Origin of the sequence: Bradyrhizobium sp. 35, from assembly GCF_023073215.1 — a bacterium.
Taxonomy (GTDB): domain Bacteria; phylum Pseudomonadota; class Alphaproteobacteria; order Rhizobiales; family Xanthobacteraceae; genus Bradyrhizobium; species Bradyrhizobium canariense_D.
In genome coordinates this window covers 1-44,455 of record NZ_JADPJC010000005.1, presented here as the reverse complement: position 1 = coordinate 44,455, position 44,455 = coordinate 1, and the positions used below count along the sequence as shown (strand labels likewise).

The window sequence follows — 44,455 nt, the reverse complement described above, 5'->3', positions numbered from 1 at the left end:
AAACTCTTGCGCGCGACAATCATCGCGGCAATCATCACCTCGCCGCGACACCGACTCGCCATCCAGATTGTCGCGCGCTTCCCATCCAGATTGTCGCGCGCTTCCCATCCAGATTGTCGCGCTATACCGCGGGCACCAACTGACATCGCGCCGAACGTGTCCCCGTGATAGGAGTGCTGCTACAATGATGCGTGTTCGCTCTTCGCCTATATTGTGCCAATAACCGAGTTCCATCTTCAAGGCGACTTCCACGCTGGCTGACCCGCTGTCCGAGTAGAACACGTGGTCCAAGCCTTGGGGTGTGAGTTTCAAAAGGAGCCGAGCGACCTCCTCAGCCGGATCATGCGTGTAGCCGGCGAAAATGACTTGGTTTAGCTTGCCGGCCTGTTCCTGAATCGCGCTCACGATCTACGGATGGCAATGGCCGTGAGTGACGACCCACCAGGATGAGATTGCATCTATGATTCGATTATGCATCCGCAGTGTAGAGATAAGCACCAATCGCCACGCACAACCTTGGTCATCTCGTTGTGAAGAGCATGCTGCGTGAATGGATGCCAAATTGGCGACCTCTTGTTTGGCTTCATGGCGTGAAATCGCCGGGAATAAACGAGCCTTTGAAGACAGCCTGCAGGCTCTCTGCCGTCAAAGGAGAAATCCAGGGCAGCCGTCCTAACCAACGCACCCGCGCGATGTCACAAATTGCGCTCTCAGTCTCCGAATTTCTTTCTCCGATGAATGCGATCCCAAGAATGTCGATCTGGCGCTTTCGCAAGGCCTCTATCGAGAGCAGGGAGTGATTGATGGTTCCGAGTAGCGTGCGCGCGCAAAGCACGACGGGAAGTCGCCACCGCTCGAAGATGTCGATGTAGAGTGCACTAGAATTCAGCGGCACCATTAACCCGCCAGCGCCTTCGATGACGAGCGGTCGCTCCCCGGTTTGCGGCAGGACGAGCGAATCGGGGTCGATGCGAATTCCCTCTATTTCGGCGGCATGGTGCGGCGAGGCGGACGTTTTAAGGCGGTAACGCTCCGGAACGATCCGATCGGCCGGAAGACCGCTCAGTCGTGCGACCTGCTCGCTATCGGTCTCTCCTTCAACACCGGCCTGAATTGGTTTCCAATAATTCGCGCCGAGAAGATGGGCAAGGCCTGCCGAAAAGACAGATTTGCCGATCCCTGCATCTGTGCCGGTCACCACGATCCGCTGGCTCATCGAGATTCGCCCCCCGTCTCCTCAGCGAGGGCATCGAGCATCGCACGCACCTCATCCTCTCCGACGTTGAGCGTCAGTGAAATTCGTAAACGGGCCGTGCCGGTCGGCACTGTTGGCGGTCTGATTCGTCGGATGTCAAATCCGCGAGCCTGTAGCGCGGACGCTAGCCTCATGGCGCGGGCATTCTCGCCAACGATATAGGGAAGGATCTGCGAGTTCGAAGGACTTCTCTCGCCTCGCGCAACCATCTCCTGATGCGTGAACGCGACAGGCTTCGCCAGCCGCTGTTGGCGCTCCGGCTCCTCCTGCAGGATCAACAGAGCCTCCCGTACGGCCACCGCCATTAACGGCGAAGGGGCGGTCGCGAAGATAAACGGGCGACAGCGATTGATCATGAAATCGCGCAGCACGCCAGAGGCGGTGACAAGCGCGCCGGCAGCTCCCAGCGCCTTGCCGCAGGTATGAATAACCAGGAGATTTTCGCGTCCTTCAAACGGCCCTGTGAGCCCTCGCCCCTGCTCGCCGTAAACGCCGGTGGCATGAGCTTCGTCCACAACCAAGAACGCATCGTGCCGGTCCGCGATCGCGAGCAGGTCTTCAAGCGGTGCGAAATCGCCATCCATGCCGTAGAGGCTCTCGACTACGATCCAGACCTGCCTCGCTCCGCCCGCGGCACGCCAGTCGCAAATTGCGCTTTCGATAAACTGCGGGCGGTTATGGGCGGTGATTCGAAACGCGGCTCGGCCAGCTCGTGCTCCTTCGTGAATGCTGGCGTGAACCAGGGAATCAAGGACGAGCAGGTCATCCCGTTGCGGCAACGTTGTCAGCACCGCAACCTTTGCAACATAGCCACCGCCGAAGAAGAGCGCGGTCTGCGCGCCGAAGAACCGCGCCGCTGCTGCTTCGAGGCATTCGTGCTCCTCGCAGTTGCCGCGCAGAAGCCGTGATCCGCCGGCTCCGATCGGAGTACCGGCTTCAAGCGCGGTGACGATCGCTTTTTTCATGCGCGCCGCGCTCGCCAGGGCCAGGTAATCGTTGGATGAAAAGTCAATCCCGGTGCGCGGCCTGAGACTCCGCAGGCGGTTCTCGTGGCAGGCGGTTCTCGTGTTTAAGCGCAGCTAAGCCTGCCGCATAGCTGGCGACTTTACCCGCAATGATGGAATTCATTCTTCACTCGCTGAGCCAAGGATCGACGCCGCAAAAGTCCCAACTGGCCACCAACGACAGGGTCTCTACGGCGATTAGCTTGTTGGATTCAAATCGGCACGATGCGATTTTGTCCATCAACCAGCACAATGCGCGGCCTGAAGATTCTTGCCTCCGCCTCGTCAACTGAGGCGTATGCAACGATGCTTATCCTGTCGCCGGGCATCGCCAGTCGCGCCGCCGCACCGTTCACGTCTACCGTGCCGGACCCTCGCGGCGCTTCTGTCGCAAACGTTGCAAAGCGTGCCCCCGTCTCAAGGTTGTAGAGTTCGACGCGTTCGTTAATCAGGATACCGGCCGCGTCCAAAAGTGCGCGATCAATCGAGATCGAGCCTTCAAAGTGCAGGTCGGATTCAGTTACCGAGGCGCAATGAATCTTTCCCTTCATCAAGACAATCTGCATTTCTTATCTACGCTAGTGGCTTGCGCGCAGCACGCCGTTCTTCTGATGGCTTAAGCGAGTCCAGACGTAATGCCGAGCCGAGCTAACAAACTTGCATCACCGTCAAATTGCGGGTTTTTGGTAGTCAGCAACACATCGCCGACAAAGATGGAGTTCGCACCCGCCAAGAAGCATAGGGCTTGGAGTTCATCACTCATGTACTGGCGCCCGGCGGCCAACCGTACGACGCTCTTGGGCATCATGATCCGCGCGGTCGCCACCAGGCGCACCAGTGCAATCGGATCGGGACGCTCCGCCGTGACCTTCACCGGCACGCCATTCACCTCGTTCCACAGGTTGATCCTCGGGTGACGTGTCCACGTTATGATTGTAGAAGTCGAGGCCGGCGTCGGCGAGGCGAGCGGCTTGCTTTGGCGTGAGCATGCCGAGCGTTACGCACGTCTCCATGCCAACACGTTTAACGGCGGCAATCATGTCGCAGACCTTATCGAGGTCGCGGTCCTTTGGACTGCGCCACGCCGCGGCCATGCAGAAGCGACTCGCCCCGGCCGCCTTGGCGCGCTGCGCGGCGGCGACCACATCAGCGCGATCCTTCAAGCGAGTCGCCTTCAGGCCAGTGTCGTAATGCACGCTCTGTGCGCAGCAGGCGCAGTCTTCAGGACAGCCGCCGGTCTTGATGCTGAGCAGGCTTGCGGTTTCGACGTGGTTTGGGTCACAACTACCGCGATGAACGGTCTGGGCCTGAAATAGGAGCTCGGCAATTGGCTGCACGTAAACCCCCTCCGCCTCGGCACGTTCCCAGTCGCGGCGGACCGGCGCACCGTTGCGGCCGCTATTGCCTTCGACTTCCACAGCACCCCCAAGATTTTCGCTCGCTCGTACAGACGACAACGTCGTGCGTAGCTCCGCAAAGCAACACTCTTGCCCTGTATTGAACGAGAAATATCGCCGAGTTGCGCGGGCATGGCGCTCATATCAGGCTAATCGCCGCCCCCTCATGCAGGATTCCCCCGCAGGCGCGCCTCACTCAGGTAACTAGGCGGTGCGTCCGGTAGTTGCGCCCCCTAGGAGCCTCTTCCGATGCAAATGTATTTGGCCGCGCGCCGTGTATAACGGAGCGACGGATCTGCTCACCTGGCTGAATCCTCAATGGTGTTGTTATGCGCGTCACATTCCGCACAACAAACGGCGGCCTCAACAAGCCGACTCTGCGAGCGTTACCTTCCGCCCCTTTCAGAAGTGCAGCGGGTTGGGCTCTGGGGCGCAGAGTAGTGGCTGACGGCCCCTTGGCGGGCCTTGGCCACCTAGGCTCGCTCGCCGCTGTGCTCGTCGTCCCTGGCTGTGGTGAGCAACTCCGCGGGACTCTCGATTATGTCGCCGCCACCCGACTTGGCATCGGCGGGGCGAGATCCGCTAAGGTGTCGCACTCATCTGCGCAAACAGAATTGCCGCTTCAGACGGCCCGAGCCCGACGATGCCCACGAAGGCTGCCGGAGGCATCGGAATGACCTGACGCGTCGGCCTCCAGAGATGCAGGCAATAGCGACTATTGTTCACATACTGCGAATGAGGAGGATGCAGCTGCATCACGCATTCCTCTTCATCCCAAAACATATCTTTAGCGAGGCACATCTCCTCCCAGTTTGGAGATCGCCGTGGCGTCGACACTGAGACATGCTCCCATCCCGGACGGATCAAGCCGATGATCTTGAGTTGGCAGCCACAAGGCCCCTGCACGAAGAAGAGACCAGAAGGGCCAGACCCTGGTGCAGTGGCGAATTGGCCCTCGCGAACGCGCCCCGCTTCCAGTCTTTCTACACTGTGCCTCCTCATGCGTCCTCCATTTGGCCGATAGAGTTGCATCCGGCACCACTCGTCTTGTCCGAGTCGCACATCGAACGGGCACCCGGGCATGGGCAGCCCCAGCTACCGCTGATCATCTGCACCGAACCTACTTGGATGAAGATCATCGGTTCTATCCGCACCGTTCACCGGGGAGTTCTCTTGGGTTTGTCTTTCGACATCTGATCGTCTCTTCAATTTTCTTGTCATTCGCGCCTTCGTTGCGAACCCGGCCTCATGCAGACAATCTGCGCAGAGATCTATGATGGCCCGTCTTGGCAAGCCGTGCCAGCAGGAGCTTCTGCTCGCCTCTTCGCCTGAATGTCCGCATTGTATGGCGTTGAGTTCAGCAGTGCTTGGTGCAAGATGCCAGAATTCGACTGAAACGCCTCACGCCGAAATGGCGGCGGAAGCCAATTCGCGTGGCATGATCCGGCGAACCGGCTACTTTGTCACCCAAACAAACGTCCTGGCTTCAGCAACATGGTGCAAAGCGCGACGCCAATGCCTCGCCAGTTCATCGAGCGAGAGGCTTTTGATTCGACGACCTGACGGTGGGCTTTCATCTCATCCTTCTCATGTCTAGCGGTTAGCCGGCTTGCCGCCTGAGACACCGTCAATGCGTCATCTATGTGGCCGGCCCCGCGACTCAGAATGGATTCATGGTCAGAGGCTCGGACGCGCGGACCGCACTCGTTCAGCAGCCTAGCTCATTGGCCTTACCGCATGACGCAGTTTCGCAGTTCAGCTAGCGGGCTGTGAGCTCCAACGGAGAGACACCCGCGCCGGGGTCACAAGGCGTTGACGATCGGTGCAACCGTCCGCCCGGTGGCGATCAGAACTGCCCGTCAAGCTCATTTCTTTGCCGCCCCTCCGCGAGGCGAGCCAGCTTATCATATTCTTCAGCGACCTTGAGGAGCCTGCATCTGGATGTGTCGTCCTCGAGCGACTCCGCTTTTCTTCGGGTCGCTTCAGCACGGCTTCTCCAATGTTTGGCGTCTGAGAACAGCTTTTTTTCTTTCATGCGGAAGATGATGCAATTTTTAGATCAAGAAAATGCGACACATGCCCTACGTAAGATCCCGTAGGTTGGCTTTCGCAAAAGCACCTCATTTGCCGTTATCTGCCGGCCGCTCTGTTGATGTCTGAGATGCGACAAGCCGCTCGCAGCAAGCGCGGCAAAGGGCGCGAATGCGCGACATTGGGGCTTGAATCGTACGTAGCGTCAGATTGTAGGGTCTCCTTACAGCTGGCGAGCATGGTTGGCCGTAGAACAGCTTCCGGGCGACACAATTTCGAGTGTGTCATTTGGCGCCCAGATTGCAGAACGCCCGCCTTGTCCCTGGCGCCGCAGTGAAGTCGCCTCGGCGAATCATTGCACGTGTGGTGACGAAGCCAGGCTGCAGGGGAACCGGATTCTAAGATCGCAGCAGCATCCTCGCGTTGCGGTTGCCCGATTTGACAGATTGCTCACGCAGAAGGTCGCAGTCCGGAGATCGGGGCCTCGCAGCTCAGAGTGGAATTGAAGTTGGAGCCATACTCATCTTCAGTAGCCGTGATGCGGCCGCGGCGAACCTGCAATAGCTTGCTTACGCCAAAACAGGTAGCTTCAGGCATACACGGTTGCCAGCATTCTCGCCAGAGATGCGTCGACGGTCGCTCACGCCGAAGCCGCCTTCGGGTGCCTGGATTACCTCCGCCGCCGCCTCCATCACGTTTTTCGTATCCAAAGACGGGCAACACGGCCTTCGGAGTAGCAATGACTTCTACAGCTTTGGCTAGCAAGCGGCCGTTCAACTGATGGCCTTGAAGCGCGCGAGGTCAGACCACAAGGAAATCTCGATCTATGCTATGTCCGAAATGTCACACAGATAACTGGTGCGAGATCGCAATGCACGATCCCTGGAGCGGCCGACCAGTGATCAACTGCAATACTTGCGGTGAGTATGCCGAATACGATTGCCTCCAGCGCAAAACAGCGCACGCGATCATCGCAGCTACCTTGGCCTGTAACGTTAGCAAAGAGGACGAGCGAGATCCGCGGGCGGTTGCTGAAACGATTTTGGATGTGCTGGAGCGTGCCGGCCTAACAATCGCTCGCGCCTCAAGATGAATGGGAGGACGCCGATCGGCGCCAAGCTACAAGGCCCCGCCCATCCATCAGAGAGCATGGCCAACTGCGCCGCTCGTTGGAAGAGCCATTTGCCTCCGAAACCGCGGTCTTTCCCCCGGCCGACCTGGAGTAGTCGGCGTAGCAAGTCTTCAATACCAACGCGATTGTAGCAAACGCGCCAATCTGGACTCGAGCCGCGATGCTCTCAATGGGACCAGGGCTGAGTTCCGCTTGGGCTTCCAACGTGACGCTCGGCAAATCTTCCCACAAATATCGAACCCGCGATGATCAACCCGGCGTGGCCTGCACCTGACGACGCCTTTCGAGGTCGTCCATAGTTCAAGGTTATCTAGAACGGCGAAGTCACTGTTGGGTTACCTGACGGGAGCTTGGCTCTTTGACCAGGTTAACGCGCTGCCGATTGATCTCGTTTCCAATCTTCTCAGCCGCCGCGGCACCGACAACTCCCGGGAAGCAGCCCCATTACGATGGTGACAGCGGGAGAGCTCGGCTGGATAGACAAAGCCAATTTGCACAGACTCGCCAGAGCATTCCAGCCATGGGCGATCGATTCCGTCGCCAAGGCACCTCCTATCCACACATTCAAGTAAGCTTGATTGATTCGCTTGATCACTCGTGGCCACCGACGAGCAGCCTCACAGCTGGGGGTCGCTATGCGCGCACACTCGAGCGGACCTGAGCTGCGCCTTCCGCAGACGATTGATACCCAAAGCCAACTGCCTTGGTGAAGCGCCTCCCGCCCTGCTCGTCTTGCGGCTGGCTCCTGGCAAACGAATACGGGTTCGACATATTCACGCGATAAGCTCGGAGGGGGATTGAATCATACGTAGCGTCAGATTGTAGAGTGCACAGCTAGGGAGCACCAATGTTCGGCCGCTTCCAGCGGAGCAGGCCGACCGCTTGCGATGAAAGGTCTTCTGCCAAAGCGGCTGAGGATCGCGCTCAGCCGAAGAACGCACTTTCTGTCCTGTCCACGCAATCGCCGGCCCTATGAAGACAAGATCGCCCACATGTAAGAAGGACCAATCCAGCCTTGGAGGCTACGAAATACGTTTGCGGGCACTGAGTTCCAAACCAGCCGCCGCGAGATCGATGCGGTATCCCGGAGCGGTCATGTGAGAGGACCCGATGGATCCAACAGGGTCTTGCTCGTCGATCACTGTGAGGGCCAATGCCGGGCCATTGTTGGTTTCAAGAATGGCGATCCGGGAGCCGCGTATATGTGCGGCGACCCCGTTGTGACGGGGCCTCGCCAAAAGCTGTCATCGTGGTGCGCTTATCACCATTCCCGAATGCACGTCATGCCATGGTCGGACGGACGCAGCCTCGTTGAACGAAAGTAGACTAGATGAACAACCGTAATCCGAGACGAGTCCGTGCAAGTGCTAGGCATGGGCAGCGGTCATCGCGGGAGCAAGAGAGCTGCCGATAGATCCGCGAGCTGGATCTGCTCGACGTGCAGGCCTGACGATTGCCCAAGAGCCGAACGCCGATCCGGCAATGAGGCCCATCAGGACCTGACGAGCGATTATGGAGAAGCTCATGTGAGCGCCTTGGAAGAGATGATGTGGAAGTTTATACCCGCGAGGGACTGAAGATTGATCTCGGCACCATGATTGAGGGAAACACCGCGTTCGAACCCGATAGTCCGGCGATTCATTTCGAGACGCGCCTCTAAAGCTTACGCTGCTTTCGGCGCATTCGAGCGGGGGCACTTGGTTTAATGACCCGGCTCGACCTCTCCACTCTCGACGAGCAGCTCATCCGACTTCCTTCTGCCGAGGGGCTGCAAATCAAGTGTGATAGTTGAGGTAGAACGCAGTTGATCCGTCAGCTCAGGCTGCTATCCGCAGAATGCTTGCTCAAGAACCGGACTTTGCCGACAAGAGAAGGGGCGCTCGGGACCAGCAAACCGCCAGTTTCAATGGCAGCGGCACGTGCTCGAGGCGGCTTATTCACCCACAAGCGGGCTTTGCCTGGTCATACTACGGCCGGCCCGAAGACATGCTTGCGAGCGCGGAAAACACCCCCCGGCGGAATGGTCGCCGAACCGAGCACTGACCTTGTGAGCCATATCGTCCGCCCGCTAAACGCACCATTGTTGTTGATTCCTTGGCCACTCGCGAGCAATGAGCCGCCAGATGCCTTTCGCTACTGAATTCGCCCTTCGGGGGCGCAGGGCACACTAATCGTCGCGATAACCCCCTTGAGGTCCCATATAGCACTGGCCTCATTCATCCAGCGTTTTTCTGTGAACTCAAACAGCACGGAGGCAGTATGCGCGCCTTCACTTTTGCTTGCCAGATCACCAACTTGATTGTCCAGAAATGATCGACGATGATAAGTACTGCGCGACAGAGAACGAATTTCAATGCTTTGTTTGGCCGGCTTGCTCGCGGTTGCACTGGATGAACAGCAAGATTGGAAAACTCTTAGGCAAGGACACGAAATGAGGGAAACTCGCTGGCTCAACGTGCGAGTTGACCACGAACGGACTGTGGAACGCTTCTCGGCCAAACGGGTCTGCTCACCTCCCATCCGCGCCGCAATTTCATTGGTCGCGCCCACGCCGAGAAACGCCTGACGAAGGCCGAACGGAATCTTCCGGACTACAAACTTTCGTATAGTCCTTCAAAACCCTTTCGATGTGGAAGGTTACCTCCGTACAGTTGAGCGCTTGATGCAATGCCTATACAGAATCCAGAACTCGGCCGTTCGAGAGCGTGACGCTTCCGCATTTCGAAGAGGCCAGACGCGATTGACGTCGTCGATCGGGGACCGACATTAGCCTGCGCAGAGCAACGATTTGTCAAACCAAGAGAGCAAACGGCGGGTCGCTCTAATCACCGGCGTGACTGGACAGGACGGCGCCTATCTGGCCGAATATCTGCTGTCGCTCGGCTATGTCGTGCACGGCATCAAGCGGCGCTCGTCCTCGTTCAACACTGCGCGGGTCGACCATCTCTACCAGGACCCGCATCTCGGGGACGTGCCGTTCCTGATGCACTACGGCGACATGACGGACTCGACCAATCTGATCCAGCTGGTGCAGCAGATCCGGCCGACCGAGATCTACAATCTGGCCGCCCAAAGCCACGTCGCGGTCAGCTTCGAGAGTCCCGAATACACCGCCAATGCCGATGGGATCGGCGTGCTGCGGCTGCTGGAAGCGATTCGCATCCTCGGCATGGTGAAGGAGACGCGGTTCTACCAGGCCTCGACCTCCGAGCTCTACGGCCTCGTCCGGGAGATCCCGCAGAAGGAGACCACGCCGTTCTATCCGCGCTCGCCCTACGGCGTGGCAAAACTCTACGGCTACTGGATCACGGTGAACTACCGCGAAGCCTATGGCATGTTCGCCAGCAACGGCATCCTGTTCAACCACGAGAGCCCGATCCGCGGCGAGACATTTGTGACCCGCAAGATCACGCGCGCTGTCGCCCGTATCGAGGTCGGGCTGGAGGAGACGCTCTATCTCGGCAATCTCGAAGCCAAGCGCGACTGGGGCCACGCGCGCGATTACGTCGAGGGCATGCACAAGATCCTGCAAGCCGACAAGCCCGACGATTTCGTGCTCGCCACCGGCGAGATGCACTCGGTGCGCGAGATGGTCGAGCTATCGTTCGCCCAGCTCGGCCGCCGCATTGCATGGCGTGGAGCAGGGGTCGAGGAGACCGGCGTCGATGAGACGAGCGGCAAGACGGTGGTGAAGATCGATCCGACCTATTTCCGCCCCACCGAGGTCGATCTCCTCGTCGGCGACGCCAGCAAGGCGCATCAGGTGCTCGGCTGGAAGCCGAAGCACACGTTCGCCCAGCTCGTCGAGGAGATGATGGCAAGCGATCTGGCGGAAGCAAAACGGGAGGCGGCCCATGGCAAGCGCACCGTTTGAGCTGAAGGGCAAAAGCGTCTACGTCGCCGGCCATCGCGGTATGGTCGGCAGCGCGATTGCGCGCCGGCTCGCGCGGGAGGACGTGCAGCTCGTCACGGTCGACCGGCGCGAGGTCGATCTCTGCAACCAGACGGCCGTGTTCGAATGGTTCGCGAAAACGCGGCCGCAGGTGATCTTCCTCGCCGCCGCAAAAGTCGGCGGCATCGTCGCCAACGACACGCTGCGGGCCGAGTTCATCTACGACAACATCACGATTGCTGCGAACGTGATCCAGGCCGCGCATCAAAACGGCGCCGAAAAGCTGATGTTTTTGGGCTCGTCCTGCATCTATCCGAAGCTAGCCCCACAGCCGCTGCGCGAGGTCTCGGTGCTATCAGGCCCGCTGGAGCCGACCAACGAGCCCTATGCGATCGCCAAGATCGCCGGCATCAAGATGGCGGAAGCCTATCGCAGCCAGTATGGCAGCGACTTCATCAGCGTGATGCCCACCAATCTCTACGGCCCCGGCGACAATTATCATCCCGAATTGAGCCATGTCGTTGCCGCGCTGATCCGCCGCTTCCACGAGGCGAAGGTCGCGGGCGCAAAGAGTGTCGCCGTGTGGGGCACCGGCACGCCACGGCGCGAGTTCCTTTATGTTGACGACATGGCGGATGCCTGCGTGCACCTGATGAAGAGCTATTCGGGACCGGAGCTGATCAATATCGGCACAGGCGAGGACATCACCATCGCCGAGTTCGCCCGTGTCGTCGCCGAGGTCGTTGGCTACAGCGGCGAGATTGCCTTCGACACGTCGCGCCCCGATGGCACTCCGCGCAAGCTGCTCGACGTCAGCCGTCTCGCAAGCCTCGGCTGGCGCGCGAGGACATGGCTTGTAGATGGAATGCGCCAGACCTACCGGGCCTTCTTGGCCGTATCGGGTACATCGGACAAAACGAGAGCCTCATGCAGCTGCTAACTGCTGACGGCGCTCATTGTGCGATTGCCAGACAGTTGCTTTAGGATCTCCCGGCGAATTCGACAGGGCTCCACGTTTTCTTGGAGTTCGAGCACCTCCGGGTGCCGCGTGCCCGATGGAGGCAGGCACGGCTAGGCTGGCGGATAACTAAAGCGAGCGAATTGGTCAGGCGCGCCTTGCGGGACGCTCTGTTTTGAACTTGAGGTAAACTGAGTTTTGAACTTGAGGTAAACTGACTAAATGTGCGGAATTGTCGGCATCTTGGGGCGCGGTCCGGTCGCGGATCGTCTGATCGATTCACTGAAGCGACTGGAATATCGTGGCTATGACTCAGCGGGCATCGGAACGCTCAAAGGAAACCATATCGAGCTTCGACGCGCCGAGGGCAAGCTGAGGAACCTTGAGACACGCGTTCGCTGCCATCCGCTCTCAGGCCATGTCGGGATTGGGCACACGCGCTGGGCTACTCACGGCAAGCCGACGGAGCACAATGCTCATCCCCATGCAACGGACAATGTTGCAGTCGTCCATAACGGCATAATTGAGAACTTCCGCGAGCTGCGAGCGGAGCTAAAACAGCATGGCGCCTGTTTCGCCTCTGAAACAGACACCGAGGTGGTGACGCATCTCATCGACTTTTATCTGAAAGATGGCTGCTCGCCGCAGGAGGCAGTAAAAGCGTCGCTGCCGCGGCTAATCGGCGCGTTTGCGCTTGCAATCCTGTTCAAGGGTCAACACGACCTCATGATCGGTGCGCGCAAGGGCTCACCACTCGCGATCGGACATGGAGAAGGCGAAATGTATCTCGGATCGGATGCTATCGCGCTCGCGCCCCTTACCGGCTTGATCACCTACCTTGAGGACGGCGATTGGGCTGTGCTCAACCGCAACTTCAGCGTGGTCTACGACGCACAAGGCACGGTTGTCCGCCGGGAGGTGATGAAATCTGGCGCGTCGTCGGTTCTCGTCGACAAAGCAAACTACCGCCACTTCATGGCGAAGGAAATCCACGAACAGCCAGAGGTGATCGGGCAGACGCTGGCGCGTTACGTCGATATCGCCACCGAGAGCGTGGCACTGCCGCAGGAGCTTCCGTTCGACTTCAACGAGATCGGATATATCTCGATCACGGCTTGCGGTACGGCAGGCTACGCCGGCCATGTCGGCAAGTACTGGTTCGAGCGGCTGGCTCGTATTCCGGTCGAGCTCGATGTCGCCTCCGAATTTCGGTATCGTGAGGCGCCGATGCGCAAGGGAGATCTTGCTATCTTCATCTCGCAGTCCGGCGAGACGGCCGATACGCTGGCCGCGCTCCGCTATGCCAAATCGCAAGGCCTGCATACCCTCTCTGTCGTGAACGTACTGAGTTCGACCATTGCGCGCGAAAGCGGGACAGTGTTGCAGACGCTCGCCGGACCTGAGATCGGCGTTGCCTCGACCAAGGCGTTCACATGCCAGCTGGTCGTCCTTGCGGCGCTTGCGGTCGCTGCTGGCAAGGCGCGCGGTGAATTGCCGGATAGCGACGAGGTCGATCTCGTGCGAGCGCTGATCGAAATCCCACGGCTTGTTACCGCGGCGCTTGCCAGCGAGCCGCAGATCGAGAAGCTCGCACGCGACATCGCCAAATCGCGTGACGTGCTATATCTTGGTCGCGGCACGTCGTTTCCATTGGCCCTGGAGGGGGCACTGAAGCTGAAGGAGATCTCCTATATTCACGCCGAGGGCTATGCGGCCGGAGAGCTCAAGCACGGCCCGATCGCCTTGATCGACGAGAGCGTTCCCGTAATCGTCATTGCTCCCTGCGACCGGGTGTTCGAAAAGACCATCTCGAACATGCAGGAGGTCGCCGCACGCGGCGGCAAGATTATCTTGATAACGGACGCTCGGGGAGCCGCAGAGGTATCCATGGATTCACTCGCGACGATTGTGATGCCGGAGATGGATACGACGTTCACGTCCATTGTTTATGCGATTCCGGTGCAGCTTCTGGCCTACCACACGGCCATCCTGATGGGCACGGACGTCGACCAACCCCGAAATCTCGCGAAATCGGTAACTGTCGAGTAAGGCAAGGTGATGCGACCTGGACATCGTGGTCAGATTCCGAATGCGCACAAGCCTCGGTCAGATCGAATTACGATGTGCCGCCCAGCTCCTGGCCCGATGCCACCGCATGGTTTCGCGGCGGTTCATAGCCCTCGCTTACGTCGGCGAGCCTCATGTGCAAAATTTACGGCCAATCAGGTTGCGAGGCTGGCGTGGCCTTGCCTCCGGCAAGCAAGCAGTCGCGCAGGGCTTATCACGACATTCCGATTGCTTGGACCTGGTCATAATTCGTGACAAACATCCAGGTTTCTAATACGACGTGGAAGCCAGATGAAGCTGTTCGATTAAGCCCATTATCGCTGAGGAGGCCCGCTGTGATCCTCCCCCTCAGCGCGGGTTTTGGACCGCATTAGGACCGCAGCGCCCCTCGAAGTACGAGGCGCGCCTCGCTTCGAAGGACAACGTGGCACTTGCCCGAGCATGGCGATCGGCGCTATCGGACGGGCTCGATCACCAGCACGCTCACCAAATCTTTTCCGTAAACCTCAGGTTAACTTGAGCAACTCGAGGCCAAATCGCTGGACATCGGGTGAGATGCTAACGCACCTCGGCTCCAATCGCAGGCTCGCGAGCTGTTCTAGCAGACATCTCACGGCAGCTCTTCCCTGCCGCTCTATCCCATGCATCTCGTCCTTGCTTTTCATTGCATGTCGGTGCGCTCAATGAGGAATTCGGCCACGCCACAGACAACAACCTTTCCACCGAGAATTGCCCGAGGTTTCAATAGGTTGAGAGTCACTCCTGCGAAGCGAGCGGAATAACGCCCGAAAAACTGTGCGAGTTTGCGGCAATTGCCGAAAATATGCCGGAAACGTCAGGCGCTTACGGGTTGGTCGATAGTGCCCTTATGGCAGATTCGCGGCCATGAAACTGCACTCGGCTGGCGTGAGATTTTCTCCGGAACCGGCCATTTCAAACCGAGAGGAAACTCGCCATGTCACCAGCGTCCATCGCGCAAGCGTCAAATGCCAAACCGCGCATTGGCGCCATCTTACGTGCGACGAGCGGCAACTTCCTCGAGCAGTTCGACTTCTTCTTGTTCGGGTTCTACGCCAGTGCCATCGGAAACGCGTTCTTTCCATCAGGAAGCGAAACCGCTTCACTGCTTAACACCTTCGGTGTGTTCTGGCTGGGGGCTTTGATGCGACCTGTTGGCGCGATTGTGCTTGGAGCCTATATTGACCAGATTGGCCGTCGGCAAGGCCTGATCATCACGCTTTCGATCATGGCTATTGGCACCGTCATCATCGCCTTTTGTCCCGGCTATGCAACGATCGGCATTGCCGCACCCGCGATCGTGCTGTTCGGACGGCTGTTGCAGGGCTTTTCTGCCGGCGTTGAGGTTGGCGGCGTTTCCGTCTACCTCTCCGAGATTGCCACTCCGGGTAACCGCGGCTTTTACACATCGTTTCAGTCCTCGAGCCAGCAGGTTGCGATCTTTGTCGCGGCTCTTATCGGATATTTTTTGAGCGAAGCACTTCCGGCCGAAATGGTTGCCGCCTGGGGCTGGCGGATCCCATTCTTCCTTGGCTGCTTGATCGTTCCGCTTATCTTCTTCCTGCGCCGGACGCTGGAGGAAACTCCGGAGTTTCTGGTCATGAAGACCCACCCAACGGCCCGCGAGGTCTTTGCCTCCACAGTTGCGAACTGGCGCATTGTCATTCTTGGCATGATGATCGCAATGCTGACGACCACGACCTTCTATTTCGTCACAGTGTACACGCCTACGTTCGGCAAGCACGTATTGCAGCTGTCCTCGCAGAACACCCTCTTGGTGACGCTTTTGGTCGCCGTGACGAACTTCATCTGGAACCCAATCGGCGGCGCGATCTCTGATAGAATCGGTCGGAAGCCGGTCTTGCTGACCATTGCTGGCCTTGCCTTGGTGACTGTATATCCGGCGTTGTCTTGGCTTGTGACCGACCCAAGCTTTGGCAAGATGGTGGTAGTGGAGATGATGTTCTCGTTCTATTTTGGCACCTACAGCGGCGCCATGTTGGGCGCTTTGGTCGAAATCGTGCCGAAGCACGTTCGCACAACCTGCTTTTCTTTAGCCTTCGCACTCGCCGCAGCTCTCTTTGGTACCTTTACGCCGCTGGCATCGACTTGGCTGATCGATCGGACCGACGACAAGGCTTCGCCGGGTTTCTGGTTGATGTTTGCAGCTTTGCTCGGCATTATCGCCGCGCTCAGGATTTATCCAGGAAACACCAACAGAGTTGCGAAGCTGTCGCGACCCGAGGGGTCTAACGGGGCCGTAAGCGCGCAATTTACCACACGTTAGCAGCGCGCCCACGGGGGACCTTCACGTCCAAGACTGAACTGAGCGGGGTGCGTGGCGGTCCTTGCGGTGATCTCGGTAGTCCGCGTGCCACTCGGCGGGCCGCGGGCCACTGCGGAATTCATGCAGCCTCAAGACGTGCCCGTTAAGTTTGCATGGCAGCGCACGTGGAGCTCGCGCGAGGGATGTATCTCCCTCGCGCGAGCTCTGCTCGTTTTTCACCTAACCGAAAAGTGCGAGTCGCGCCGCTCGACCACACAACGGATCGAGCGTTGCGTTAGTGCTCAGCCATTCCGACTCAGCATCAGCGACGGCTCGTCCCGATACGGCTCGACATTGCATAGGAAGAAGGTGTATCGCAGCTCGCCAATTCTCAGCGAGCGGTCGAAAAGCTTGAATCGTGCCTGGTGCGCCGAGCGTCGGGCCAGCATGACCACGACCCGGGCCGTCGCTGGCTCCGCTCGATCAGCGGCGACTTCACGCACCGCTAGTTTGGGCGGATGAGGTACCGCGCGCAAGCTGTGCGAGCTCCGTCTCGAGCGTAGGGTTGCGCTTGAACATGGCGTCAATCAGCGCTTGCGCCGGCTGCTCGGCCGCTTCCACCCACGTCGCCTTCTCCGCTCGTGCGGAGGGCGCGAAGACACGCTTGACGACCGTCGGCGACCCCCTCAGACCGCATTTGGCCATGTCATCCACGCCGGCAGTTTGAGCGCTCCATTTTACGACGGAGGCACGGGCCGCACGCAAGGCGTCGATCATTGCACCGCGGCGAATTTGATTGCTTGCCTCTAACATGCTGACGAGACAAGGAAGCTTGGAACGCAGCACTTGGACTCCTCCTTCGCAGCGCCGTTCCGCATCGATCGTGCGTGCTTTGAAGTCCAACGCTTTGATTGTTGAAACATACGTAAGCTGCTGGACCCCGAGCCTCTTTGCAATGCCAGGTCCCACCTGCGCCGTATCGCCGTCGATAGTCTGCTTGCCAGTGAATATGACGTCTGGTGGGCCATATTCCTTCCCGATATTGCGAATCGCGCACGCCAGAGCGTAACTCGTCGCCAGCGTATCAGAGCCTGCGAAACTACGATCGGTGAGCAGGACAGCACGATCGGCACCAAATGTCAGCGCCTTTCGGAGAGATTCTTCGGCCGACGGCGGCCCCATTGTCAGAACAGTGATTTCACCGCCGAACTTGTCTCGTAGCTCGAGCGCAGCTTCCAGTGCGAACAGATCATATGGGTTGATGATCGTCGGCACGCCCTGCCGCATGATCGTATTCGTGACAGGATGCACGCGGATTTGTGCGGAGTCGGGGACCTGTTTGATGCAGACGATGCTGTGCATATGCTTCTCCTAAGATGTTGAGCAGGCTCCCCACGAATAGCAACTGTCATACCACCCCAGGCACTTCGCCGATGAGCGATGAATGCAACGGCTGGCGATTGACGGCGAGACCGTTGGGACTGCGACGAGCTGCGTAAAGCGGGACGTGATCTCTCTCATCTGAGTCGCGCCATAAACGGCCCGGCCGCGATCTTGCGCTGGTTCGACACCTAATCATTTCTCATAGGGCGAATACATTGCAAGCAGACGATGACCAGCACGCGGCTGACGCGAAGATGGCTTACGCTCCCGGCATTGCCCCCCAAGCAGAGCACATCGGTTTCGTATCCGCTTCATGGACCAGAGTACCGCCTCTTGCGCACGCTCTCCTACCGCGCCCGGCGATCGAGAGAGACGCGAGCCGACTTTTTATTCAGAAGCGCTTGATCTCGATACCGTGCCTTCTCAAGGCATAGCCAATCTGGCGCGGCGTCAGTCCAAGCAAGCGCGCCGCCTTGGCCTGTACCCACCCGGACGTTTCCATCGCGGCGACTACGCGCTCGCGATCTGTGACCTTGGCGGCACCTATGTTGGGTCGGCCGGGTGGCTCTAGCGGCGTCAGTTCGCTACCGACCGGCTGAACGTGTGCCACAGCTTGTGTCGGCGGCATGCTCAGCCTCGCGGGAAGTGAGATTGTCGGGCTCGGCTGTCGTGCCACTTGCTCCAGCCCGCACTTCCATAGCGTGGCCGACAGGCATTGCCCGTGGCAGCAGGCAAAATCGTCTCTTACGATCGATGATCCGTGCGCCAGGGTCGCGGTCCGCTGCACACAGTTCTCCAGCTCACGGACATTACCGGGAAATCCGCAATTCATAAGAACGTCTATCGCACTTGACTCGAAGACCAGAGCACGGCCGTTCTCATTGTTGAAGTTCTTCAAGAATCGAGCGGCGAGAAGCGGAATATCAGTGCGTCTTTCGCGCAGCGGCGGCAGTAGCAGAGGAACCACGCTAATGCGATAATAGAGATCGGCACGAAACTCCTTCCTTGCCACCGCCTCTTCAAGATTCTTGTTCGTGGCAGCAATCACGCGGACGTCGACTTTGATCGTCTGATTGCCGCCCACCCGCTCGAACTCCTGCTCCTGAAGCACGCGCAGGAGTTTCGCCTGGAACGACGCCGAGATCTCGCCAATCTCATCCAGAAACAACGTTCCCTTGTCCGCGAGTTCGAAGCGACCCTTGCGCGCGTTGAATGCGCCCGTAAACGCCCCCTTCTCGTGACCGAACAATTCGGATTCCAGCACCGTCTCGGTGAGGGCTGCGCAATTCAGCTTGATAAAGGGGCGTTTGGCGCGCGCTGAACGCTCGTGAATAGCCTTCGCGACCAGCTCTTTGCCAGTGCCCGATTCGCCACGCAACAGAACGGTGCTATTCGATTTTGCGATCAGCTCGATCTTCTCAAGCATCGCGCGCAGCGCCGGACTGTCGCCGATAATTCCCTCGACTTGGACCTTCTTACGCTCCCGGCCATGAGGCTTGAGCTCGGACGAAGGCTGCGTCTGCAGCCGGAACTCCTCGTCCATAAGCCGCCCGCGGTCGCGCACAAAGGTGCAATGCAGCTTTGCCGTCTGGCCCAGAAGGCTTGCGACCATCGTCAGCAGGCGGAGGTCGTCCTCGAGCTGCGCATGCGTCCCGTTGTCTGCGATGCGGTCGATGCTCAGCGTACCCACAACTTTCTCGTCGATCTCTATGGGAACGCCGATGAAGGCAACACACGTATTACGGGCGGCGTCTAGCATCATCTCGACTTCCGAAAAACTGAAGATCGAATGCAGCGCTACGTTCTCGACGATGAGCGGCCGCCCCGTCGCCACAATTTGATCAATTGCTCCTTGCGGCAAGCGCCCCCCGCAATGCGCGTCGCGCCCTTCGCTCCGGCCGTCGTCTACGATGATCTCGGGCAGCCCGTCATGTTCGAACAGACATACGATGCCGCGCCGCATCTGCACGAGCGATGGCAGCCGCTCGATGACGCTCGCCAGCTTGGCTTCGAGCCGGGATAGGCCAGTGAGCGTGTGCGCTATTTCAAAGATCGTGCTTAGCGATTTCTCTTGCGACGGCAGAATAGAAGCGGAAGGCTCCGCGCCGGAGGTTGAGTTTGGTGTTTCGCTCAGGGAAACGCTGTCCAGCATAGTGACTTCTCCGTTCCTTTCTTGATCCTCCCCATCACCTCGATCGGACTTGTTAGACTCGTGTTGCATGCCTGCCTCGATCTGACATCCAATTCTCAGGCCGGGGGCGAGAGATGACGGCTCTTCATGGCACGCCGGCAGCACTTACAGTGACTAGATTTTGCGCTTATTCTTTCCAACTCGCTGCGCGGATTCGCCCGGCCAACATGGCTTCGATCGATGAAGCTGAGTTAGTCGGGTTCGCCAGGAACGGATTCACTCACAAGTGTTGCCCGCCATTGATCGGCACTTCGGCACCCGTGACATAACTTGCCGCATCTGAACATAGGAAGAAAATGACCTTGGCGACCTCTTCGGGTGTACCCACCCGGCGTAGTGGGATCTTTGGCACAAGATGCGCTTCCGTATCAGGCGACAAAATGTCCGTCTTGATTTCGCCGGGCGCGATCGCATTGACGCGAATGCCATGTGAGGCGTAGTCGTGCGCCATTTCGCGCGTGAGACAAGCGAGCGCAGCTTTCGACGTGGCATATGCCGTGCCTGCAAATGGATGCACCCGTCGAAGTCACATTGACGATCGAGCCTGATGCCGCTTTTAGCTCATCGAACAGACCTTGAGCGAGCAGGATCGGCGCCACCAGATTGAGGTGGAACACGCTCACCCAGGTATCGACTGAGGTCGCCAGCGACGTGAGCCGGGCACCGTTTGGCGTTTTTGGCGAGTTTCCGGCATTGTTTATCAGTCCCTGCAGCGGTGCGCCGGCAAGGCGCTCCTTTATCTGGGCAAGCACGCGCGGTAGCGTCCGATGATCGCTCAGGTCGACTTCGATATAGCTATCCCCCTCTGAGTCCCATGGGCAGCGCACCGCGTCGAATGGTTGGCGCGCGCAAGAAATGATGCGCCAACCGGCTTCCGAAAACAATCTTCCCGTGGCGCGACCGATACCGCGCGATGCCCCGGTCAATACCAGCGTCTTCCGCTCACGCAGCGGACGGCCCGCTCCATCGGCGTGAATTGGACCACGAGGGTCCGTTTCCGACGATTTAGCTGCGACCGCGTTGTCATCTGGTAGACCTAGATTCACACGCGACTCCCTTCCGCTCCCCTCGCCCGTGCACCTGGTGCAGGATCCGGGCCAGAGCGAAGCAGGGCACAGGTGGCGCGCTTTTACGACGCAAATGGCAGGTTCCGAACATCTGGCCTGTTTGCTTTGCGACACCGGCAGCGCCGCAGCAATGGATGTCGTCGAGCTCCCGGGTGCTGCCCACTGCGTGCGCTACGCTTCGAGCCAGAGGCTGGGGTTTCCATGGCGAGCTGACTGCGTCACCACTCCACGAGTGGTCTGTGGGTCATGCGCGCTAGACGAGATAGATTAGCTGCGGGCGGAGATCAGGATTTAATGGCCGGTTCGTCCAAGTTGCTCTCGGCCTGGTTACGCGCGGCCGCACATACGGCTCTTGAGCAATACCGATGGGCCGCCGGCCGCGCGGTTCATCACACCTCCGTCCGAAAGGACTCCGCGAGCGGAGCATGAACAAAGGCCGTCGTCCAGAAAACGAAAGCCCTGCCCAGCAAAGGCGATCCATCTACCGGACGCGCCTCCTTGCTGCTGGGACATTCTGTCGTGACTGTCTGTTACGTCAGATTTCCTCGGCGACCCGGACCGCCATTGCCGTGCTTTTCACCGTCTGGCCAGCGACGGCGGACTTGGCTGGAGGATGACAGAACTGTAAGCTTTCCGCGCGACTCGACTTGCACCGGAGGGCCCGAAGTGTTGCCGGGCAAGACCGCCGGCCCTCGCTGGCATCCGCCTTACGCTTCTCAGGCGTTCGCCCTCCCACCGCACCGCATCCATGGTAGTGCGCCGGTCAGCCGTCGCTTGCGGGACGGAAGTCGCCATCCAACGTTCCTGCGACACGTTGCGAAACTCGACCGTGTCGAAGCAAGCAGTATCAGACGATGATCTAGCCCGTCATTGTTCAGGCCCACATTCTGGCGCTTCAGGAAGCCGCGAAATGCTCGTATGGATTATCGATCAGGGTCAAGCGCTCCGGATTGCTCTGGTCGAATTCAATAATCCGTGGCACGAGCAGACGGGCATAGCGCGTGAAGGCGCTGGTGGGGGGAAAGCGGATCACGGTAGCGCACCGCGCAAGAAGATACATGTCGATGAGAGCGGAAGCTCCACCTTCAATTCCCATTTCCGCACTATGCAACGGCCCTGCCCGATCGGCCTGGAAACGTTTTGGTACGGCGAAGACATCGGGAAACAGACCCGATAGGCGATCGAGCACCTGTGCACTGTCCGTGCACAGGAAGACCTTTACAGGCTTTGGATATGGCAAAGCCTTGGCTTTACGGATTGCCATGCAAACCTGACGAAGGGCGAGCTCCGAATCGGCCCAGTACGGCGCATGCTCCATGATATCTTCGCCATTGCCGTGCCGAACATGAACGCCAATGATGCTATGGCCGCTAAAATGTTCCTCATACAAGGCGTCGATCCGCGCTTGCATCTCAGACCTGAGCTTGATGTTCCGAAAGATCAGTCGTTCGGCTGCCTCGCCACAACGCCACATTAGGCAGGCGTCACAGACAATGGTGTTGGCTTCGTTATCTTCTCTCGCCTGGAACAGCTCGGTCAGTTCGTCACGTTCTCGGAAGATCTGCTCATCCGGACGATTGATGCAGTCGATCGACGGCCTATTCCACCACCGCGGGAAGAACGGTCCGGGAAACGAGAGCTGGTTGATCCGGTCATCGCAAATCACCGGTACCCCAGCGATGTCCTCAACCGGCTCGAAGAACACCGGAAAGGCGTTGCTGAACGGTCGGTCGATGTAGCAGGAACCGCGCCAGTCAACGACGAGCGTCCGCCCGGTCCGCTGCGCGTACGACCAGGCCGACGCCAATGACCAGAGGCAGTCACCGAAGCCGGTACGCCTCCGAGAAATAACAAAGCGTTCCTTGGTCAAGTTATCAAACCCTTCTCGTTGTGCAAGATCAGCTTTGTGTGGCGCACCTAGCATCTGCGATTCCGATCCACGCCAGTGGACGGCTGGTCACCGGGACGCAAGGCGATCAACCCGCAACCCTCCTCCACGGCACCGCGCTTGGGAGGTCATGCGAGAGGCCTCCAAAGAGCCCTCTTCCGCATTGCTCACCTTTTGCAATCACGCAGTCGGTGACGGATGCAGCCGTATACGGCGGAGATCCCAGAGCCCACGCAGTTCGTTCACGAGAGCTTCTCGCCTAGTCCTGTCAGAGGTGACCCTGGCGAGAAGATCGGCAAGAACAGCTTCCTTCTCAATTTGCATCAGCATGTCGAACAGGTCATGCGAGACGCGCACGCTCTCCTGGCTGGAGTGACCCATGCGGATCTCGCAGACTGTCTCCTGGCGTTCTCGGCCCGCATGAGCGCGAACCCGGTAAAGAGATACATGGGGCGGCAGTGATACAGCGAGTGCAGTCCAGCTTTCGAGCGTTGTCGCCCGCTTTTTGACGAGGAATGAACCGATTACAAGGCCATCCAGCTCGGTTGACAAAAACGCCGTAATCGCATCGGCAACGGAATCTACGATCGGTTCGGCATTGTTGTTGAACGACGTGTTAAGCAAAATCGGGACGCCTGTCCGGCTCTTGAACGCATTGATGAGTTCCCAATAGGCGGCATTGTTCGTGCGGGAAACCGTCTGCAGCCGAGCCGTACCATCGATATGCGTGATCGCGCCCAGCAAAGCACGCTTGGATTCCCGCACGCGAACGACGAAATTCATGAAGGGGTATTCTGCGCGACCATCCGGCAACTCAAAGAACGCGCCCGCATCCTCCTCCAGAACTGATGGTGCAAATGGTCGATAACTCTCGCGCTTCTTGACCATCGCATTGATCCGGTCCTTGTTCGCCGCGGGCCTCGGGTCCGCAAGAATACTACGGTTGCCGAGCGCACGAGGGCCGAACTCCGATCGGCCCTGCACCCACCCGATCACGGCGCCATCAACCATCCACTCGGCTGCTCTGGTTGCGACGTCAGCGGTCCGTTCAAACTCGAGGTGTCCGGCCCATCCCTTTAGTTCCTTTTCGATGCTATCGTCGCTGCCGACATCTGGCCCCCAATAAACCGCCTGTAGCCGCTCGCGGGGCGCAGGCTGCCCGGCCTCGTTCGACACCATCAGCGCCGCGCCCAATGCGCATCCGGCGTCATGCGCAGCCGGCTGCACGAAGATGTCTTCGAACAGGCCTGAATACAGGAGTTTTCCGTTCAGCGTGCAGTTATGGGCCACCCCGCCAGCCAGGCACAACCGTTTCATTCCGGTCGACTCACGGTAATGCCGCAGAATGTGAAACACGATCCGCTCCAGCGCCTCCTGCAACGATGCGCTCACATCTCGATGCTGTTGGGTGAACGGCATTCCCTTTCGCCGGACCTCGATATTGTGCAGCAATGCTGGGCCGATACGTTCGAGGTGAACGCGGTAGCCACCGTTTGCGCAGAGCTCATAGAATTGGGAAAAGAGCTCGCGATAGCGTGCGGGATCTCCGTAAGGAGCCAGTCCCATAACCTTATACTCGTCGAACAGGCCGTAGCCGAGATATCGGATCGTCTCCAGATAGAACAGTCCGAGAGAGTTATTCTCTGGAAATGTCATAAGCTCGGTCATTTCGCTGCCTGACCCGACAGCCAAGAGACCCGACAGGAAGTCGCCACAACCGTCGATCGCGAGGACCAGGCTATCTTCAAAACCCGACATCGCCAGAGCGCTCACGGCGTGGGCCTGATGGTGGCCTACGAATGACACCCGGGAAGGATCAACTTGGGTACCGAACTCCGAGGCTAGAAGGTGCCGTAGCAGCAGATTCGCATCTAGGGGAATTGAGATTTCCGGTTGTGAGATGAACAACCGTTCGAGCATTGCATTGCAATAGGCTTCAGTAGCGTAGAACGCAATACGATCGACGTCGCGAAGCTCCACACCCGCGGCTGCAAGACAGTATTCGATCGCACTGCTCGGCAGCTTGTTTGAATGTTTGATCCGGTTGAGGCGCTCCTCTTCCACGGCAGCGATCACGCGCCCGTCCTTGACAAGTACCGCGGCGCCGTCGTGCAGAAACGTGCCCGGTAGCCCAAGGGGGTTTTCATAGACCCTGTCGAGGCCGCCACTCAATCCTAGACACAGCATCTTGTTCTCCGTTAATCCTGAGAGGCCTGTTGGCCTATTTCGTATCGCTTGCTTTGGAAGTAGGCCGCGCGAGGCCGATCAGGCATCGCTAGCTGACCAGACGCATGTAAGCGTCGCACGCGATTGGAAGTTCGCTAAGCCCGATATCTCATCTCGCACACGCGATGCTTCGCTTTAGATCTTATTCCTCTCACCGCATCAGGCGCTGCCGAAGGAGCACAGCCGAGACGAGGAAGGGGACTGCTGCGTAGATGCAAAGTGCGCCCACATGCAATCCGACGCTGTCAACCGGTCGACCAAGCATTGTTGGACGAATGAGATCGACCGAATGACTCAGCGGCAATAAGGCTGCGATGCGCTGAAATGAACCGGGCAACTGGCTCATTGGGAAGATCGTCCCGCTTAAATACATCATGGGCGTAAGAATAAGCGACTGGTAGAAGATGAAATAGTCGTGGCTCGGTGCAAGCGCCGAAACGACCATTGCGAGGCTCGCGAAAGTAACGCCAGTGAGGGCGATGGCTGGTAACGCATAGGGGATGGATGACCACTCTGCGTAACCCAGCGCGACGGCCACAATCGTGATCGCGGTCCCGGCGAGCAAGGCCTTGCTCGCTGCCCATGCCACTTCACCGAGGACAATGTCGCCGAGCGTAAGGGGCGTACAGAGCACTGCCTCCCAGGTGCAATTTGTCTGCATGCGAGCGTAAGCCGCATAGATCGTTTCGAAGGTTGCGGAGACCATCGCGCTTGTGGCAACCATTCCAGCCGCCAGAAACGAGATATATGAGGTGCCCTCAACACCACCTATGATCATTCCAAGGCCAAAACCGAGACCGAACAGAGAGCTCATCGGCTCGGCCAGATTCCCAAGAACCGATGCCAGAGCAACTTTCCGCCAAACCAGAAAATTGCGGCGCCATACCGCCATCCAGTTCCACGGATTAGCAGGGAGCGCCGGCGCAAAACGTTGCCACATCGTTCAGTCCTTTATCTCTCGCCCGGTTAGCCGCAAGAACACATCCTCCAGATTTGGAGGACGCTGCAGAAAGCGCAGATCCGTGCGGTTGACAAGCCGGAGGCGCACCTGCTCTGGATCCGTGACATAGCAGAACAGCGTCTCCCCGCTCACCTCAGCGCGCTGCACTTGGGGTCTAACCAGCGGCAGCAGTTCGTGCGGGTTACCGCCGTAAATCTCGATCACTTGGCAGCCGATCTGCTGCTCGATCAGCGCGCGAGGCTGACCTTCGGCGATCTTACGGCCGTGCTCGAGCACGCACAGGCGGTCGCACAATCGCTCCGCCTCTTCCATGAAGTGGGTGGTGAGAAGGATCGTTTTGCCGCGCCCTAATAACGAGCGCAAGCGTTCCCAAATCAGGTGACGGCCGTGCGGATCGAGGCCGGTCGTCGGCTCATCAAGGACCAAGAGCTGCGGATCGTTAATGAGGGCCCGTGCCAACGTCAGGCGTCGCTTCATGCCGCCCGACAGTTCGGCGACTCGCGCGTCCGCCTTGTTCTCCAGGCGTGCGAATTCGAGCAGTGACGGCGTGACCGCTTCCACCTCAGCCGCGCTCATGGCGAAGTAGCGCCCGAAAACGAGCAAGTTTTCGCGCACCGTGAGCTGAAGATCAAGGTTATCGAACTGTGGGACAACCCCGATCCCCCGGCGCGCCAAGCGCGCCCGCGCCGGCACTGGCTCGCCGAGCACGCATATCTTACCTGCGTCGGGCGATGCAACACCCAGGATCAAACGCGCAAGCGTGCTTTTACCCGCGCCGTTTGGTCCCAGCAGACCGAAGCACTCTCCCGGCGAGACCGTAAACGAAAGAGCGTCCACGACGGCCCTGTCGTCGTAGAACTTGCTCACCTGGAAAAGGTCGACTGCCGCGGTTGACATTTGCTTACGCCATCGCGACGGACGTTGTTCCCGCCGCTTCCCCGCTTGCGCGCTTTTTTGTCCAAAGCAGGCCGTCACACCATACGTGATCGACGCGTCCCCACTGGCACGCGGCGGCAGCATCCGGGAAAAAGCCGCGTCCATGCAGATTGGCGCTGGTATTGCAAAGCAGCGGAATGGCTGTGAGCTTCTCGTATTCGACGAGAAGCTCGGCCACTTCATGCTGAGAGGTTCTAGAAACGGTTTGTAGACGAGCAGATCCATCGAGATGCACAACGGCGGGAATTTTGTCCCGCCATTCTGGTCGCGTCTGGTGATCGAACAGCATGTACGGATCAGGTATTCCAGGGCTAAAAATCTCCGCGGCACGATCCTCCAGGCATATCGGCGCTACCGGCCTGAAATGCTCACGAAGTTTGATGTCGTTGAGATGATCTTTCATTCCTTCCCAGCTCGCAGCCGCGAGAATGCTTCTGCCACCCAAGGCTCGCGGCCCGAGCTCGGCACGCCCGGCAAGGAAGACCACGGGCTTGTCGCAAGCGAGGATTGCCGCAAGTTGGCCCATAGTGCAGGGCGCGCCCTCCCATTCGGGCGGGACTTCGCTGGGACGCACGGCCGGTCCGCTGTAGACCGACCATTCCAGAGCTCTAAAGCCTTGCTGTGCCGCCAATGCAGAGCAAGCAGCACCAATGGCTGAGCCGCTGTCGTTCGGAAAAGGCGGCACCCACACGAAATCGAACAGGCCTGTCGCACGAAATGCACTATTCCACTTAATATTCAGGCCACAGCCGCCGGCTATGCAGAGGTTACGCGCCCCCGCAAGATTCGAATGCCGCTCCACCACATCAGCAATGGTGCGAACCAGCAGACGCTCTAGAAACACGTGAAATGACGCAAGGACGTCTTGGGCCTGTTTTTCCTTCAATCGCATTGCGCACGCATCGAAGAAGTCGTGCAGAGCTTCAAGTGGCGATTGTGAGCTGTTGATCGCTTCAAGCTCAGGACAAGCGCCCTCAGCATCCGTGGCAAAGTGCGCCTCATAAAGTTCATGAAACGTCTTAATACAGTCCTCGTCGGGCGATCCCAGTGCGATATAGGCCATCAGCTTGCCGGCAATACCGAGATCCCAGCTGGTCCGGTCTGCCCGCCTGTAAGGTCCAAAGTGGTGTCCTGCCGTCGCATAGGCGTGACCTATTATCGGAAACAGGCACTCGATGAACCGGATGCCGTGGGGCTCTACATAGTAGAGGCGCGGAAACATGCAGCCGTCCCACACCAAGCAGAAAGCAGATTGTCCGGATTTGGCAAACGAGCTGGCGCAGTATGCGGATGCTACGTGCCCGGTAACATGGGGATAGCTTTGATAGGGATATAGCTTCCCATCAAGCATGAGGCCGATCCGATCGCGGGACGTCAGGGGGCTATCGCCTTGCCGTTCGACATACGGCGCGCCCTTGAGCTTGATGGTCGTCGTCCCACTAAGGACTTCAAACTGTGACTCGAACTCTCCATCCCAGCCATCAATGACGAACTGATCAACATCGCTCGGATCCAGCCCGTGCTCCGCCAAGGCGTCAACAACGGCATCCAGGTTGTCGATGGTTTGATAACGCGGATTGTTGTTCAGCTTCTCCTGTTCGACACAAAACACCACCCGGCCGTCCTCGATCAGAGCGACTGCCCCGTCGTGCGTCAACTTGATACCGCAGATGCGCATAGTAGGTCCTTTCAAGCTCGGCCGTTAGAACAAATCGAAGATCGCTCCGGATTGCGAAAGCGGACCAACAAGCAGTCTTCGTCAGCCGACTGCCCCTGGCACTGCACGCGTTCGACCTCAATGAGCGCTTCAGCCAACATCGTGATGACTGTCTCGGCGCCAGCGACATGCCCCCATCGCCTGCAGGTGGCATCACGTGCAGATCCGAAGACCAGGTGCCCACCTGGAGCAAGCATCTTCACCAGCTTGTCGATTGCGGTACGCATCCGTGTCATGTCTTCGAGATAGTAGAGAACTTCGGCGACCACGATCAGATCGAACAGCTCTTCGGTCGAGAACTGCAGAATATCGGTCGCCGCCCAGCTGATATGCGACCACCTCTTGGTCCGCTGGACCGCTCGACCGATCGCTCGCGGCATAACATCGATGACCGTGAGCCGTTTGCAGTGAGGAGCAAGCTTCTCTGTGAATGCACCGGCCGCGCACCCGATCTCGAGGCCGGTTGAGACGGCGCCGTTCGACAGCGATAGTCGTAGCAATTGGGTGTGACGCTCACGTTCGAACGGATTGTCGTCAAGCCGCCACGGGTCATCGTTGGTCAGCTCCCGTTGCAACGATTGATATGTCTTGTCCACGCTCACCACTAAATCCCCTACAAAGCTGTCAGTCAGTCGCGGCGGCAATGCCATCAGACGCGATCAGCTGCGAGGAAGCGCGCGAAAGACCTGCCCCGCGAATTGAGCCTGGCGCTTCCGATCCCGGGTTAAGGCTTGGTCCATTTGTCGCGTCTTCGATCGAGGCCTTCGACTCATCGACGTCTGATGATTTCGCTACTTTGCGCGAGAGCCAGTCGCTGTTGCTCAAGGTACAGAGCGCATAGGCTTTCATCGGGAGCAGGAGGAAGATGTTGATAGGCGTGTGCAGCGAGAAGCCGATAAATCGAAGCTCGCCGGCACGAAGGGCCGCCACGCTGCATCGAACCATGGTCATCGCGACGATGGTCAGACCGGTCCACCAGGGCACGGTGCCGGTGAGCGCGAGCTGAGCGAGCGCGGCAATCGATGAGATGGCGAGCAGCAGCGGCCCGAGGTTCTGTCCGAGCACGTCGAGCGTAAGGTACCGGTCCAGGCCGGGCAACAGGTGCAAACCCAGCAGCGTATCGCGGTAAGTGCTCCGCGCCCAGCGGAGCTGTTGCCGCAGATAGGGCAAGAGCCTGTCCGGGACCACCGTGGCGGCGATGGCGTCCGGAACGTACTCGGTTCGAAACCCTGCCTTGAGCATGAGGATCGTCAGATGGCGGTCCTCACCGAAGTCGCTCGGCTTTCCTCGGAAGAACTGCGTCTCGTACTGGTCCAGCAGCAACAGCAGCGCGGAGCGGCGGTACATGGCACACGGCCCGCAGCAGCACATGACGGCACCAAAGCGCGTCTGAGCCGCGCGCTCCTCGTTGCAAGCCAACCAGTACTCCATGTCGATCAATCGGGTCAGCCAGCTGTCGTTCCGGTTGCTGGCCATCAATTGCCCCATGGCCGCGCCGACGGCTGGATCCTGCATCTTGCGTACGAGTTTGCTGACCACGTCGCTGGCGATTTCCGTATCGGAATCGACGTTGAGCACGAGATCGCCGAACGACCGGCGTATCGCTGCGATCTGCGCCTTACGCTTTCCAACGTTACTTGGCAGCAGAATGACGGTGAACCTCGGGTCATACGCGTAGCTCCCATGGACCGGGGCCACTGCAGCGACATTTGCAGAGCCGTCATCGACCACATACACCTGCAATCGCCCTGGGTAATCCTGGCTTGCGAGAGATTTCAGGCAGGCCGCCAGCGTGCGCGGATCCTCGTTAAAGCAGGGCACGATGATATCCACGCTGGGCAGAGCTGCGCTCTCGACGAGGTCGTACGGCGGCAGTGAGGCGTCGGTTCGCAGCGCATAAAGCGCCTGCGCGGTCTTATGGACGCTGGAGAGCAACGCGTAGGAGGCAACAGCAGCGGTGCTGATGGTGGCAAGCAGGCTCATGTGATTTGATCTATTCAGTGAGTTTGAGGAAGCGACCGGATTGCAAATCCAAGGTCATGCAGTGCTGGAATGAGCTGGGCGAGCGCCGTCACGGTCTGGTCGCGCCGACTAGAGTGAGGGCAGCGTTTCAACTCGTCGGGAGGGCACCCGTCGTGCAGGAGCACGATTGCTCCCGGCCGGACCGAGGCCAGCACCGCGGCAACAATCGCCTCGCCGCCAGGACGAGACCAGTCTTGCGGGTCCACTGACCAGTGCAGGGCTGCCAGTTCGGCCGTCGCCGACACGGCGAGGGCCTCCTTGGTCCAAGTCCCATACGGCGCACGCATGTGCCGCACAGAGGCTCGCGGGCAGGCCATTCCGATGACCTTGTTCGTCGTTAGGATCTCGTATTCCACCTCATCCGGCATGCATTTGGATAAATCCGGGTGCGTCATTGTGTGGTTTGCGAGTTCGTGGCCTTCTGCAATGATGCGCTGGATCAGCTCCGGCTGGCCCGCTGCATATGCACCGATCACGCAGAAAGTGGCGGGGGCCCGATGCTGCGCCAGCACATCCAGGATAGCCGGCGTGCAATGCGGGTTGGGACCATCATCAAACGTCAGATAGACACAGCGCTCTCCGCCCGAGTCGGCGCAGTCGCTCCGCGCTTCAGTCTCGTTGTCTGCAGACGTCACAGTTCTGGCCCGTTCCGTTCAATCATCTCACCGGCCGGCCATTCGCTCATTGGCCTCGCAATCGGCAGAACGAGGCCGACCACGTCCTCCACGCGCGTCGGAGGCACAGTGAGATAGATATCCGGACGAGCGGACCGAACACGGAGCCCTGGCAGAACAGTCGCTAATCCCTGTCGCCCGAGCAGCCTGGTAATATGTTTCTGCAGGGCAGATCGGACCGTGCCAAAACCGAACGGCACCCCAAGATCTCGCAATACGGGATACATCACGCGGATGGAGTGGCTGATGCCGAGCCCCTCGAGATCCGGGCGCACCCCGTACAATCCGAGTTCAGCCACAAGCAGATCGACCTCACCCACTTTTATGAAGCGGCGCAGTGCGCCGATGTGAATCGCAACACCACGATCATCGTAGCCGATTGCGCGAATCTCAGGCCTTGCGCCGGCCCAGCTTCGATGACCTTCAAAGGGCTTTGCATTGAATGCCCCGGTCGGACCATAGGTCTTCCGGAAGAAGTCGGACAACTCAATATGGTCAGCAAGTTGAAGCTCATTCTCCCAGCACAGCCTCCAACGAACTGGAGGGCGCGCCGAAGCACCTCGTGTGGATCCGGGCGCGATCATTTTCATAGAGAGTAATTCCTATTCATTATCTGGCTCCTGACGCACGCCAGCAGTTCGCTACGCTCGAAAGGCTTGCTCAAAAACTGGAGTCCAGTTTGCAGGACTCGCCTCATATCGTTTTCGAAGCTGTCTGTGAGCAGAACGGTGGGAATCGCGCGTCCGGATGCAGCCAGATGATGGAAAAGCTCAAAGCCACTCATCACGCTCGACTGCATGTCCGCGATCAAGCACGACGTGATCAAACGGCGGCCCGATTTCAAGAACTCGTCTGCGCTCTCGAAGGGTTCGGGTACGTAACCCGCCGAAAAAACCATATCTGTCAGACCTTCACGCACTGACCGATCGGCATTCACAATGGATACGACGTCGAGCGTGTGCGCAACTCGCATCAGATTCACCAAGGACGGCTTCGCTTGCATGTTCGGCACGATTTCTCCGCAGCAAGGACGCAATCGGATGCGACCAAAACACATTTGGCACCCGCAACCGAAGGGGTCCAACTGGAGGGAAATCTACGGTCAGGTTAAGCGTTCGCTCAATTCTACAGCGGTACACGGCCGGTATAGAATGGGTTGGCGAAGCCATACGATGGTTTGCTCGTCCTATACGCCCACGCACATTTGCGGATCGCCACCGTGCTAGCTCGCCGAGATAGGACTTGCGCAACACGCGCGAAACTGCGACCGCACGGTCCAGATGTCTTGATCGATCCTTGGCGCTGGGCTGAGACGCGCTACGATTTGTAACCATTCTGATAGATCTGGCATCTCGCTAAACTATCCTTTGCTATCCTCAGTCGGTACAAATGGTAAAATCGATTGTATCGATAGAACACATTCATACGGTGGATCACTCAAGATTATGCGTTTCAAGGGCCTCGATCTGAATCTCCTCGTCGCGTTCGACGCCCTGGTGACGCAAGGCAATCTCACTGCGGCGGCAAGAAGCATCAACCTCAGTCAACCTGCCATGAGTGCTGCCGTCGCGCGGCTTCGCACTTACTTTCGCGATGAGCTATTCACGATGAGGGGTCGGAAGCTTGTCCCAACGCCGCGGGCTCAAGCGCTCGCAGCCCCAATTCGCGAGGCTCTCGCTCACATTCAGCTCTCCATCATTTCTCCGGAGGGCTTCACTCCGTCTCAATCGAATCGGCGATTCAGGATCATCCTGTCCGACTTCATGACTGTCGTGTTTCTTCGAAGAATCGTGGACCGCGTCGCGCGGGAAGCTCCGACGATCAATTTCGAGTTGCTGCCGCCCTTAGAGGAACCCGATGAACTTCTCCGGCGCGGTGAAGTCGATTTTCTCATGTATCCGGAGATGTTCATGTCGAGTGCGCATCCCAAGGCGGCACTGTTCGAGGACACGTTCGTTTGCGTGGGCTGCCCCATGAACAAGCAGCTGGCGCCGCGGCTTACGTTCGAGAAGTACATGTCGATCGGGCACGTGGAAGCCCGGTTCGGGGGCTCCCTGAGGCCCTCCTTTCACGAATGGCTCTTGCTCGAGCATGGTTTCAAGATACGCACCGAGGTCGCAGTGCAGGGTTTTGGTATGATTCCGCCTATGTTATTGGGCACCAACCGTATAGCGAGTATGCCCTCAAGACTGGTCAGCCATTTCGCAGACACGATGCCCCTGCGGGTCATCGAACCTCCGCTGCGACTTCTCACATTCACCGAGGCCGTCCAGTGGCCGGCCATTCATAATACTGATCCTGCAAGCATTTGGATGCGCAACATGTTCTTGCAAGAGGCATCCATGATGGTCTCTCCGTCCGAGACCAACCAATGTCACGGCCCGTTCTAGCATTGTTCGGCCGTTTGCGATCTAATCTCGGTTAACCAGATCTACGCCAGGCTCGAGGCTCCGGTCCTCGCTGGTGTTCGGATTGGCGCGTTTGAGCGTAGTTTGATCGGGTCGGCCGCGCTCTTGATCTCGCGCTGGCGTGACGATCTTGCGCTTCATACAGCTCGTTCGGCGGCGCTCCGCCTGACTTGCCTGACACGACGGCTGCATCGCACTGTTCTACATGAGCTGAGGCTCAGAGCTCGCGAAATGGTCCGGCCAGTCAGATGAACGAAATCAGGCCTTGGCACTAAAATCCCTCGAATCGTACACCGCGTCAGGTTGTAGACTAAGACCTGCGATCGAGGCTGCAAACGTGGACACTGGCAGGCACCCACACCGCTCTTAACCTGCCGGTGGGCATTCTCCTTGCCGTCTACTCTCCCGGTGATCGCAGCAGCAATGCCAAAGCACCACATCGGATCGGTGGGTGCAGGTCATCCTTTCGGATCGCGACAGTGGTGTTATTCGAGAGTGTCGTGGCGCGTCGCGCGCGGGATGCTGCCGCCGTTAGTCCCGAGTTGCGGCCCGTCACCGCTGACTTCGAAGAGCTACTTCGGTGCGGTAACATGATTTGCCAATCTTACCCAAAGCATCTATGTCCAGCGCTCGCACACCAAAGCGATGCTGTTCGAGAATGAAAGTGAGTGAGCTTCTGGACGAGCAAGGGACTGTGCTGCGCAACAGTGATCCGGCTCACGTCTGGATATGCGAGTTATTGCTGTAGGAGCTATGGCACGTCGTTGTTTCCCGGCGCGCCCGCGCGGCGCCGGGGGCGTGTTGCCCGTTTTGAGTGTGCCTCCACGTCCGACGGATATCGGAGCGATCCTTCGAGGCTCCGTCCTCAATCGCGAGTAACGTTTCGCCAACCGCGCGAGGTGCGCTCGCGTTGAGATACATGCCGGAAATGGTTTTGCGGCCCGCCTTCTCTCATTATACTGGCGCTTTGCGTCGCAGACTTGCGCCGTTGAAGAGCAGCCATCATCTTGTTGCATTCCAAAACCCGACGTTGCCATGCGCGAACAACGCCTTCGCGGCTACAAAGCCATCAACAGACTAGCAGCGCGTCGAAAACGCTGCTAGGTGCCGAGCGGGCGGCCGCGCCACCCATCTGATCAGATCAGTACTTTGTCTGGGCAGCCGTTCGTGAAGCTGTGTCTCAAGAGCAAGCGGGGTGGCATGTACCTGCTTTCGTTTCGTGTGGCGATCAGACAGCAAATGGCCGCTGCTGTGCCAGCATCCAGCGGAAATTGCACAGTTTCGGTCAGGCAGTGTTGGACAAAAGGGAAGCAAACGCCGTGTTGCACAACGGCACCACACGAACGCACCTGTCACATTCTTTCGCGCACGTCGCCGCTCCGTCTTCTTTTTGCCCTACCACAGCCAAACGGCTTCCCCACGTGCAGCGAAGGTGCCGCAATGAAAGGAGCTTACTGTTGGAGAAGCCGAGCGGAGTCTACGACCCGGAGGATCTCGCGAGCTTGGGAATTCTTTTTGATCGAGCAATCGCGTCTTTACCGACATGCATGCGAACCGGCGAGAATCGCGTAGCGATCGCCAGACTTGTGATCCAACGCGCAGCGAGGGACGAATTGGCGTCGCTGGCGAACTTGATGCTTGCACTTGTCTCGGCTGATTGATTAACAGCATGCGTCAGTGCTCCTGGGGTTCGCAGCAAGACACCATCATCTAGATCATTGAAATCGCTTGATTCTCACGTGACGTCAGGTTGTAGGCTTGCAAATTGAGGACCATGACAAAAGCCACACCACGACGGCGCCGATGGCGCATTGGAGAACTTGCAGAGGCGACCGGCGTAACGGTACGCACTCTGCATCATTACGAACATACGGGGTTGTTGACGGTCGCGGAACGTACCGGTGGCGGTCACCGCATGTACGATCGTGAAAGCCTACAACGCGTCTGTCAGATACGGGCGCTACGTGAGCTCGGCTTCTCGCTTCCTGAGATCCGCAAAGCCATCGAGGGACGGTCGTCTCTCACGGACCTATTGCGCAACCATCTCGAGCGAATTGAAATTCAAGTCGCGCGGGCGACATTATTACGGGATCGATTGCGCAATATGACGACGCAAGGTGAGACAGAAGTTAGTGTCGACGAGCTGCCGGCCACGTTAGATGCAATGTCGCGGATTCAGGAACGCGCCCCCTCGGCCATCTGCACATGCGCCTCTAACGCTAGCCGCGAAGATCGGTGGCGCAAGATTCGGGATGAGCTACGAAGCTGCATGGATCGGGGCGAGCCACCATGCAGTGAGCGACCAAATGCGGTCGCGCGTCAGGCCCGTTCGCTGCTGACTGAGATCGCAGGAGTTGATTCGACTGTCTCGATGATACTGAAGGTGCTGACGCGATTGACTGAACCACACAATCTCGCCGGTTGGGATGCGAGCCTCATGCGATACCTGGATCTCGCCCTCGCCGCGCTGGAGAGCCAGCTCGGAGAGAGTTGACGCACCCGGCTGCCCGGACTCGGTTGCTCAAATGTCTCTACTGAATGAGCTGATGCTGATCCTTGTCTGACTGAGGATCGTTGGCCCGTAGCAATTCGCCTGCGAATGTGCGTTGTCGGCACTCTTGGGGACTTCGCTCTGCCAAGCTCGACGAGCACGCTTCGAAGTACTTGATCCGTACGTAGCGTCAAATTGTACCTTCTAAAAGTATCGACGCAGCGGCGGGGCGACGGACAGAGCGCCGGCTAGGCCGATGGAGACTCCAATGATCTGCACCACTTTTGGAAGTTCCCGGTGAGAGCGCTGGGCGAGGGCAATTCGGTGGATGAACGTCTTTGGCCATTGCCGGCGACTCCGCAAACGGCACGCTCTTTAGCTCCATGCCGCACTCGACGAAGAATGCTGCAGGGGCAGCCGATGTCGCCAAGCTCAAGGCTTCAAGCCAATCTGCCGCAGGTTGCAGGCTACACTTATGCCCCAGTTCAAGCATGGGCAGGCTCGGTCAGACGGCGGGCACCGTCGATGCCACGCGGGTTGCTGCGGCCGAACCTCGGGCTCAATCGAAAGGGCCATTGCCACGGTTCGATTCGACTCCAAGGGAGACAATGCCGCCCCTGGGTCCATCGATTACCGCTGGCCCGATAATCCGTCGAAGGGGTCGCGCAGACCTGACCGCCCGCACCAACACCGCACGGAGCGTTGAATGATGAACCATTCTAGGCCTCGCGATTACGCGCTGGTCACGTGCGTCGCAGTCGCCGCACTCGCGGCATTTCTCGCCCTCGCGGCAATGCTATCAGAGCTGTCGTGCGCGCCCGAACGGCCGCCCGAAGAGTACGTTCCCATTCGTCTGGTACCACTGGAATGAGCATCACTTCCACAATCGTAAGGCCGACGAACATCGGTGGCTTCTTCCACCTAGTGACACTGATGCGCACCTCGCTCTCGGGAGTGAGCTGCGAGGACCTCTTTAGAAGGAACGTTTGTGGCAACATGTCAGGCGTGCGCAGTCTGTCTGCGGATTATGCGAGTTCAAGCCACGTTAGCAGCGTTGTTCGGCCGAGTGGACGTGGCGTTTCCTCCCCTCTTGAAACAGGTATTCGCCGGGATAACGCCGTGCGCCCGCCTGATCCGATCCGTGCTGATCGCCGCGGGCTTTGAGACGGGCTCGGATCCGGTGCGGCGCTTAGATCTGAGCCCGCCTATGCACCCCACCCCTCACATTTGAGCACGCCTTGCGCTTCCCGGCTCCGAACACAGCGCGCGCATCACGTAGGCTCGATGAAGGCCATCAACTGCCCTCGCCGACAAAAGGAAGAACACCAAATTGGATGCAAAACTGCAAACTATGCTTTCCTCGCTCTCGCCGGTGGCTCGCGAATTGGATGCTCTGCCGTCCGGGCGGCCCACCGCGGACAATGCTTGCGTGAAACTGAACACGAATGAGAACCCATTTCCCTTGCCAGCCATCGTGATGCGAAGCGCGATTGCAGCTCTTGAGGTGCAATACCGCTATCCAGAAGACGACAATGTCAGCTTGAGACAAGCGGCCGCAGCGGCCTATGGGATTGCCACTGATCGTGTGATGGCCGGCAATGGATCGTCTGAACTCCTCAGTCTCATTTACAGAGCCTTTCTTGCCCCGGGCGACGGCGTCGCAATGATGTCGCCCGGCTTCTCATTCAATCGCAAGCTTGCGATGTTGCAAGGGGCCCGGTTCATTGAAATTCCCTGGTCTGAACCCGACTGCTTGCCGATGGACGAGCTGCTTTTCGGTCCGGCTAAACATGCCAAGTTCATTCTGCTGGCCAATCCGAACAATCCGACCGGAACCTTCGTTCCGGTCGCTGAGATCGAGCGCCTCGTTACACGGTCTGACCGATTGATCGTATTGGACGAAGCTTATGTCGATTTCGCACCTGAGGACGGCCTACGCCTCATTGAGCGCCATTCGAATCTTCTGGTCCTGCGCACGCTTTCCAAGAGTCATTCCGCCGCTGGCATTCGCGTCGGCTTCGGTTTCGGCCATCCCGAGCTGATTGGGCGGCTTCGCAACATCCAGAATGTTTTTAATATGAATGTGGTCGCTCATGCCGTAGGCATGAGCGTCCTTGCGCATCGCGACGCCTACGAGGAGAACCATCGCCACGTCAGGTCTGAGCGTCAGCGCGTAGCGGCCGCCCTCTCGGAATTTGGGTTCTCCGTAACGCCTTCCCACGCGAACTTCCTCCTCGCCCGTGTGCCGGTAGGCCAGGGTGGCAGATGGTGGCAGGCGGCATTGCAAGACCAGAGCGTCCTCGTTGCCTTCTTTCCGGATCCCGGCCTGGAAGAGTGCATTCGGGTTAGCATCGGTACAAAGCGCCAGATGGATGCGTTTCTTGCGGTTGTCGGCAGCATTCTTAAGAAAGTGGGATGCCGTGGCTAGTGAACCCTTCCACTCAGGTCACAGATCCCCGTTCGTCATCGAACAGGACCCACACATGATGCAGCTTCGCGACCGGCCTCAGTCAGTCATTGTCCGGTCGACGCATTGCGAGCTGCTGAGAACGGCTTCGCGGCATATGCACGCCAGCGAGCGCTTCTTGAACCCCAAAAACCTAGCGGACTCCGGTCCTCTCTATAGGAGATAACTGAGTGAGAAACGCTCTTCCCTCAAACCTGACCTGCGGCATTTTTGATCATCTTGACGAGGACGGTCCCGATATCGCCAGGCAATACGCGGACCGCCTCGCGCTGGCGGAGGCCTACGACCGGCTCGGTTTCTATGCCTATCATCTGGCAGAGCATCATTGCACCCCCCATGGACGCGGTCCATCGCCGAACTTGTTTCTGTCAAGCGTCATACAACGCACACGGCGACTTCGCGTTGGTCCGTTGGTCATGCTGCTCAACCTCTACCACCCGTTGCGGGCATTCGAGGAGATCTGCATGTTGGATCACCTGAGCAGCGGCAGAGTCGAGGTCGGCCTTGGTCGCGGCTCCCTCCCGATCGAACTGAGCTATTTTGGGGTTGGAGCCGACGTTGCCTCTAGCCGTTACGAGGAAGCTTCCCAAATCTTCGTTAACGCGATGAATGGCGGCCCGCTCTCGTACAAAGGGCAACATTTTGCGCTGAGCGACGTTCCTTTGACGCTTTCACCTCACCAGCGTCCTTGTCCCCCGACATGGATTGCTACAAATCGGCCAGAGTCCGCGCATTGGGCGGCGGCGAATGGCGCTAATCTGGCGTGCATGGGACCCTCTTCTGCCGTTCGCAAAGTAACAGATCGCTATCGCGCTCATGGAAACGCGAAGTATGACACCAACGGTTCAGCACCATTTCTCGCATTACTCCGCATGGTCGTAATTGCCAGCTCTGAAGCAGCCGCCCGCTCCCTCGCCGCGCCAGCCTACGAAACTTGGCTCAAGAGCTTTAAGTTCTTGTACGACCTCAATGACATCCCGCCTCCATCCAACCTGCCCCTAACCTTGGATGCCGCAATTGAGAGTGAACTGTGCGTTGTCGGATCCCGCGCTTCGGTGCGCCAAACTCTTCTCGATCACGTGGAAGAGGCAGGCGCCAACTATCTCCTTTGTCAGCTCGCCTTTGGATCTCTGTCACTGGATGCCTGCCTCAACACAGCAACTGCGATTCACTCCGAGCTCATGGCGGCGGAGCACTGATGGTGAGCCGATTCCAAGCAGTTCGCCCTTGACCATGCAATAAATGGCAACACCGAGGCCCATGAGCACCGCAGCCGGATGCATTTGTCAGGCCGCTCTTATGGCTCAAGTGGCTCTTACGCGCATGAGACCCTTTCGACTACATCACCAAGGTGTAGTCTCGACGGCAATAAATGCCGCGTCTCCCATTTTGCATGTGTTGATATTGCCCGCGCAGTGGTTTGCTTGGCCAGGTGAGTTGGCTCACGCTCATCCCGCTTTGGCGCGCCAGTTCGTCGATCGCATTTCACACGAATCCAAGATGTGGCTTATCGCACGGGCGGGCCTGTCGTGACGCGGTCCCCGCAGCGCTTCGACCAGATGGACGAGATCGCGCGTAAGCTCGAGATCGTGCTGGCGGAGTTGGCTTCGCTGCGCATTCTGCTGGCTGCGCACGGAATTAGCACCCCTCCGCCTCTGCATGAGGACTACCTCACTGTTCAGCGATACGCAGCGATGAACCACATAAGCCCCGAAGGGGTGCTCTCTCGGATCCGCCGCGGCAAGCTGCGCGCGGAGAAGCGCGGTGGCCGCTGGTGGGTGAAATGCACGGTTTGCACAGCATAGCCGTGCAGTGGCGAGGACAGTTATGGTAGCCGAAACGAACCAATCCGAGATACGGAATCCAGCACGTGAAAATGATCTGCGCGTTTAAGTTGCCGCCCTTTCTGCGCTCGACCCGATGACCAATGGAGAATCAAGAGATGATCGAGGTCAACGTGGCGCACGACCAACACACCGTCGCGGGATCGGCAGGCTCGATGTCGATGCACCCAGGCAATCACAAAACGCGCGCGTGGCAGAAGTCCAACTCCGATGCCGCTGCATGTATTGTGGCAAATGGGAAGCGGCGCATACCCTCCGTTTTGCACGTGAGCCACCGCACGCTACCGAGTTACGGCTTGGAGCGCAGGAAAGAGAAGTGCCTTGCTCGCAGATCGCACCTTGCGAGTTCCGCTAAGCATATCTTGAACGTCCGTCTCACGCGGGCTGGGGTGTAGCAGCCGACATGTATCCCAGTCATTCGCCTGTTCAGGGTCGCCTCGCGCGCCGGTGCGAGACGCGGACAGGTCTAATTTCGCTGGGATAGTCCGAGATTCAGGCTGGAGAAGGAGATGGCCAATGATGTCACCAAGGCTAATGTCAGTTCTCGGGTCGACGGTAGCAGTCGAGCGTATATTTTGGAAATTTCGAGAATTGATTGATGGCGATAGCGCGATCTCACCTGAAGTTCGAGAGACGCTTCATGTAATCCTAGATGCAAAGCTTCTTTCCGCAAAAGATAAGATTATGAGCGACGCGCGCGCTGCGATTGACGCAACTCCTGATTTGCCGCAGGCGGCCCGCGATCGAGCATACCGGTCGCTCGACTTTGCAATGAAGATGTTCATGACCAGTGAACCGCGCCGCGCTGAGGATCCCTTCAACGAAGTTGGTATCTGCAGCGCTCATCTCAAGACGCGTTGATGCAGGACCCGCTCCAGCGATCGGCGCCTCACTGCCGCCGTACGACCCGGTCAAGACCGGTGCTTTGCCCAGCGTGGATGTCGTCGTGCCCTGCTTCAACGAGGGACCGGCGTGCGCTTGCCGCCTGCCTGAGGTCTCTCGCAAGCCAGGGCTTCCGGCAGTTCTGCTCCGCCGCCGCTCCGAGTTCCCGCACGCCGTGGTTCCTAATGCGGCATTCGGCCTTGCTCAAGCAAGGCAATTGCCGATCTGCCACAAGAGGGCGAACGCCGGGCGCCGTCAGTTCGTCGAGCACAAAATCGGGAGGCGGCGTGGAGGGCACGCGCGTGCAGTCAGTCCCAACAACGCGGTGCAAGGTACGACTGCTGGCCGATTTGACCCGAGACACTGACGGTGACGACGGCGAGCCGGCCGTTCACGGATGATCGGATCGGCAGCCGTGTATTCGCGACCGGCCCTGGACCTTGCAACGTACGTTTGTGTGATCTTAGCATGCGCGGAAGCCATTGCCGGACCGAATTCTAACAAGCGCTAGTGCACACCATCGACAAGGAGCACCTTTCACTCTCCTGCGGCATCTACGCCGGTTCAATGCCCGTGTCCATCTGCACTGGGCCAGAAGGCTGATCCAGAGCCACCGCACGACTTCGACTTTCATCTCGCGCAGGATCAGCGCCGCATTGACCGCCGAATTGAAATCTCTCAACTCGCCTACCTAAACCGAGAGGTTTCCAAGGTTAGGCTCTCCTCCTAGAACTCGATCCGCGATAGTCACTACAGCGGATGCATCATGAAACCTGACGAGCGCCTCGCCGAGGTCCTGGAGAATAGCGCGTGTTTTGATCATGAGGCATCGGAGGTGTGGGCGCAGTGCCTCTCGCCCACTGAGCGGCTGGCGTATATTCGAAAGCATCGCTCTCACTTCCGGTTCGCAGATTACGATGACGTGATATCTGTTATACGGGGTCGGCGCTTCACCGGTTGCTCATCGCAGCTCCTTCGGTGGCGTCACAGGATAAGAGCAAGGGCGTTGCAAGGCGCTTTGCTCTTTTCGGTTGCGGTGTGGCTGGGCCTCGTGTGGGTTGCGGTGCGCTTCATCCGCTGAGATCAGCAGCTCGCTTTTCGCCGACGCCACGCAATCTGGTTCGCACGCGAAAGAGCATTGCGAAGCGTGATCCGCAATGCCGCAACCTGACGCAGGGTTCGGTTCAAGCATTCCTTTCCGACGAAATGTTGCGGTGCAGCTACAGCTATCCGTGCGGATGTTGTTAAGACGCGCGAGGCTCGGGGCACTCAAGACATGAGAGTAGAAATGAAGAACTTGTTGCTCGCGACTGCAAGCATTGTGGCGCTCGGCGCGATTGCGCCCGCATTCGGCGCGGATCTGGCTGCGCAGCCCGTCCAGCCTCTCTATGGCAAAGCTCCGCAGCTTGTTGCGGCTATGATCTATGACTGGAGCGGCTACTACGTCGGCTTGAACGGCGGCTTGGGCTCAAGCGCGAATTGCTGGGACTTCAATGGCGGCACACCTGAGGGCTGCCATGATGCGACCGGCGGTACTGTGGGTGGCCAGATCGGGTATCGAAGGCAGACGGGCCAGATCGTGCTTGGTGTTGAAGGCCAGGGGAACTGGGCTGGTTTGACCGGCTCGAATGACAGCGTCGCGTTTGCGGATATCAACCGGACCAAGATTGATGCGTTCGGCCTGATAACAGGGCAGATCGGTTATGCCGTAGACAACGTATTATTTTACGCCAAAGGTGGTGCCGCAGTGACGAGCAATACCTATCAGATTAGCTCGACCCTCACGGGCGCGCAGCTTGGGAAGAGCGACCACATTCTTTGGGGTGGTGCGCTGGGAGCTGGGATTGAGTACGGTTTCGCGCCGAGCTGGTCGGTCAGCCTCGAGTACGACCACCTATTCATGCAGCCCGGAGCGGTGCACTTCGCCGCGCCCGCAGGCGGAACCGATCGCGTCCGCCAGGATTTCGATCTTCTGACTGCCCGGCTCAATTATAAGTTCGGCGGCCCGTTTCTTCTGAAATATTGATCAGCAGTACGAACGAAGAATCGGAAGCCCCGGCCCATGGCCGGGGCTTGTTTTTGCAAGGGCAGGCTTGCTGCATCAAGCAATACCGTTATCCCAGGCGACTAGCTTGCCGCAATCCAGGCCCAAAAACCGCTCCCATATTGATGGGTATCGGCATCCACAACCAAGCACGCTTGCGAAGATCACTGTGATCGCACGCGCGTCATCGATGCGCCGAATGGTCTACCGTCATGGCCAGTCCACGTCGGATTTAGGCGATCGTACGAACCTCTCCCGCCTCGAAAACTCGACCAACCCTCGGCGGGATACGCATCTATGCCCCCGAAGACGACGAGACGACAGGCGTGTCAGCTATTCGCGGCGACAGCATCTTCTGCACCTTGGGCTGAACGTGTCCTCGCTGTCATGTTGCCACGCTGGTCAGATCGATCGCTCGTGACTTCGACATAGGTCGGTACGGGGCAGCGGCGCCGAAACGTCAGATTAGACCGGGGCGAATCGCCTTGGCAAGCCAATGGGTACGGCTGTTCGTCTCTAGCTTTCGCATCGCGGTTCTTCAGGTGAAAGTTCACCGTATTCTCGCTGACTCTCAGGATGACTCCGATTTCCTAGGATGATTTCCCCTCTTCCACCCAGCGGAGGCAATCCTTTTCTCGTTCGGATAGGGCCACTTTCATATGGCATTTGCCCTCCGATGAGGGCGCGATTTTTGTAAATGCATGATGAAACTGCCAAGCCAATGCGTTGAGACGACTGAAGCGATACTGAGGGTCGACATCGTCGAACCTGGATGCAAAGGATACGACGCATAGCCGTCCAAATGGTCCGAACAGTGGTACGGTTACGCCGTGCTTCAGACCCGCCTCTTTGGCCTCGTTCAACACACGCACTTCGCCGGGTTGCAATCGATCTTGTGAGCGAGTTGATCCCATAGAAACGGTGACGACTGCATCGTCGTACCGAACCACAGGATCGATGGCATTGTATCGGCGTTCAGCATAGCGCTCGCGCCACGCGGAAGGAAAGCTCACCGTCACGGCGGCTGGCAGATACTCTGGCCGGCGGGTCGGCTCCGCGTCCGTCAGCGCCCCGTAAGCGACTTGACTGAAGCCCTGTTCGCTCGAGCAGCGTAAGCGCGATTTTCTCCGCACGATGACGCCCGCGCTTTTGACGGATGGCCTTCGTATCGAGGGCGGCATCTGACCCGTTCAGGCAGCGGCGGTTTTGGGGAAGTTGAAGGGCAGCAGGTCGG

At 58.7% G+C, this 44,455-nt stretch carries 27 protein-coding genes and 4 pseudogenes; 11 read left to right on the top strand and 20 right to left on the bottom strand.

What is annotated here, in order from left to right:
• The 6 genes and pseudogenes from IVB36_RS00405 to IVB36_RS00380 form a co-directional block, all read right to left on the bottom strand.
• Window positions 1–587 (bottom strand): annotated as a pseudogene (locus IVB36_RS00405) (aminotransferase class III-fold pyridoxal phosphate-dependent enzyme); the annotation flags it as partial.
• Complete coding sequence (gene bioD / locus IVB36_RS00400) at window positions 584–1,216, bottom strand: dethiobiotin synthase (protein ID WP_247390168.1); 633 nt, start codon at window positions 1,214–1,216, stop codon at window positions 584–586. The gene bioD and the pseudogene IVB36_RS00405, both read right to left, overlap by 4 nt.
• Window positions 1,213–2,383 (bottom strand): annotated as a pseudogene (locus IVB36_RS00395) (8-amino-7-oxononanoate synthase). The gene bioD and the pseudogene IVB36_RS00395 overlap by 4 nt, the downstream one beginning before the upstream one ends.
• Window positions 2,384–2,471: 88 nt before the next feature.
• A complete protein-coding gene (gene panD / locus IVB36_RS00390) occupies window positions 2,472–2,825 on the bottom strand; it encodes an aspartate 1-decarboxylase (RefSeq protein WP_247390166.1) in 354 nt (117 codons plus the stop codon).
• A gap of 50 nt (window positions 2,826–2,875) precedes the next feature.
• Window positions 2,876–3,677 (bottom strand): annotated as a pseudogene (locus tag IVB36_RS00385) (radical SAM protein).
• 5,275 nt (window positions 3,678–8,952) lie between these two features.
• Complete coding sequence (locus IVB36_RS00380) at window positions 8,953–9,369, bottom strand: hypothetical protein (protein WP_247390164.1); 417 nt, start codon at window positions 9,367–9,369, stop codon at window positions 8,953–8,955.
• Between the two features lie 238 nt (window positions 9,370–9,607).
• Here IVB36_RS00380 and gmd point away from each other — a divergent pair, with 238 nt between their 5' ends.
• The 4 genes from gmd to IVB36_RS00360 all read left to right on the top strand — a co-directional run bounded on the left by gmd (window position 9,608) and on the right by IVB36_RS00360 (window position 16,041).
• The gene (gene gmd / locus IVB36_RS00375; RefSeq protein ID WP_247337061.1) at window positions 9,608–10,693 is read left to right on the top strand and encodes a GDP-mannose 4,6-dehydratase; all 1,086 of its coding nucleotides are present in this window, start codon (window positions 9,608–9,610) and stop codon (window positions 10,691–10,693) included.
• On the top strand, window positions 10,674–11,651 hold the full coding sequence (locus tag IVB36_RS00370; RefSeq protein WP_275991526.1) for a GDP-L-fucose synthase: 978 nt from the start codon (window positions 10,674–10,676) through the stop codon (window positions 11,649–11,651). The genes gmd and IVB36_RS00370 overlap by 20 nt, the downstream gene beginning before the upstream one ends.
• 240 nt (window positions 11,652–11,891) lie before the next feature.
• The gene (glmS, locus tag IVB36_RS00365) at window positions 11,892–13,718 is read left to right on the top strand and encodes a glutamine--fructose-6-phosphate transaminase (isomerizing) (RefSeq protein ID WP_247390162.1); all 1,827 of its coding nucleotides are present in this window, start codon (window positions 11,892–11,894) and stop codon (window positions 13,716–13,718) included.
• A 973-nt stretch (window positions 13,719–14,691) separates the two neighbouring features.
• On the top strand, window positions 14,692–16,041 hold the full coding sequence (locus tag IVB36_RS00360) for an MFS transporter (protein ID WP_247390160.1): 1,350 nt from the start codon (window positions 14,692–14,694) through the stop codon (window positions 16,039–16,041).
• 474 nt (window positions 16,042–16,515) lie between these two features.
• On the opposite strand, the gene IVB36_RS00355 is transcribed toward IVB36_RS00360, so the two are convergent.
• The 13 genes and pseudogenes from IVB36_RS00355 to IVB36_RS00295 form a co-directional block, all read right to left on the bottom strand.
• A complete protein-coding gene (locus IVB36_RS00355; protein ID WP_247289257.1) occupies window positions 16,516–17,382 on the bottom strand; it encodes an electron transfer flavoprotein subunit beta/FixA family protein in 867 nt (288 codons plus the stop codon).
• A gap of 412 nt (window positions 17,383–17,794) precedes the next feature.
• Window positions 17,795–19,555, bottom strand: a complete 1,761-nt coding sequence (nifA, locus tag IVB36_RS00350; RefSeq protein ID WP_247390158.1) for a nif-specific transcriptional activator NifA — start codon at window positions 19,553–19,555, stop codon at window positions 17,795–17,797.
• Window positions 19,556–19,814: 259 nt separating this feature from the next.
• Window positions 19,815–20,571 (bottom strand): annotated as a pseudogene (locus IVB36_RS00345) (SDR family oxidoreductase).
• Between the two features lie 985 nt (window positions 20,572–21,556).
• A complete protein-coding gene (locus IVB36_RS00340; protein WP_247390156.1) occupies window positions 21,557–22,531 on the bottom strand; it encodes a nodulation protein NodZ in 975 nt (324 codons plus the stop codon).
• 198 nt (window positions 22,532–22,729) lie between these two features.
• Window positions 22,730–24,736 (bottom strand): carbamoyltransferase, encoded by a 2,007-nt coding sequence (locus IVB36_RS00335; RefSeq protein WP_247390154.1) that lies wholly within the window; start codon window positions 24,734–24,736, stop codon window positions 22,730–22,732.
• A 190-nt stretch (window positions 24,737–24,926) separates the two neighbouring features.
• The gene (locus IVB36_RS00330) at window positions 24,927–25,715 is read right to left on the bottom strand and encodes an ABC transporter permease (protein ID WP_026232959.1); all 789 of its coding nucleotides are present in this window, start codon (window positions 25,713–25,715) and stop codon (window positions 24,927–24,929) included.
• 3 nt (window positions 25,716–25,718) lie between these two features.
• Window positions 25,719–26,633, bottom strand: coding sequence for a nodulation factor ABC transporter ATP-binding protein NodI (gene nodI / locus IVB36_RS00325; RefSeq protein ID WP_247390152.1), 915 nt, complete (start codon window positions 26,631–26,633; stop codon window positions 25,719–25,721).
• 4 nt (window positions 26,634–26,637) lie between these two features.
• Entirely contained in the window at window positions 26,638–28,350 is a 1,713-nt protein-coding gene (nodU, locus tag IVB36_RS00320; protein WP_247390150.1) for a nodulation protein NodU, read from the bottom strand.
• Window positions 28,351–28,361: 11 nt separating this feature from the next.
• Complete coding sequence (gene nodS, locus IVB36_RS00315) at window positions 28,362–28,991, bottom strand: nodulation methyltransferase NodS (protein WP_018455477.1); 630 nt, start codon at window positions 28,989–28,991, stop codon at window positions 28,362–28,364.
• Between the two features lie 22 nt (window positions 28,992–29,013).
• A complete protein-coding gene (gene nodC, locus IVB36_RS00310) occupies window positions 29,014–30,372 on the bottom strand; it encodes a chitooligosaccharide synthase NodC (RefSeq protein ID WP_018455476.1) in 1,359 nt (452 codons plus the stop codon).
• 14 nt (window positions 30,373–30,386) lie between these two features.
• Complete coding sequence (gene nodB, locus IVB36_RS00305) at window positions 30,387–31,046, bottom strand: chitooligosaccharide deacetylase NodB (RefSeq protein ID WP_247390148.1); 660 nt, start codon at window positions 31,044–31,046, stop codon at window positions 30,387–30,389.
• The gene (locus IVB36_RS00300) at window positions 31,043–31,675 is read right to left on the bottom strand and encodes a NodA family N-acyltransferase (RefSeq protein ID WP_018455474.1); all 633 of its coding nucleotides are present in this window, start codon (window positions 31,673–31,675) and stop codon (window positions 31,043–31,045) included. Before IVB36_RS00300 ends, nodB begins: the two co-directional genes overlap by 4 nt.
• Window positions 31,672–32,088, bottom strand: coding sequence for a response regulator (locus tag IVB36_RS00295; RefSeq protein ID WP_247390173.1), 417 nt, complete (start codon window positions 32,086–32,088; stop codon window positions 31,672–31,674). The genes IVB36_RS00300 and IVB36_RS00295 overlap by 4 nt, the downstream gene beginning before the upstream one ends.
• Before the next feature lie 442 nt (window positions 32,089–32,530).
• Here IVB36_RS00295 and IVB36_RS00290 point away from each other — a divergent pair, with 442 nt between their 5' ends.
• From IVB36_RS00290 to IVB36_RS00260, 7 genes are all read left to right on the top strand, one after another.
• Complete coding sequence (locus IVB36_RS00290) at window positions 32,531–33,475, top strand: LysR family transcriptional regulator (RefSeq protein ID WP_018455472.1); 945 nt, start codon at window positions 32,531–32,533, stop codon at window positions 33,473–33,475.
• A gap of 1,792 nt (window positions 33,476–35,267) precedes the next feature.
• Window positions 35,268–35,987 (top strand): MerR family transcriptional regulator, encoded by a 720-nt coding sequence (locus IVB36_RS00285; protein ID WP_247390146.1) that lies wholly within the window; start codon window positions 35,268–35,270, stop codon window positions 35,985–35,987.
• Window positions 35,988–37,335: 1,348 nt separating this feature from the next.
• Complete coding sequence (hisC, locus tag IVB36_RS00280; protein ID WP_247390171.1) at window positions 37,336–38,412, top strand: histidinol-phosphate transaminase; 1,077 nt, start codon at window positions 37,336–37,338, stop codon at window positions 38,410–38,412.
• Window positions 38,413–38,621: 209 nt separating this feature from the next.
• A complete protein-coding gene (locus tag IVB36_RS00275; protein WP_247390144.1) occupies window positions 38,622–39,650 on the top strand; it encodes an LLM class flavin-dependent oxidoreductase in 1,029 nt (342 codons plus the stop codon).
• Window positions 39,651–39,980: 330 nt separating this feature from the next.
• On the top strand, window positions 39,981–40,256 hold the full coding sequence (locus tag IVB36_RS00270) for a hypothetical protein (protein WP_026232955.1): 276 nt from the start codon (window positions 39,981–39,983) through the stop codon (window positions 40,254–40,256).
• A 555-nt stretch (window positions 40,257–40,811) separates the two neighbouring features.
• Complete coding sequence (locus tag IVB36_RS00265) at window positions 40,812–41,156, top strand: hypothetical protein (RefSeq protein ID WP_247390142.1); 345 nt, start codon at window positions 40,812–40,814, stop codon at window positions 41,154–41,156.
• Window positions 41,157–42,465: 1,309 nt separating this feature from the next.
• Complete coding sequence (locus IVB36_RS00260) at window positions 42,466–43,203, top strand: outer membrane beta-barrel protein (protein WP_247390139.1); 738 nt, start codon at window positions 42,466–42,468, stop codon at window positions 43,201–43,203.
• 608 nt (window positions 43,204–43,811) lie between these two features.
• Here IVB36_RS00260 and IVB36_RS00255 read toward each other — a convergent pair.
• A complete protein-coding gene (locus IVB36_RS00255) occupies window positions 43,812–44,354 on the bottom strand; it encodes an autoinducer binding domain-containing protein (RefSeq protein ID WP_247390137.1) in 543 nt (180 codons plus the stop codon).
• Window positions 44,355–44,455: the final 101 nt, after the last annotated feature.

Bases quoted from the DNA above. Each gene is read 5' to 3' on its own strand.
- IVB36_RS00355 (WP_247289257.1), bottom strand. From the start codon at position 17,382: ATGCACAGCATCGTCTGCATCAAACAGGTCCCCGACTCCGCACAAATC.
- IVB36_RS00335 (WP_247390154.1), bottom strand. From the start codon at position 24,736: ATGCTGTGTCTAGGATTGAGTGGCGGCCTCGACAGGGTCTATGAAAAC.
- IVB36_RS00260 (WP_247390139.1), top strand. From the start codon at position 42,466: ATGAAGAACTTGTTGCTCGCGACTGCAAGCATTGTGGCGCTCGGCGCG.
- IVB36_RS00265 (WP_247390142.1), top strand. From the start codon at position 40,812: ATGATGTCACCAAGGCTAATGTCAGTTCTCGGGTCGACGGTAGCAGTC.
- IVB36_RS00300 (WP_018455474.1), bottom strand. From the start codon at position 31,675: ATGAAAATGATCGCGCCCGGATCCACACGAGGTGCTTCGGCGCGCCCT.
- bioD (WP_247390168.1), bottom strand. From the start codon at position 1,216: ATGAGCCAGCGGATCGTGGTGACCGGCACAGATGCAGGGATCGGCAAA.
- hisC (WP_247390171.1), top strand. From the start codon at position 37,336: ATGCTTTCCTCGCTCTCGCCGGTGGCTCGCGAATTGGATGCTCTGCCG.
- IVB36_RS00360 (WP_247390160.1), top strand. From the start codon at position 14,692: ATGTCACCAGCGTCCATCGCGCAAGCGTCAAATGCCAAACCGCGCATT.
- glmS (WP_247390162.1), top strand. From the start codon at position 11,892: ATGTGCGGAATTGTCGGCATCTTGGGGCGCGGTCCGGTCGCGGATCGT.
- panD (WP_247390166.1), bottom strand. From the start codon at position 2,825: ATGCAGATTGTCTTGATGAAGGGAAAGATTCATTGCGCCTCGGTAACT.
- IVB36_RS00290 (WP_018455472.1), top strand. From the start codon at position 32,531: ATGCGTTTCAAGGGCCTCGATCTGAATCTCCTCGTCGCGTTCGACGCC.
- IVB36_RS00370 (WP_275991526.1), top strand. From the start codon at position 10,674: ATGGCAAGCGCACCGTTTGAGCTGAAGGGCAAAAGCGTCTACGTCGCC.
- IVB36_RS00330 (WP_026232959.1), bottom strand. From the start codon at position 25,715: ATGTGGCAACGTTTTGCGCCGGCGCTCCCTGCTAATCCGTGGAACTGG.
- nifA (WP_247390158.1), bottom strand. From the start codon at position 19,555: ATGCTGGACAGCGTTTCCCTGAGCGAAACACCAAACTCAACCTCCGGC.
- nodC (WP_018455476.1), bottom strand. From the start codon at position 30,372: ATGAGCCTGCTTGCCACCATCAGCACCGCTGCTGTTGCCTCCTACGCG.
- nodU (WP_247390150.1), bottom strand. From the start codon at position 28,350: ATGCGCATCTGCGGTATCAAGTTGACGCACGACGGGGCAGTCGCTCTG.
- IVB36_RS00295 (WP_247390173.1), bottom strand. From the start codon at position 32,088: ATGCAAGCGAAGCCGTCCTTGGTGAATCTGATGCGAGTTGCGCACACG.
- nodI (WP_247390152.1), bottom strand. From the start codon at position 26,633: ATGTCAACCGCGGCAGTCGACCTTTTCCAGGTGAGCAAGTTCTACGAC.
- IVB36_RS00285 (WP_247390146.1), top strand. From the start codon at position 35,268: ATGACAAAAGCCACACCACGACGGCGCCGATGGCGCATTGGAGAACTT.